Below are 57,671 nucleotides of genomic sequence, written 5' to 3'. Positions count from 1 at the left end.
TCCCCGTTGATGCCCCCAAAAGTGACGATCAGCGTGGGGGTGTAACCGGTCTTGCTGGTTTTCCATAGCTCCAGTACGTCTTTGTACACCGGGGCCACGGGAATGTTGTGCTCTATGCCGGTGTGGCCGTCCATGATCATGGACATGTTGTGGTAAAAGGTAGAGCCTCCCTCTGGCACCACATTGATGCCCAGTTCCCGGGCGGCCTGCATCACCTGCTGCCGTTGCTCCCTGCGCGGTTGGTTGTAGCTTTTAACGGATTGGGCCCCGTAGGCCTTGGTGCGCCTAATGGACGATCGTGCATCTTCCAAACTGTTGATCGGCGCCTTGAAATCGCCATCGGCACCATAAAGGATAATGCCGGTGCTGTACAGCCTGGGTCCCACCATCTTGCCGCTTTTAATGAGTTCTGCCATGGCAAAGATGGATTCTGAGTTGGCCGAGGGATCGTGGGCTGTGGTGACCCCAAAGGCCAGGTTGGCGTAAAACTGCCAGTGTTTTTGTGGGGTAAGGCCATAGCGGAATCCGCCAATATGGGCGTGGGCATCCACCAGGCCGGGCATGATCGTCTTGCCACTGGCGTCCATAATGCGTGCATTGGCGGGCACCTTCACGGTTTCGGCAGGGCCCAGGGCCGCAATTTTGTTGTTGGCCACCACCAGGGTGCCGTTTTCAATGACCTCGCCGTTTTCCATGGTAATGATCCGGGCGTTGGTAAAGGCAATGCTGCCCTGGGGGCGGTCCCGGGGCACGCTAAGGCCTACGGCAATGCCCACGGTGTCCATCGCCGCCGCCTTTTCCGGTGACTCCGGCAAGAAGGTGTAACGGTCCTTGATGTCATTGGCGTAATAGCGGTTGCCCAAGGTCCAATGCACTTGCTGGCTGTCCTTGGACCAATGAAGGTTGATGCCCGAATCCTTGGCCAACTGTGCCACGGGGACAAAGGTGCTGTTGTTGTCCAGATCAAGGGGCTTTCCCGTAAGCAGCAGTGGGGCCACATAAGCCTTGTGAAGGTGGGTAAAGGCGATCCATTTGTTGTCCGGACTGGGTACCAGACGGTTGGCGTATTTGGATTTTATATGGGTGCGCGGGTCTTTCCCGTTCAGGTTGACCGATTTCAATTCTTTGGTGAGGCTCCCAAAATAGGTGCCTCCGGTTTGGTACAGGATGCGCTGCCCATCTACACTGAACTGGGGGTATTGGCCCTCTTCAGAGACTTTTGTCATCTCTCCGCCGTTCACGGGCATGGTGTACAATCCGGCATCATTGGCAAAGCTGAGCCCTTGATCGGTGTTCCCCGATTCCTTGTGAAACACGATCTGGGTGCCCCCTGCATTGAAGGCCGGGTTTCTGTAGATTCCTTTTTTGGTGGTCAACTGGGTCGATGCGCCACCGCTCAGGGCCACTTTGTGGATGGCACCCAAGCGGGCATCGTCCCAGCTCACATAGACCACCTCTTTTCCGTTGGGCGAGAAGGAGGGCTCTGCCTCGAAATGCGTGGCGTTGGTGAGCCTTTTGGGGGTGCCATTGGGCAATTTTTTGGTCCACAGTTGTCCAAGTGCATTGAACACCAACGTTTTCCCGTCCGGCGAGGTCACGGCGTGGCGGATCACCTTGGGGTCAAAGGAATCTTCATCCACCGGGTTGCTGAAATGTACGGTCTCGGCAATGGGGATACTGGCCTCCACCGTAAAGGGAATGTTGGTCACGGCAAGGGTATTGATGTCCAGTTTGTTTATTTTTCCCTTGCTCCAGAACACCAGGGCGCTGTCCCCGGGCAACCAGCTATAGTTGGGATATACCCCAAAGATGGCCCAAGCCTCTTTTTGGTCCTTGTTCAGGTCACTGAACACGGGCCATTCCTCTCCGGTGGCCAGATCGTGCAGGTAGAGCACGCTCTTGGTGCGCACGCGCTTTACAAAGGCCAAGAGTTTGCCGTCCCTGGAGAGCTGGGGGCGTGCCGCTCCTCCGGGACCTCCGGTGATCTTGGTGGTCTCGCCCGTTTCCATATCATACCTTTTTATGACATAAATTTCCTTGTTGGGGTCCTTGTTGTACTGGAAGAAGCCTCCGGGATACACGTCCTCGCTGTAATAAAGATACCGTCCGTCTGGGGAAATGTTGGGCTCGTTCACGTCCTGTTGGTCGTTTTTCCGCTTGGTGAGCTGGGTGCCCGATCCCCCGCTAATGTGGTACTGCCATATTTCCCCGGCACCCAAGGAGCGTTGGGAGGTAAAGTGCTTTCGGGCCACAATGTACTGGCCATCTGGGGTCCAGTATGGATTGTTGAGCAGTCTAAAATTTTCTTCGGTCACCGCCCTGGCCTCCGATCCATCGGCCTTCATTACCCAGATATTGTCTCCGCCCCCGGCATCACTGGTAAAGGCAATGTGGGTACCGTCCGGACTAAATCGCGGCTGCACTTCAAAGGGAATGCCGCTTCGCAGCACTTTGGCCTTTCCCCCGGAAATGGGCATGGAATAGATATCGCCCAGCAGATCAAACACCAGGGTCTTGCCATCCGGACTCACGTCCAGGTTCATCCAGGTGCCCTCGTTGGTGGTAAACTCGTGGTTTTTGTAGTTGAAGTTGCCCTTGGGGTTGGCCACGTCCCAGTCCTTGGCATTGTTCTTCTGCCCCAGGGAAAGAGAGGTTGCCGCGAGGGCAAGCAGCCCGGTAAGGAGGTGTTTATGTAGCATTTTAGGTTGATTTTATCGGTGCCTAAAGATAACAAAAAGCTGCCTTGTACCTCCCATTTGCCCTTTTGTCTTTCCCTCGGTGTAAAAATCGAGCTGCAACAGGGGCATGCTTACTGCTACAAGCGGAGGTTACCTAAAAACAAAGGCCGTTCCAGTTTGAAAATCGGCCAAGGGAATTGAATGTGTTTTTGTCGATTGAAAACGAAAGATTGGGTTTGGCCCCGCTACGGCCCAATTTCAATGCTGACGCGGTTCAAGAAACATAGGGGTAGCCCTGTTCATGGTACGGAGAGCTTCTTTTTTAGCTGCGCAATGTCTCCCCAATAAATCTCATTCAGAAATTCGTTATAGTGGTCATCGCGTTTGTAGATCAGGTTTTCTTCGGCCAGGGCAAGGTGTTCCTCGGCCTTTTCCCTTTGGCCCAGGGAAAGATAGGTTCGGGCCAGTCCAAAATGGGCTTCGCAGGTCTGGGGGTACTGCTCAAGGGCATATTGAAATTCGCTTATGGCCTGGGTTGTGTTTCCCATTTCAAGATGGCACAGGCCCAAATACACAAAACTGTGCACATCTACCCAGTCCCTGCCCAGGTGCTCTATTCCCGCATTGAAGGCAGCAATGGCCCGGGCATGGTCCTTTTTGCCAAAATAGCACTCGCCGCGCAAAAAGTTAATGTCCTCGCCCCATGGGGCATCCACGGTATTCGGGGTCAGGGCATCCAAGCGATCAAAATCCAATAAGGCCTTATCATAGTCCCTCAGCTTCCTGAGACGGATCCAGCCCCTGTACCCTAAATGTTTTAGGGGTTCCAAGGCAACAGCCTTGTCCAAATAGCGGAACCCGTTGTGGAAATCTCCCGCTTTGTTGAAACGGGCAATGGAGTACTCCCAATAGTCATCACTGTTGGTCGAGGTAAAATCCCTGACGCCCTTTTCAATTCCGCCTAGATAATTATTAAAGGAGATAGCGGCCGCTATTACCAAGATAAGGGCAATGAGAAAGATGGCGAGGGATATTTTAAAAAATTTCGAGAATGCTTCCGTTTTCAATTTTGAATCTAATGAGGTAGTAGGTCTTGGTTTCGGTGGCATTGCTCCAACCGGTCAGTGCTGCTGAGGTGGCCATTAGTTTTGTGCCAAGGTCGCCCTCGTTAAATGATGTGGGGCGATAATCGCGGTCAATTTCAAAAATTTCCTGCTCACAGAAATTGCCGTGCTTGTCCAAATGGAGCCTTAGGGTAATAAAGCCCTGTCTGGGGCGTATGTTGCGTTCCGCGGTTCTCAGGTCACCGAAGGCTTGGCGTATGGTGACATTCTCTCCCTTAATTTTGGTATTGTGCATTTTACGGGAAAGGAGGTTGCCGCCCCAATACGGCTCCGATTCCTCCGCACAGGGAGCGTTGTTGCACGCTGTAATGGGAAAAACCAAAATAAGCATAATGCCCAGTAGCATACAGGCAAAGCCTGGTTTGGAAACGTAAAATGGTTTTGGGTGATTTTGCATGTTTAGGGAAATGGGAGCCAAAGTACTAAAAAACAACTTCCCGCGCCTATACAGAGGTGATTGGCCAACATTAAACAACAACTCCAGTGGATTTGGCGAAATTGTCCCAATGAGGGTAGCGTATGGCATTCTTGCTTGCTTTGAAACCCGTAGTAAAACAATTGGCCCTTTTTTATTTTTGCGTTGACATTTTTATGTCGCACGGATTAAAAAATAAAATCTCTTGAAATCATTGGCATGTCCTCTCATTTTCGGTCTGTGTTCCTTCCCCTTCTGGGGGAAGTAACCATAATGGGAAAAGTTTGTTGAGAAAAAAAGGAGCCCTCGACCAGAAAAATAGGTGAGTGATCTATGGCCCAAAGGTCTTTGAACACTGGTGTAACCTTTTAAACGTTACGTTTACAGACTTGGTAAATAAATTCTGTTTTTAACTAGGGCTCGGCCATTCTTTAAGGTACAATCTAAGCGGTAGGTTGAACTGGCCAGGCCAACATCGTTTACTTCCGCTCAAAAATCCCAAAAAGTTCCTTCCCTTGTCTGGGAGCTATGGAGTTGTGGGCCGTTTCAAAGCTGATGGGTTTAAAATACGGTGCCAAGTACCCCAGGTATTCTTCCTTATGGCCCCCAAAGGGCGGGTTTTCCATATCCTGGGAGAGGGCAAAATTAAACCAAAGGCCCACCAATTTCCCTTTGGGTCTGATCAATGCGGCCATTTGTTTGGCGTATGCGCTTCGGTTATCCCTTGTGGGCCTAAAGGAGCAGAAAAAGGTCTGTTCCAAAACAAGGTCGTACTGCCCCTGGTGGTCAAAGAAATTTTCGTGCAGCAATTGGGCTTGGGGAAAACTGGGATTTTCCCGTTTAAAATTTTCCAGGGGCAGTTTGGAAATATCGAGCACGTACACCTTGGTAAATCCCTTTTTCCAGAGGTAGGTTGCCTCGTGGGCGTTTCCGGCCCCGGGAATCAAGATTTTTTTGTCCTTGTCCTTCAGCTGGTCCACATAGGTCTTGATCGGCGTGGAGGGGTACCCAATGTCCCATCCCGTCTGCGCCTTCCGGTAACGCGTTGTCCAATACTGCTCTTCCTTGGTGCTTTTCATTGGTTGTTCTTTTTGGGACGTACCTCATTGAGATGCCCATAGTGCGCACAGGGGCGGCTGCGTAACCACCGCTCTTGGCACAGGATGGTTTGTTTCCGTTGGGTGGTCATCATCAAATGGGCATCAACCGCAAAAATAAAAAGAACTTGGGCCTTATTGCTGTTTCCATCCCCAAAGAGATTCCTTGCGGCACTGCAAAGCAGGATGAAAACGCTTTTTTCAAGATGTCACTTTACAAAAGAAGCCCCTAAATGTAGGGTTTACCGTGCTCTTTTTAGGGGAGTCCCTTGCCCATTCCATTGTGGGCAGCGGTTCGTGTTGATTACCAAGTATTGAGTGCCTAGTATTAAGTATCAAGTATTAAGTGTCAAGTATTGAGTACGGAGTAGGGAAAGATAGTTTTGTGATTTTTGTCGGGTCTCTTCTTTCTGTTCTCTTTTCTCTGTTCTTTGTGCTCTTGTCTCTTGTTTCTTGCCTCTTGTTTCTTATTTCAACCTTGTTTTGGATATTAGGGGCAATTGGCTATCTTTTCGCCCATTTAAAAGGCAACGAAACGCTTTTTACCAAACCATATCAAATGAACTTAAAACCCACCTTCCTGTTTTTGGTTTTTACCGCCATACTTGTGGCACAAACCGAGCCGCAATGGCTGCGTTACCCGGCCATTTCGCCAGATGGCGCCACGGTGGCCTTTACCTACAAGGGCAATCTGTACAAGGTGGCCGCCACCGGTGGGGAGGCCCAACAGCTCACCTTTCACAAGGCGCACGATCGCTCTGTGGTATGGAGCCGGGACGGCGGTACCTTGGCCTTTGCCTCCGATCGCTACGGCAATTTTGATGTCTTTGCCATGCCCGCCCAAGGCGGCGAGGCCACCCGGCTTACCTACCACAGCGCGGATGAAGTGCCCTATACTTTTTCGGCGAACGATTCCCTGGTGTTTTTCGGTGCCGCCCGCTTGGACGCCGCTTCCCATAGGCAGTACCCCAACGCCAATTTGCCCGAACTCTACGCGGTGCCCACAACGGGCGGCAGGGTGGATCAAATGCTCACCGTTCCCGCCCAGGACGTGCAGGTGAACGTAGCGGGCTCGCTTTGGGTCTATCACGATAAAAAGGGGTATGAAAACGATTTTAGAAAGCACCATACCTCATCCATTACCAGGGATGTGTGGAGCTATGACCCCAAGACCGGCACACACCAGAAATTGACCCATTTCAATGGGGAGGACAGGAACCCCGTTTTTTCCAAGGACGGCAAAACCCTTTACTATCTGAGTGAGGAAAGTGGATCCTTCAATGTGCATACATTGGATTTGGCCAACACCGGCAACACCCAACAGGTTACCCAATTTAAACAGCATCCGGTACGGTACCTGAGCATGGGCAACGGGGTCATGGCCTTTGGTCATGATGGGGTGCTCTACACGTTGGAAGAAGGTGGGGAGCCCAGAAAAATCCCCATCACCATACGCACCCAGGCGGGCAGCAACAGCGTGGAAACCATTAAAGTGAACGGTGGGGTACGTGAAATGGACATTGCGCCCAATGGCAAGGAAATTGCCTTTGTGAGCCGGGGCGAGGTCTTTGTGACCTCCGTGGACGGTTCCATGACAAAGCGCATTACCAACACCCCACAGCAAGAGCGTTTTGTACAGTTCATGCCCCAGGGAAATGCCTTGGCCTATGCCAGTGAGCGCAATGGAAAGTGGCATATTTTCAAAAGCAGTATCGTACGGCCGGACGAGCCTTTTTTCTTTGCATCGACCCTGGTAAAAGAGGACACCCTGCTCAGCACGGACACAGACGTGTACCTGCCCAAGTTCTCGCCCAACGGAAAGTTCATGGCCTATGTGGAAGGCAGGCGAAGCCTTAGGGTAATGGATCTGAAGACCAAGGAGACCACCACCTTGCTCACCCCGGAAGACCTCTATCATTTTCAGGACGGTGACCAAGACTTTAGCTGGAGCCCGGACAGCCAATGGCTGTTGGTGGATTGGGGCGCCACCCTGAGCAACAACGAGATTTTGTTGCTCAGTGCCGATGGCTCCCAACGGATGAACCTGACCCAAAGTGGGTACAACGACGGCAATCCCCAATGGGTGAACGGGGGCAAGCAGTTGCTTTGGTTCGCCAACCGCGAAGGATTAAAAAGCTATGCCACCAGCGGACGCACCGAGCGTGATGTGTACAGCATGTTCCTTACCCAGGACGCCTGGGACAAATTCAACTTGACCAAAGAGCAGTACGACTTAAAAAAACTACTGGAAGAAGAGGAAAAGGCCACCGGGGAACCAGATTCCGAATCGGCCAAAAAGAAAGAAGACAAAAAGAAAGAAAACAAGGCCGTTGATCCCGTTTCCCTTGATCTTGAGGATGTGCGGGAAAGAAAGGCACGCCTTACCATACATTCTTCCAGATTGGCAGATGCCGTGCTCTCCAAGGACGAGGAGAAACTGTACTACCTAACCCGTTTTGAAAAAGACTTGAACCTTTGGGAAACGGAACTGCGAAGCAAGAGCACCAAAATGCTGATCACGCTGAACGCCAAAAGTGGCAACTTGCAATGGGATCCGGGGAAAGAGCACCTTTACCTCTTGGCAGACGGCAAGATCGCCAAGTTGGACCTGAAGGCGGCCAAGGAAAAGCCCGTAAAGATTGCCGCGGAGATGACTTTGGATACCGAGGCGCAACGCCGGTACATGTTCGATCATATCTGGCTCAGGACCAAGGGCATTTTTTACCATTCCAATTTCCACGGGGTGGATTGGGAAGCCATGCGCTCCGAATATGAAAAGTACCTGCCCCATGTAGGCAATGGCTATGAGTTTTCTGACATGATCTCCGAACTTTTGGGCGAGCTCAATGTCTCCCACGCCGGCGGCAGATATGCCGATGCCATGGAAAACGGGGACGAGACCGCCTCCTTGGGCATTTTTATGGATTATGGGCACAGGGGAAACGGCATAAAAGTGGCCGAGGTGATCAAAGGTGGGCCGTTGGACAAGGCCAATGTGGCCATTGTTCCCGGATCGGTGATCCAGAGCATTAACGGCATCCCGCTATTGCCCAACAAGGACCTGGCCTCCCATCTGAACCGATTGGCCAAAAAATTTACCCTGTTGGATGTGGTGGCCCCGGACGGAAAGCGCCAACAGATCACCGTAGTGCCCATTTCCCAACAGGAAGAGCGGAGACTTTTATATGCGCGTTGGGTAAAACAGAACGAGCAAGAGGTGGCCAAGAAGAGCAGTGGAAGGCTGGGATACGTGCACATTCCCGGAATGGCCGATGGCCCGTACCGGAACATCTACGAAAAGATGCTGGGCAAATATGCCGCCAGTGAAGGGGTGATCGTGGACACCCGCTTCAACGGAGGGGGCGACCTTGTGGCCGATCTAGCCATGTTCTTTACAGGGGTGCCCTTCCTCTCCTACGAAACCGAGGACAGAAAAGTGGGCGGGGAGCCCACCTCACGGTACACCAAGCCCACCTTGGCCATTTTCAACGAATCCATGTACAGCGATGGTTCCTGTTTTGCCAGCGGCTGGACCGACCTTAAAATAGGCACCTCGGTGGGGATGCCCGTGCCCGGCACCTGCAGCTTTGCCGGTTGGGAACGCCTGCCCAATGGCGGCCGCTGGGGGGTGGTGCCCGTCAGTGCCAAGAACATGGCAGGGGAGTGGCTGGAGAACAATCAGACCGAACCGGACATCCTGGTAAAGAACCACCCCGATGCCATAGCCAAGGGAACGGACCAACAGCTGGAAAGGTCCATACTACAACTGCTCAAGGAACTGGACGCAGCGGCCGGAAATTGATCGGGGCCCAAGTGCCCTGCGCAGGTCGGGGGCGGGGACGGGAGAGAAGCGGTTGATCGGCACCGGTACCATAGCGAGATGCCCTGGGGCATCCCCACTGTTTTCCGGAACAAGCGGCCAATGCCAACGGGCCTTATCCTTTTGGTTCTACCATTGTATGGTGGGCAAAATACTTGGCTCACCATTTCACTTAGGACCGGAAGACGCAAGACGGAAAATTTTATAGTGGTAGTTCCACGCATTGTGGAGACTTACTTTGCGGGTGTTGGCCATTGGACCTATGTTTAGTCTAACGCACGCCGTCGTGGAGTCCCACGTCTGGGCATTACCATTTTCGTTTCCACAACATTGGTGGATCAACGCTCTTTTTTATAGGTTGATGAATTTTCGCACCAAGATAAAAACGATCACCAGGGCCGTGTAGCCAATAAAAAAAGGAGCAATGAACTGGCCCAGCCCTGCCACCAAAAGAAGGCCAATGACCAACAGTTGAAAGCCCAGGCCAAAGGTGGAGAGGCAGGTCATGAACCACCGGGGAAAGTGTTCTCCGGCAATGGCCCTGCGGTCCAACCTGTAGATCACACGGTCAAAACCGCCATAGAGCAAGGAATAGACGCGAAACAAGCGGTTCACATTTTTTTGTTTTTCCCCGGTCAGGGCTTTTGGAGGGCCCTCTTCATAGACCCTGCTGGTGGTGTCCCCGTTGAATTTGTTGCGAAGAATTACGTAATAATAATTGTACAGCGTACCCTGCAGCTGTATGCCCAAAAAGGCCAGAATGGTCCAGATGATGGTGCCTCCGCTAATGTGCCAAACGGCCAGAAGGATAAAGAAATTGAGCAGGATATCGGCAATACTGTCCAGGTACCTACCCGTATGGCTGGGCGTTTGCTTGATCCGGGCCAGCTCGCCATCTGCGGCGTCCAGAATGGATTTGAGCACCAAGAAAAAGGCCGCGGCCCAGTAAAACTGGTTCAAGATGCAGACAATGGCCAAGATACCGCAAAAGACAAACCCAAGGGTAACGTCTATGGGGGTAAACCTGGTGTTTCTTAGGGTTTTGGCTATGACTTGGGCAAAGGGCCTTCCGTAATCGGACAGGTCCAGGAATTGGTGTTCCTTGGGTAATTTGGACATTTTTACAATTGGGCTACGCTTCCTTTTTGGAACGACAACACGCTGGCCAAATAGGGGTAACGCCCGTGCAAATCTAAGGCTAAAAAATAAAAGGTGCCAATGGGTAGGTCCTGAATCCCCTGTAATATCCCCCGATGATACCGAGTGCCCAACCCGTTCCCGGCCAATTTCCTGAAAGATTAATTTTTTGTGTTTTTCATCGTAATCCTTGTTTTTTATTGGTCCCATGGCGTATTTTTAAACCTTTTTCACATCCTAAAACTGGTCTATAAATGAAATTTCTTTCCCCCATTTTCTTTCTCTTGTCCCTTTTTCTGGTGCTGTCCTGTGGCCAAAAGCGGGAAGGTGCGCCCAAGGTGCTGGTGTTTTCCAAAACGCTTGGATTTAAGCATGCTTCCATCCCCGCCGGTATCTCGGCCATTAAGGCATTGGGCCCGGAAAACGGTTTTGAAGTGGATACCACCAAGAATGCCGCCCTGTTTACGGAGAAAAATCTGGAGCAGTATGCCGCCGTTATCTTTTTGAGCACCACCGGCAACGTACTGGACCACCATCAGGAGGCCGCCTTTGAGCGATATATTCAGTCAGGAGGGGGCTTTGTGGGCATTCATGCCGCGGCAGATACCGAATATGACTGGGGGTGGTACAACAAGCTGGTGGGTGCCCAATTTTTAAGTCACCCGCCCGGCACCCCAGAGGCCAACTTCATCATAACAAATTCAAATTTTGCGGCCACTTCGTTTTTTAAGGACACCGTTTGGACCCGGTCCGATGAGCTGTACAATTACAAAAACATCAATCCCGATGTAAACGTGATCATGACGGTGGATGAGGACACCTATGAGGGAGGGGCAAATGGAGCGTTCCACCCCATTTCGTGGTACCATGAATATGACGGGGGTAGGGCCTTTTACACGGGTGGCGGGCATACGGATGCCAGTTTTTCAGAGCCCCTGTTCCTAAAGCATCTTTTGGGCGGCATACAGTATGCCATGGGCAAAAATGAACGGCTGGACTACGCCAAGGCCACTTCCCAAATTCCGCCGGAAACGGACCGCTTTTCCAAAGTGACCCTGCACGAAGGTGCTTTCTTTGAGCCCACCGAAATGACCATCTTGCCCAACCATGACGTCTTGGTGGCCCAGCGCAGGGGGGAGGTCATGCGCTACAATGCCGCTACCGGGGAGCTCACCGAGGTGGCCAAGTTGGATGTGTACCACAAAACCCTGAACACCCCCAACGTCAATGCCGAGGAGGGCCTTATGGGGCTGCAAAAAGATCCGGATTATGCCAACAACCACTGGATCTACCTCTTTTATGCCCCCACGGGCGATGCCTGGGTGAACCGTTTGTCCCGTTTTAAGTACAAGGACGGCAATTTTGATCTGGGCAGCGAGCAGGTTATCCTGGAGGTGGACAGTCAACGCGAAATATGCTGCCACACCGGGGGTTCCATTGCCTTTGGCCCCAAGGGTTACCTCTACCTCTCCACGGGAGACAACACCACGCCCTTCAATGAGCCCAATGCCAAATATGTGCACCATGGATTTGGCCCCTTGAACGATCTTCCCGGCCGGGAGCAGTACGATGCCAGAAGGTCTTCTGCCAACACCAATGACCTAAGGGGCAAGATTTTAAGGATACAGGTGAACGAGGACGGAAGCTACGATATTCCGGAGGGTAACCTCTTTCCCGTGGGGACAGAAAAAACCCGCCCGGAAATTTATACCATGGGGCACCGCAACCCTTACAGGATTTCCGTGGATGCCAAAAAAGGCTATGTGTATTGGGGCGATGTGGGCCCGGATGCCCGTGCGGACAGCCTGGGCGTACGGGGCCCCAGGGGCTATGATGAGATGAACCAGGCCCGTGAGGCCGGAAATTTTGGTTGGCCCATGTTCATTGGGGACAATTACCCCTACAACGCTTACAATTATGAAACCGGTGAGTCCGGCCCGGAGTTTGACCCCGAGCTGCCCATAAACGACTCCCGGAACAACACCGGCCTGCGGGAGCTGCCACCGGCCCAACCGGCTTATGCCTATTACCCCTATGCCGAAACGGGCGCCTTCCCCCAGTTGGATACCGGTGGAAGAAACGCCATGGCCGGCCCCACCTATTACTCGGACATGTACCCCGGTAAGGAAACCTTGCCCAGCTATTATGACGGTAAGGTTTTTATCTACGATTGGATGCGGGGCTGGATGTTTGCCGTGCACCTCTTTGAGGACGGTACCTTCAATAAGATGGAACCCTTTGCCCCGGAAATTGAGCTGAACAACCTCATTGATATGGAAGTGGGCCCCGACGGAAGGGTGTATCTCTTGGAATACGGCAGCGGCTGGTTTACCCAAAATGCCAATTCTGCCCTGGGGTATGTGGCCTACAACGGTGGGAACCGGCCACCGTTGATCTCGGGGCTGCACGTGGATGAAACCAGCGGTACCCTTCCCCTAAAGATCCGTGCAAAGGTAGCGGCAAGGGACCGTGAGGATGACACGATGAGCTACCTGTGGGACTTTGGCAATGGGGATACCCTGCGCACGGACCAACCCGAAGTGGCATATACCTATACCGAGAAAGGCGCCTACAACCTTCAAGTGTCCGTCAATGACGGCCGGGGCCAGACCGCCAGCAGTGAGCGCATGGGCATTGTGGCCGGAAACTCCAGGCCCAAGGTCACCATTGAGGTCACCAAGGGGAACAAGGCATTCTACCTGCCCGGAAAGTCCTTGGATTATGCGGTGTCCGTGAACGACCCCGATGGACAGGATACCGTGGACGAGACCTCCATTTATGTGAGCGTGGACTATTTGGAAGGGATGGACAAAGTGGCAATGAACCTGGGGCACCAGCAAGTGTCCGCCGCCGTGACCGGCAAGGCCCTTACCCAATCCATGGACTGCAAGACCTGCCATAAGGAATTGGGGCCCTCCATTGGGCCCAGTTACATGGAGATATCCGAGAAGTACAAGGAGCGCCGCGATGCCATCACCTATTTGCAGGGAAAGATCGTTCAGGGCGGGAGTGGGGTATGGGGCGAGGTGATGATGCCCGCCCACCCCAAAGTGACCTCTGACGAGAGCAGGCAGATCGCCCTTTACATTAAATCCCTGGCCAGCGAGGAGGAAGAAGTGCCCTCATTGCCCGCCAAGGGGACCATAACGGCGGCGCCCAGCGCTCCCGGAACGGTCATGGTGATCAGCGCAAGTTACACGGATGCCGGATCGGAAGGCGTTTTGCCCCTTACCGGAAGTCAGTCCTTGGTCATACCCAGCAATGTGGTCTCCTTTGCCCCGGGCATGGAAAACGATGGCCTTCGGGAACTTGTTTTCAATGGGATGGACATTTATTTGGCCGCGGGGGCCAAGGGGTGGTTGCAACTCCCCAAAATGGATTACAGCGGCGTAAGCTCCCTGACCTTGGCCGTGGGATGGCAGCAGGCCCCCGAGGCCACCTACACCTTTCAAGTGCGGCGCAATGCCCCGGATGGGGAAGTTGTGGCCCAAGGAACGCTTATGGTGCCCAAGGGCCAACCGGGCGGAGCGGCTATGATGCCCTTGCAACAACGTTTAAAGGAAGACGATGTGCTCTACCTTAGTTATGGGGTAAACAATGGGAAACCTTCGGCCATTGGTCTGGTGAACGTAACCTTACATTGACAGGAGGGGCTCTTCTTGCCTGGGCGCCTTTTTGGATGGCGCCTTGGTTATGGCCGGCCGTGCCGCGCCCAAGGGACCAAAAATGGGTTTCGCTCTGTCTGCCAAGCGCCTTTGGTCATGGTTGCCGGGGTGCCCTATGGATGCAGCACAGCGGCTTTTCAAAAGCTCAGGAGGTATAGGGAATGGTGTCCAGGATATGGGAAATGGCCTCCAATCTGGCCGATGACTTTTTGTTGGCGTCAATGATTGTCCAAGGGGCAATCTCGGTATGGGTTTCTTGGAACATCCGTTCCTTGTATTCCGTGTACTTGTCCCACAATTCCTGGGCCCTGGAATCCACCGGGGTCATTTTCCAGCGTTTCAGCGGGCTTTTTTGCATGTCCATGAACCGTTTTGCCTGCTCTTCCTTTGAGATGGAAAAATAGAACTTGATGAGGTAGGTGTTGGATTCAATGAGCATTTTTTCAAAATCGTTCACGTGCCCCATAAAGGTCTCGTACTCCTTTGGGGTACAAAAACCGTTCACGGGCTCCACTACGGCGCGGTTGTACCAACTCCGGTCAAAAAGAACCATATGGCCAGGGTTGGGCAGGTGGTTCACGTAGCGCTGAAAAAACCACTGTTTGTGCTCATCCTCGGTGGGCTTGTCCAGGGCCACGATACTGAAGTGGCGCGGATTGATGTATTCCGTAATGCGGCGTATGGCGCCCCCTTTGCCGGCGGCATCACGGCCTTCGAACAAAATGACCACCTTTTTGTCGTTTTCCATTACCCACTGCTGCAATTTGATCAGTTCTTCCTGTTTTTTCTTTAGGCGGCTCACATATTTGGCCTCTTCCAGGGCCTGGGCAACGTTTAGTTTACGGCTTCCAAAAAGGGCGTAATAGCCAATTTTGGAATTGAGCAGGTCTAGCTCTTCTTTGGTCATATCCATGGTTTAAACATCTATTTGTAGTACGCTTCGCTGGTAGCGCATGATCACGTTCGGGTCCGCCAGGAGCGTGGCTCCGGTCTTGCCTTTGCCCTCGTAATCGAATTGGGAGAGCACATGGCGCATGCTCTCCAAGCGTGCCACTTTTTTATCGTTGGTCTTGACAATGGTCCAGGGACTGAAATTGGTGTGTGTCTTGCTGAACATTTCTTCCTTGTAGTGCGTATATTCATCCCAGAGCTCCTGTCCCTTCATGTCCACCGGACTGAACTTCCATTGCTTCAGGGGATTGTTGAGCCGGGACTCGAACCGTTTTTTCTGTTCTTCCTTGGAAATGGAGAACCAAAATTTTATGATTTTCAGGTTGTCCTCGTACAAGAGGTGCTCAAAGTCCGGCACTTGCTCCATAAATTGGTTGTATTGGGCCTTGGTGCAAAAGCCCATTACGGGTTCTACCACGGCCCGGTTGTACCAACTGCGGTCAAAGAAAACAATTTCCCCGGGATTGGGCAGTACCTTTATATAGCGCCTAAAATACCATTGGCCCCGTTCCACCGTGGTGGGCTTGGTAAGGGCCACCACCCTGGAAGATCTAGGGTTCAGGTGTTCCTTGAACCTTTTAATGGAGCCGCCCTTGCCCGCGGCGTCCCGGCCCTCAAAAATAATGGCCACGCGTATTTTGTTCTGGGCCACCCATTTCTGCAAGTTCACAAACTCGGTCTGCAACTTCCTCAATTCTGCTTCATAGCGTAGTTTTTTTAGGGTTTTGTCTATGGGGATGTGGTGTTTTTTGGCAATGGCAATGAGCTCCTTTTTGGTTTTGGCTTGCTGCAGCTGTTTTGCGGTGAATGGCATAAACTCAATTTAGTGGTTCTTGAATGCGCTTTTTTTTTGTGTACCGGCGTCAAGAACTGTTCTGGCTATGGTAAAGAACCGAAATTACGTTGGGAATTACAATGATGCCTTGGAAAAAATCCGAGGAAAAGGTCCCTTTGCCTTCCTTCTGAGGGCCCGTGGCAAAGCGGTATGGCGGAAACCAAATTCTTATGGAAACATTGATAATTACTATGCCCCGGTATTGACGCCTGCCAAAAACAATCTTATCTTTGTGCAAAAGTTAAAGATATGAACAAAGCAATAGAGGCGTTGCTCAACGACCAGATCAAGTTCGAGGCCAATGCATCCATGCACTATTTGGCCATGGCTTCGTGGGCAGATAACGCCGGTTACAACGGCATCGCAGAATTTTTTTACAATCAATCTGAAGAAGAGCGGGCGCACATGCTCAAATTGGTAAAGTTTGTGAACGAACGGGGCGGCACCGTGATTGTGCCCGAACTGGACAAGCCAAAGGCCAGTTATACCTCCCTGCACGAACTGTTCGCCGATTTTCTCAAGAGCGAAATGTTCGTCACAGAACAGATCAACCATGTCATCTTTGAGTGCTTGAACAAAAAGGACTACAACGTGCACAACTTCATGCAGTGGTACGTTACCGAGCAGTTGGAAGAGGAGGCCGTGGCGCGTACCTTGTTGGATAAATTGAACATCATTGGGGACGATAAGTCTGGCCACTATATGTTTGATCGGGACATCAATACCATTGCCACAGCAGTGGATGTGGAGGAATAAAATAAAACGCAGAAGGACATAAAGGCTTTGGAAGAATTCCAAAGCTTTTTTTTTGTCTTTTTGTGGGCAATGGCAATGGGAGTTAAACCCTGCGGCCAGCCCCGAGACCAATGGTTATTTTCCTAAAATGCCTCTCGTGCGGGCCTGGAGGTAGTTTGCTTGACAGAGCTGGGCCAAGCGTGCTGGTCAAGAACCGGACGTATGTGCCAGAAGGGCGCACTTTTTTAGGAGTGCGTGTTAAACCCAGATAATCAATTGAAATTCCCCGCCGCAATCGTAAAAGTCTTGGTTTTATTGGTCCGGAGTACTCGGGATACACCCTCGTGACGAAAGTCCACTGCATAATCTGGGTCAAAAACTAAAGGGAAAAGGAATTTTGGGCTATATTTGTCATTATTTAGATTTAATTAAAATAATGATATCCACCTTCCTGAACAACCCCTGTATCATCGCCGTGCCAGACTGTGGGGCCTGCAGTACCGTGGGCAAAAAGAAGAAGTGCTGTAAAAAATATAAGAAAAAGGGGAAGAGCAATTGCAAGCGCTGTCCAAGAATATAATGGGGTGCGTAGCGCTGCCTCTGCCTAGGATTCACCTGTGTCAACCAAACGGATGGGATGCGCATGCGCATGCGGACCAATGATACCTTGCTCGGTATTGAGCAGCTTGGCCGGGGCACCATTCTAAAGCCGGGACCATATACCCAGTGGGTGTTTCATTAAAAAAATGTACATTGTACCCTAAGAGCGAAAATCCAGGTTTGGTAAATACCGGGTTACGCGCAACCAGTACGAACCAAAAAGCTTGAGATGATGAAAAAACCAATGGCTGTGCTCTTTTTTGTGATGTGCGCACTAACGGCTTACGCACAGGACGACCCCAGGATGGACGACAAGCACGAGATCAAGACCAATGCCTTTAACCTCATTCTCTTTAAGGCGCCCCAATTTTCGTATGAGTACCTCATCAATGAGGAGTCTTCCTTCGGGGCCTCCATCATGTTCAATTTGGTGGAAACGGAAGACGGGAGCTGGTCAGACGAACCTTATTATTACGAACGATTTGCCTTTACCCCGTACTACCGGCGTTTTATAAGCAGCAAATATGCCAGGGGGTTTTTCTTTGAGGCCTTTGGCATGTACAACGTGCAGGGCGATTATGATGGCGACTGGGACAGTAATGGCGGGATCACCTACAGCGATGAAACCAGCGGCAACTTGGCCTTTGGCATCGCCTTGGGGGGCAAGTTGGTGAGCAAGGGGGGCTTCTTGTTGGAGTTTTACGGCGGTGTGGGCCGCAACATCATCACGGGAAATCAGAATTTTGCAAATGATTTTGTTCCCCGTGCGGGGCTGTCCCTGGGATACCGCTTTTAACCCAGATTAAGCAATAGAAATTCCCCGCCTGAAAGGAACGGGCAGGTATTACGGCTGTAAATCCCTGCAAAATCAATCGTTGCACTGACTTTTGCTCATTCACCGTAGCGATGGCTACCCGCCCGTACCGAATGGCACATTCGGGCGGGTGCCTCAATCGCAAAAGGCTTGATTTTATTGGGCTTTACACCCTCATCACGAAAGTCTACTGCATAATCTGGGTTTAAGGTGCGTGGGGGAGAGACCTTTGCGAAACACATCTTCCTTCCATCTAGGGGGTTCAATCCAGACGTATCGGACTATCAGAAAGAGGGTGCCACCTCCAATACCACCAAGACCTTTGCCATTGAAGATGACCACGGCCAAAGTGGTGGCGCTAAAGTGGGCGCGGCGTTTGGTTTTGCAGTCGTATTGGTTTAGTGCATGGTCTGGGTCTAAGGGAAGACACGGGACGTGAGGATGGCCATAAAGCACTATTGGCATCGCCAAAGGGTATAATGACCGGACCGGAGGCTTGCCTGGACCTTAAAAATGGGTTCCTTCCAATGCCTCGCGGGATTGCCCGGACCTAATGTGCTCCTTGTTCACGGCTGCGTAATTCCCGGCAATCCCCTTTTATACAGCTACCGTAGGGCAAGGGCACAGGCCCTTCTTTTTGTGGGTCCATGAGGCCCTCTTTGGTTTTGAGGCCTTCTGGGGCAGGAAGGCATCGTCCCACTTTTGTATAGCCTTTTTTTCCTTTCAAAGCCAATTTTTTTGTCCAAAAACATCAACTTTTTTTGGAGCCTACCATTTTATTGGGCCTCCCTGCGTTGTTGATAACAATGTGGAAAAACTTCATTCTCGGGCCATCAAAAAGCCGCCATAAAAGGGGATCTTTATGTGCTGTATCACGAACATTTCAAAAAAAACACTATGGAAATTACGCACCTCATCAAACGGGATTTTACCAAAAAACCCTTTCAACTGCACAAGATCACCAATGCTATTTTAAAGGCAATGACCGCTGTGGAGCACGGCGGGTTGGGCGATGCGGAGAAAATCACCCAAAACGTGCTGGCCTCCCTTTTGGCGCGAAGGGCAGAAGATGCCAACTATGTGCCCACCGTGGAAGAAGTCCAGGACTTTGTGGAGACCAAGCTCATGGAAGGTGGTTTTTTCGATGTGGCAAAGGCCTACATATTATATAGGAACGAGCAGACCTTAAAGCGGAAATCGAACATTTTTGAAAAGCGTGTGAACCTAAAGCCCTACGAGTACCCACAGCTCTATGAGTATGTGCCCGCCATAAGGCACTCTTACTGGATTCATACGGAATTCAATTTTACCAGTGATATACAAGACTTCAAGACCGGGCTCACCGAGTTGGAACGCAGCGCCCTCAAGAACACCATGCTGGCCATATCCCAGATAGAAGTGGCGGTAAAGAGCTTCTGGGGCGACATCTACCACAAAATGCCCAAACCGGAGATCGGTTCCGTGGGCTCCACTTTTGCGGAGAGCGAAGTGCGCCATGCCGATGCCTACAGCCATCTGTTGGAAATCTTGGGACTCAACGATGAGTTTAAAAACCTCAAGAAGAAGCCCGTGATCATGAAACGGGTGCAGTACTTGGAATCTGCCCTTAGAAATGCAAAAAGTGAGGACAACAAGGAGTATGCAGAATCCATTTTGCTCTTCAGTCTCTTCATTGAGCACGTCTCCCTCTTTTCCCAGTTTCTGATCATCATGGCCTTTAACAAGTACAAGAACATGTTCAAGGGCATCAGCAATGTGGTGGAGGCCACCTCCAAGGAGGAGCAGATCCACGGCGACTTTGGCATTGATGTGATCAAAATCATCAAGGACGAAAACCCGGATTGGTTCGATGCCGATTATGAAAGAATGATCCAGCAAATGTGCCAGGAGGCCTTCACGGCAGAGAGCAAGATCGTGGATTGGATCTTTGAGAAGGGGGAACTGGATTTTCTGCCCAAGGACGTGGTGAACGAGTTCATAAAGAACAGGTTCAACAATTCCCTCTCCAGTATAGGCATTGAAAAGATATTTGAAGTGAACGAGGCCCTATTGGAGCAGACAGAGTGGTTCGATGACGAGATCATTGGCACCAAGCACGGCGACTTCTTTGTAAAGCGCTCCATCAACTATAGCAAAAGAACACAAAGTATAACAAGTGATGACCTTTTTTAAATGAACGATTTGAACACTACCCAGCAGACAACAGAGAAGACAATTTCCGAGAGCGATCAACTTGTGCAGGCAAGAAGGGAAGCCCTCAAGGAAAAGAACCAGAACACGGCAGGCGGTTTTGAATGGCTTACCGATCACAGCCGAAACTTTTTGGCCTCCGGCTACCTTACCGGAAACCAAACGGCCGAAGAGCGCATCAGGGAAATTGCCGATCGGGCAGAACAACTTTTGAAGAAACCCGGATTCTCGGACAAGTTCTACAACTACATGTCCCAGGGCTTTTTCTCCCTGGCATCTCCGGTGTGGTCCAATTTTGGCAAAGAGCGCGGCTTGCCCATTAGCTGTTTTGGATCGCACATTGATGACGATATGGGCAACATTCTCTATACCCAGTCCGAAGTGGGAATGATGTCCAAGTTGGGTGGTGGCACCTCTGGATATTTTGGTAAGATACGCCATCGTGGGGCCGAAGTGAAAAACAACGGACAGGCCTCCGGGGCCGTGCACATCATGCAGCTCTTTGAGTCCATGGTGGATGTGGTGAGCCAAGGTTCCGTGCGCCGTGGCAGGTTTTCCCCCTATTTGCCCGTGGAACACCCGGACATTTCAGAGTTTTTGGAGATCGGTACCGAGGGCAATCCCATTCAAGAGCTTACCCACGGGGTAACCGTTACCAATGACTGGATGGAAGAAATGGTGGCCGGCGATACCGAAAAGAGGGCCATTTGGGCCAAGGTGCTGCAGCGCAGGGGCGAAATGGGCTACCCCTATATCTTCTTCAAGGACAACGCCAACAACGGGGCGGCAGATGTTTATAAGGACAAGCAGCTGCCCATTTATGCCAGCAACCTATGTACGGAGATCATGCTGCCCAGCAATGACAATTGGTCTTTTGTGTGCGTACTCTCTTCCGTGAACCTCTTACACTATGACAAGTGGAAGAACACCGATGCCGTGGAGACCATGGTGTGCTTCTTGGATGCTGTGATCACTGAGTTTTTGGAGAAATTGGAAGCCTACCGCGACGCGGACAACAGGGAAGATCGGCAGACCTTCCTCTTCATGGAGCGTGCCTACAACTTTGCCAAGGACAACCGTGCCCTGGGCTTGGGCGTTCTCGGGTGGCACTCTTTGCTACAGTCCAAGATGCTGCCCTTTAACAGCCAGGAGGCCTATGACCTTAACAACGAGATCTTCAGGACCATAAAGGAAAAATCCTATAAGGCATCCGAGGAATTGGCGGCCACCTTTGGCGAGCCAGAGATCTTGAAAGGTTACGGCAGAAGAAATGCCACACTGAACGCCGTGGCGCCCACCACCTCATCGGCCTTTATCCTTGGGCAGGTGTCCCAGGGCATAGAGCCCATCTGGAGCAATACCTACGTAAAGGACATTGCCAAGGTAAAGACCACCATCAGGAACCCCTTCTTGGTGGCCCTTCTGGAGGAAAAAGGCAAAAATACCACAGAGGTGTGGAGAAGCATACGCGACTATGACGGTTCCGTACAACATTTGGATTTCTTGACGGACCAGGAAAAGGATGTCTTCAAGACCTACTCCGAAATAGACCAGCTGGACATAGTGTACCAAGCGGCCAACCGCCAGAACCACATTGACCAGGGCCAGTCCGTGAACATCATTGTGCATCCGGACATGCCGGTAAAGGAAATAAACAAAATACACGTTACCGCCTGGAAGTTGGGCCTTAAATCGCTCTACTACCAACACAGCATGAACGCGGCACAGAAATTCAAGCAGAAGAAAGATTGTGCCAGTTGTGAAGCCTAAGACGCCGACATACACAGTGGGATAATGTGTACCTATTCAAGGGAAGCCCGGACAATGACTGTCCGGGCTTTCTTTTTTGCGGGGCCACCAAGACAGGGTACTGGCCATCCCAAAAGAAGGTGGTAACTTTGGAGAAAAGGAAGAGAACAGATGACCCTACTTAAGCTCCATATAAATGATGTCTTTACAAAAAAATTACCGGCAGACCCCGCTCTGGAAAACACGAGGCGGCAGGTTGCCCAGGCCTGTTTTTCTTACGTGACCCCAAAGAAGACCAGCGCGCCGGAGCTGCTGCACCACTCGCCCGAGATGTTAAAAGAATTGGGCCTTACCGAGGCCGATGCCCAGAGCGACCTGTTTTTAAAGGTGTTTACCGGAAACGAACTCTTGCCCAATAGCAGGCCGTATGCCATGTGTTATGGGGGCCACCAGTTTGGCAGCTGGGCCGGCCAATTGGGAGATGGCCGTGCCATAAACCTCGCGGAGGTGCAGCAGGACCAAAAGATATGGGCCCTGCAACTCAAGGGAGCGGGAGAAACGCCCTATTCCAGAACGGCCGACGGGCTGGCCGTGTTGCGGTCTTCCTTACGGGAATATCTGTGCAGTGAGGCCATGCACCATCTGGGCGTGCCCACCACCAGGGCGCTTTCACTGGCCCTGAGTGGGGACCAAGTGCTCAGGGACGTTCTGTACAATGGAAATCCCGCCTACGAAAAAGGGGCCATTGTTTGCCGGGCGGCCCCATCGTTTCTGCGTTTTGGCAGTTACGAAATTTTTGCCTCGCGCAATGATACCGCCACCTTAAAGACCCTGGTGGACTATACCGTGGAACGCCATTTTCCCCATTTGGGCGCCCCGTCCAAGACCACATACCTCCATTTTTTCAGGGAGGTGGGGCAGCGCAGCATGGAGATGGTGATGCACTGGCAACGGGTAGGTTTTGTGCACGGGGTCATGAACACGGACAACATGTCCATCTTGGGCCTCACCATAGACTATGGCCCCTATGGCTGGCTGGAGGGCTATGACCCAGGCTGGACCCCCAATACCACCGACCGTGTCCACAAGCGTTACCGCTACGGTACCCAGCCACAATTGGTGCTGTGGAACCTGTATAAATTGGCCAACGCCCTTTACCCCCTTATTGGGGAAGCAGCCCCCTTGGAAGCCATTTTGGCCCAGTTGCAGCAAGATTTGGAGACATCCCATCTAAATATGATGCGTTCCAAATTGGGGCTGCAAAAACCTGAGCGATCGGACGCTAAGCTCATTACAGACCTAGAATCCGTGCTACAGGCCACCGAAACCGATATGACCTTGTTCTATAGGCAGTTGTCCCATTTCACTGCACAGGGTGGGGATAGCGGTCTGGCCGCCATACAGATGGCCTTTTATGCCCCAGAGGAGGTGGTGGGCGATGTGAGGGCACAATGGGAGGCCTGGTTTTTGGCCTACCGAGAGCGACTGCAAAAAGAAGACAGGAAAGACAGGGAACGTGCTGCGGCCATGAATGCCGTAAATCCAAAATACGTGCTCCGGAACTATATGGCCCAAATGGCCATAGACGCCGCTGAACAAGGTGATGTCACGGTTTTGGACGAACTCTTTCAGCTACTGAAAAAGCCCTATGACGAGCAACTGCCCCATGAAAAGTGGTACGCCAAACGCCCCGAGTGGGCCAGGAACAAAGTGGGCTGTTCCATGCTGAGCTGTAGTTCTTGAGCAGGGTTTTGCCAATGGTATGGAACCTTGGCAAGATAGCCTTGAGCTTATGGAAAACGGCTTTCTCGATATGTACAGAACCAAATAAGCCAACACAGTTACCTACTCCGGGTTTACTTGGCCCGTAAACAATGCCCATCTCCCATCGGATACTTTGGTATGGACACCGGAAACCGATGATAGGGAAAGGATTGATTTTATCCATTACCTTCCAAATGAGGAATTGAACCTGAAAAATGTTGTTCTTGTTGGCCCTGTTGGGAGTATTCTAAGGGGAGGGCGGGTAATGGACATCCCCGGGAATAATCGATTTTTGGTGCCCGAAGGGGTCTGGCCCTCGGACCACAAAGCAGTTCTTGCCACGTTTCAACTTTTTAAAAAGTAACTGAAGTCATACGCCAAAGCCTAGCTTTTTTTGGCCATTTTGGTGTATGTTCAACGAATTTTCAAGCTGTTTTAAGGACACCTCTTTGCGCTCTTTCAAGATGACTTTGGCTCAATCTTAACCCAAGTTATGTATTGGAAGATCATTGAGAAGTTTTTAACTTGCATCTGATTGCCTGACTAAAATGCAAGTGTCAGTCTGAGCGCCCCCTAAGAATAGCATCGAAGCCCGATTTAGGGCATTAAACGTTCTCTACTCACAAATGATAGCGACCGAAAATTTAATGGATTGATGATCAAATTAATAATCAGTTCAAAATGATGAGCACTTATCTACTGACCTCTATAAAATAGATAGCCATCAATGAAGACTAGGAGCCATAAAATTTAAAAATGTCAAGTTTTTTGCGCAAAAAACTTGACATCCAATTTGTTTAGATTTGTTTGCGCCATAACTTGGTTTAAGGGCTAATCTCTCAAATACCAGCATAAATAGCTCAGATACTCACTTTTAGATTTTGTTTAGAAACTGATCTTTAAATTTAGCGCTGATAGAAAATTTTTTTCCATTTTTTAACTCTAACTCAGTAGTGGAAAAAGACTTTAGGTGTTTTTTGTTAATAATGGTTGAACGGTGAATTCTTAGAAATCCATAACCCATCATATCAGTTTCCGCCTTTTTCATTCGCTGAAAGCAAAGAAAGTTCCCATTTTCCGTAATGTAGTTTACATACTCTCCACTAGCTTCCAAATAAAGGATGTCAGAAGGTAGCAGATGAACATTTTTGCCGCCACTTCGGATGACTATGGGTTGGGTGATGATCTTGGATGCCAGGTTCTTATTTTCCCTTAAGTATTTTTCCTTCGCTGCTAGTCCCCACTCATATATTGTATAGCTATATCCCCAAAAAACAAAGGCCGCTGACGACATAACGATAAAATAAATCGCGCGTTCAGGATAATGGAAAACAGAGTCTATCCCCACTTTATGTTGTAATACAAAATATACAAGGCAAAAACGGAAAGTACTGAATACAACCACGGAACCCCAGAAGAACAATCGCGGAAATTTCTTTCTTTTACCTATCAAGAAGTATCCTGTAAAAAGCATGCCTCCAATAAATATTGTCAATGTTATGGCGAGTACTATTGATACATCCATAGCAAAAAATTGCCTGTACCAAAAGAAGAATGGCAAAAACCAAAATAACGACCATGCCAAGCATTTTAACCAAAATCTTCTGGACGGAACCCTATTCATTGAAAATTTCATTGAACTCATTGAAAATACCCTCATTATAATACTAAGGGCATAGTAAGTGCTGTTGTTATCATTGTTAACGTGGAAACTCAAAGTACATATAATGCTGTAGTATTCAAAAAGAACAGTGCAATTAAATAACTTAAAATGTTTAAAAGTGAAATTATAAGGAAAGCACAAAGCCTTAATTTTTTGTACAATTATATTAGAGTGTCTAGTAGTTAACGCAAATAAGCGACAGCTAGGGCAAAATAGACCTCCAACCCGCAAGATGGTTGATCGCGCTAACTGCCATTGGCTAGTTAACACAAAGCAGCGCGGTAGGGGGAGTTGTCAACGCCGGACATAGGTCAATGGCCGGGGAGATTACGATAGAATAATGAAGTGTAATTTGGCAGAATGGAATATGTGAATAGATTTTCTGCAATCAGAGACAATGCAACCCGCTTGATTTTATAAATACTCATTTAATCTTAAAGATGAAAACCAAATTCTTGCTCGCCCTATTTTTTATTACTATTTCGTACAATGATTTCGTTTTTGGGCAGACTTCAGTATGCCCAGACGATCCCCCGGCCAACCCTTTTCTTGCGGATTCACCCTATCCGATTTTTCACAGAAACAATTATTGCCAGGCATCTACATGCTTGCCCGGTCCGATGCCTGGAGATTCCCTACGAGTTATATATCGAAAAAAGATAAAGGGCAGCACCTCACCGTATACGTATCTATCCGAAAAATATCCAAATGGTAAACGGGTCATGCTACAGTCCAACGCCACTCATGTTTTTAAGTTTATAGATGAAGGAGGAAAAATTAAAACAATAGACAGTTTGCGAATCGATTTTGATGCCTTCAGATCTTTTGGCTGGTCTTTTTTTCAAGGAAAAGACAAAATATGGTATACTTTTGACCCAAAACCCTTACGAAAGTTTCCATATCGGAGTTCAAAGTTGTTCAAACTTTCCGATGCCGATGTGAACGATCCGTATTCGGATATCGTTGTGCTAGATACTTTTGATTTTGGTAAACTGGGAATCCATAGAGTTCCTAATTTCACTCTGTTGTATGACGGTAATATTGCTTTTTTAAGTAGGCGGGAACCTAAGGCCGATTACGCCACTATAGGTATTATTTCCCCTGATTTTGAGTTATTGGATAGTTACCGTATACCAACTATGGGAGATGAAATCTTGACCCACAACCTGCTGGCCGCAGATGAAGAAAATAACTTCTATATCGTAACCACCAAAAGAATGTTACAGATCAAATGGGACGGGTCAAAAGTATCAACAGGATACAGTGCTATCTATGATTTTGTGGCGGATGGCCCAACCGGAACTTTCGCGGAAGGAAGCGGAACCACGCCTACTTTAATGGGTTGGGGAGAAGGCAATGATAAGATTGTCGTGGTCGCCGATGGGCATGCAAACAATAACCTTGTTGCATTTTGGAGAGAGTTGCCCGAGAATTGGGAAGGTATACCAGGACGTGATATACACTTTGCTGGATCTATAAAGCTCCCGGCCGCTTTTACCTTTAATAATCAATTTCAGTCCATTGAAAATTCGCCCTGTGCCAACGGTTATGAAATAGCCGTAGCTCAATTTAATGGTTTTTTGGGACAAAAATGCCCAACGGTAAAAGGCGTGCAGAAACTTCATTGGGATACGGATGCAGATAAATTCGTTATCGACTGGGTAAATACAGAGGTTAATTTTAACAATATCCTTACCTATAGCCGTGGTTCCAATTTGGTTTATGGGAGCGGTCGAAAGGATTCTGATTGCAATTACTATTATTATGGCATTGATTGGACTACCGGTGAGGTGGTACTTGAAGTATATCTGGGACCCAGGGGCCCTTTTACAGATAATCGCTATGACGATGGGGGCAACGCCCAGGTTATAGATGAGAAAGGTAATATCTTTTTTTCAGGAGGGGCCTCATTGGTTAAAATTGAAATAGTGGCAAGAGCTGGCGATAAAGAGGAGGTGCCTTTGGAAGAAAACCCAACCCCGAATGAAAAAGACAAATTCAGGATGTTTCCCGTCCCAGTAGACAGCACACTTTATATTGAAGGTCTTGGGTTGGAAGATCGAGGATTGTATCGCATTTTTGGTATCCACGGCACATTGATCAAGGAAGGCGAACTAGAAGGCGATAGCATTGATCTTAAACAGCTTGCCAGCGGGTTATATTTCTTTGAATATCACGGTCAAGAAAAAAAATGGACAAAAAAGTTTATTAAGAAATAACGCTAATTTGCTTACGTTTTCAGTACTTGTCAACAGATTGGCAATACATGTTTTAATGACTAACCGATTATTTGTAGGCTGGATTTTTTGGAAGGTCTCAACTGATACGTAGAATTTAAAATTTGGTTGCTATGGTTAGTTTGATTAACTGGTCGTTTATTGTATTTGTCGCAGATCAAACATATAGATTCAATTCTGGACTCAGATTAGGCATTTATTTACTTCCCTATACAAAAATTGGAAAAGATATTCCCCAACAGATCGTCCGTGGAGACCGCGCCCGTTATTTCCCCCAAGTGCATCAGCGCTTCGCGGATGTCAATGGCCATAAGGTCGCTGGGCAGTTCCGTGTCCATGCCCTCCTTTACTTTTTGTATGGCCTCCAAGGCTTTCAAGAGGGCATCATAGTGCCTGTTGTTGCTTACAATGGTATCGTTTTGGCCCATGGCCCCCGCCTGGGAGCGTGCCAATAAAGTGGTCCTCAAGGTTTCCAGGCCTTCCCCGTTCTTGGCCGCCATTAAAACAAGGTCGTTGTACCGCTGTTTCAAAGTGGTGCGTCGGCTTTGGGGCACGGCATCCACTTTGTTGGCAACGAGCAGTATGGACTTGTCCGGATATTTCTGCTGTAGGGCCTTGATTTCCCTGTCCTTGTCTTGGCCGGCCTCAAAGAGGTACATGACCAGTTGGGCCTGGGTGATCTTTTCAAGGGCCCTGGCAATGCCTATTTGCTCCACCTTGTCCGTGGTCTCGCGGAGCCCGGCCGTATCAATGAACCTAAAATTGATGCCGTCAATGGCGATCTGATCCTCTACCGTGTCCCTTGTGGTTCCGGGAATATCGCTCACAATGGCACGTTCCTCGTTCAAGAGGGCATTGAGCAGGGTGCTCTTGCCCACGTTGGGCTCGCCCACAATGGCCACGGGAATACCGTTCTTGATCACATTTCCCAGGGCAAAGGAGTCAATGAGGTTCTTGAGCACCTGGGTAATGCGCTGCAACAGTTGGTTAAATTGGGTGCGATCGGCGAACTCCACGTCTTCCCCCGAGAAATCGAGTTCCAGCTCGATCAAGGAGGCAAAATTGAGCAGTTCTTGGCGCAGCTCTTGGATCTGGTTGCTAAACCCGCCCCGCATCTGGCGCATGGCAATATCGTGCGCCGCCCGGCTGTCGCTCGCTATGAGGTCTGCCACCGCCTCCGCTTGGCTAAGATCCATTTTCCCGTTGAGAAAGGCCCGCATGGTAAACTCCCCGGCGGTGGCGGCACGGCAGCCTTTCCTCAAAAAAAGCTGTACGACCTGTTGTTGTATGTAGGTGCTGCCATGGCAGGAAATCTCCACAACGTCCTCTCCGGTGTAGGATCGGGGGTTTTTAAAGACGGATACCAGTACCTCGTCCAAGATGTTGTTTCCATCCACGATATGGCCCAGGTGGATGGTGTGACTTTTTTGCGTTTCCAGTTTCTTATGGTTAGCGGCGGTAAAGTGATCGCTGGCCAGGGCAATGGCCTTTGGCCCGGAAATGCGGATCACCGCAATGGCACCCATTCCGGATGGGGTGGCAAGGGCAATGATGGTGTCGTTGGGTAACATAGGGCAAAAATAGACAATTAGGGGTTTCTGGGGCTTGCAAAGTCCAAGATTGTGGTTCGCGGCGATTTTGCCAAAGTAATGGATTTTTAAGGTCAACCATACGGCCATGGCCGCAATGATCGTATCTTTGAATCGGAAAAAGTAAACCACTTCGGGGCAAGCCCACGAGCCATTATTGAGAAACTGAATTTTAATTTCTAGGCAAGCCTCGGAGTAACAAATCTTTTGGCGGTGCCAATGAATAGGGAATTAAATCGACTAAGCATGAAAAAGAGCATCATTTGGGCTGTTTTGGCCTTGGGCTGTGTTTCCGGCGTATGGGCCCAAGAGGTGCCCGCGCCGCAGGAAACCCCGGCAGAGGTGAAAAATGAGGTGGAAGTGGCCAAGGAAAAGGAGACCGGCACTCAGGTAGGGGCGGCCGAGGAAGCCAGAAAGAAGGCCAAAAAAGAGGCCAAGCGCAACAAAAAAGCATCCAAGGCCGAGAAGGAGAGGGCCAAATTGGAAAAACTGAAAAAGGAGATTTCCAAGAAGGAGGGGGCCTTAAAAAAGAACCAGCGCAAGGTGGACAAGCTCCGCACCAAGCTCACCAAGGGTCAGGCCAAGGGGGCACTTTCCCCGGTGGACATTGACAAGATAAACCAGAAGATAAACGCACTCAAGGCTAAAAACCTCAAGATCGAAGAGCGGCTGGCCAAGCTGAACAAAAAACGCTAGTCACGGCACTAGGGCAAGCGGAAGCAAGAGGCCAAGACTTTGTTGTGCTTCTGCCACCGGATGTTCTCCAGCTTGCGCTTTTTTAGGTTTTGGATACTGGATAACGGTGGCGCACCGTTCTGTGCGTATGGACCACGGGCTGCAGATGCACCGCCTTTGCCTTGGCTTAAAAGTTGGGCTTTCCTGCAGGGCCCTTATAAAAACAACCCCTTTGACACTCAAAGGGGTTATTTTTGTTTTGTTTCCGTCTTGTGGAAGCGCCCAAGCAGCTCTTCCCGTGAGGGCCTTTTATGTGTTGAGCATCACCGGCATCACCAGCATGGTTACCTGCTCTCCTTCATCAAGGCCATCCGTGGGGGTGAGGATACCGGCCCGGTTGGGCAGGCTCATCTCCAGGGAAATCTCGTTGGAAGATAGGTTGTTGAGCATCTCTGTCAAAAAACGGGAGTTAAAGCCAATTTGCATATCATCCCCTTGGTAATCACAGGTTAGCCGCTCTTCCGCCCTGTTGGAATAATCGATGTCCTCTGCCGAAATGTTCAGTTCTGCCCCCGCTATCTTAAGGCGGATCTGGTAGGTGGTCTTGTTGGAAAAGATGGAAACCCGTTTCACGGAGCTTAAAAATTGGTTTCGGGCAATGGTGAGCACATTGGGATTCTCCTTGGGGATCACCGCCTCATAATTGGGGTACTTGCCATCCACGAGTCGGCAAATGAGCTCAGTATCATCAAAAGTGAAGCGGGCGTTGCTCTCGTTGTATTCAATGGTCACCTCAGACTCACTTCCAGCTAGGATGCCCTTGAGGAGCGTCAAGGGTTTTTTGGGCATGATGAATTCCGCCACCTGGGCCGCCGTGACGTCCGTTCGCTGGTATTTTACCAATTTATGGGCATCCGTGGCCACAAAGGTGAGGTGCTCTGGGGAAAACTGGAAAAACACGCCGCTCATGACCGGTCTAAGGTCATCGTTGCCCGCGGCAAAGATGGTCTTGTCAATGGCCGTGGCCAGTATATCTCCCATAAGGCTTGTGGTGCTTGGATCGGAGAGTTCCACGGCTTTTGGAAATTCGGCCCCATCGGCGTAGGCCAGGGCATACTTGCCGTGGTTGCTGCTGATCTCCATGGTATTGTTGTCTTCCACGGTAAAGGTAAGGGGCTGTTGCGGAAAGGTTTTCAGGGTCTCCAAGAGCAATCTGGCCGGCACGGCTATGGCACCCTCACTGTCTGTCTCCACCTTGAGCACGGAACTGATGGTGGTCTCCATATCGGAGGCGGAAACAACCAATTTGTCCTTGCTCAGGGCAAACAGGAAATTGTCCAGGATGGGAAGGGTATTGTTGTTGTTGATCACCCCGCCCAGGGTTTGAAGCTGCTTTAACAAATAGGTGCTGGATACTATAAATTTCATAATCTGCTTTGGTTTATGGCAAGTCTTTTATGGCGGAATGGCCCAAAGTGGCTTGGTGCCACTCCAAAAACCTGCCAAAACAAAGATATTTTAATTGCTCCTTTGTGGGAAACAAACTTATTAACAGGTGCGGCCCCTTCTTTTTTCGCGGCAGCTTCCCAATACATTGGCGCGATCTAGCCATTTGCCCCTAAATGGCCCAAGTTATCAACGTTGTGAAAGGGCGCGGGCGTGCAGACGTAAGGGGCGGGGCCCTATAAAAAGTCCACGATCACGGTGTCCCTGTATTCCAGCCCCAACAAGGTGGAAGCCCCACCAACGGTTTGTAAATTGCTCCGGTAAATGGCCAGCTCCAAATATTGGTTGGAGTTGAACAGGGCCAGGAGGGTACCGTCATATTGTCTGGTGCCCTTCCCGTTGTCATTGTTTTCCACATCGCTGTAGGTGTGGTAAATGGTCTTCAGTTTATGGTTCCTGACCTGGACCTGATAAGCCCTTCCCTTGGCATAGGCATCAAAGAATGGTTTTTTGATGTTGGTCACCACATTGCCATAATTGTCCACATAGATCACGTTCCCCACCAGCTGTTTTCCGCCATCTGCCACGCGCGGCGTAAATTCCCGCAAGGTGTTCAGTTCGGAATAGGGCTTGCCCACTACCTCCAGGGTGCCGCCCCTGGCCAGGTGGCAGGCCACCGGAACAAAAATGCTGGCCGTGGGAAAAGCATCCTTCACGGAGTTGGGCATGGCGATCTCCACAATTTTTTCTGGAGTGGTCCCTGCCGTGATCAGCCCCACAACCCCCGTATTGGCCGCGATGAAATAATGCCCGTTCACCAAAACGGCAATGTGCTTTTTTCCAGCTGTGGGCGCTGCATCCACCCCGACCACATGGATGCTTCCCTTGGGAAAGGCGCCATAGGAATTCTCCAACACATAGGCGCACTCCTGTATGTTGAAAGGGGCAATGTGGTGGGAGATGTCCACAATTTTGGCGTCTGGGAGTTCACTGTAGATCGCGCCCTTGACAACGGCCACAGAATGATCCTTCAATCCAAAATCCGTCGTAAGCGTTATAATGGCCATACAGCACTGTTGATATGTTTTTAAACCGGCAAACTTAAAATATGTGTAAATTTGATGGCAAAATTAAACAAAAAAAGCCTTGGCACACGGAGAACCCACCAAGGTAATATCCCTAAAATAGCGCTGTTTGAACGAACGTACCCTAGAACTCACAGACATTGGCCCCCGGGATTTTTTTGGCCAGGGCAATGTAAACATCGATGTCATAAAAAAGCATTTCCCAAAATTGAAAATCGTGGCCCGCGGCAATAAGGTAAAGGCCTTTGGGGACGAAGCGCTCTTGGAGCAGTTTGAAAACGGTTTTGACCGACTTACCCGTCATTTTTCCAAGTACAACAAGTTGGACGAGAACACCATTGAGCAACTGTTGGCCGATGGGTACGGGCAACCAGAGGACACCGGGGAGAAGGTGACGCAAACCTTGGTGCACGGGGTTGGTGGGCGGCTCATCCGGGCGCAGACGGCCAATCAGAAACTATTGGTGGAAGCGGCAAGCACCTCGGACATGGTCTTTGCCATAGGGCCCGCCGGTACGGGAAAGACCTACACGGGCGTTGCCCTGGCCGTTAGGGCGCTCAAGGCCAAGGAGGTAAAGCGCATTATTCTTACCCGGCCCGCGGTGGAGGCCGGCGAAAACTTGGGATTCCTGCCCGGGGACCTCAAGGAGAAGCTGGATCCCTACATGCAGCCCTTGTACGATGCCCTCAGGGACATGATCCCCCCGGAGCGGTTAACCCATTACATTGAGAACGGCACCATCCAAATTGCGCCCATGGCGTTCATGCGCGGCCGCACCTTGGACAACGCCTTCGTGATCCTGGACGAGGCGCAGAACACCACCCACGCCCAGATGAAAATGTTCTTGACGCGCATGGGCAGAAATGCCAAGTTCCTGGTCACGGGAGACCCCGGCCAGATAGACCTGCCCCGGAGGGTCATATCCGGCCTCAAGGAGGCCTTGCTGGTACTGCAGAACGTGGAGGGCATAGAAATCATCTACTTGGACGATCGTGATGTGATCAGGCACAAGTTGGTAAAAAAGGTCATTGCCGCCTATAAAACCATAGAACACCAAAATTGAGCATTATGGCCCAAGCTTTGTACAAGACCCATTTTTCGTTCCCAGGCCAAACAGCGGTCTATAAGGGCAAGGTGCGCGAAGTGTACACCCTGCAAGACGATCGTTTGGTCATGGTGGCCACGGACAGATTGTCTGCCTTTGACGTGGTCATGCCAAAGGGCATTCCCTATAAGGGTCAGATCTTGAACCAGATCGCCACCAAAATGATGGAGAAGACCGCGGACATTGTTCCCAATTGGCTCATGGCCACACCCGACCCCAATGTTGCGGTGGGCCATGCCTGTACGCCCTTTAAGGTAGAGATGGTGATCCGGGGCTACTTGGCGGGCCATGCGGCGCGGGAATATGCCTTGGGCAAGCGCACGCTCTGCGGGGTGCCCCTTCCCGAGGGGCTCAGGGAAAACGATGCCCTGCCCGGGCCCATCATCACTCCGGCCACCAAGGCGGAAATGGGCGATCATGACGAGGACATCTCCAAGGAAGAACTGTTGGCAAGGGGCATTGTCTCCGAGGAAGACTATGCCATTTTGGAGCATTATACCTATTTGCTCTTTCAACGGGGCACCGAGCTGGCAGCGGAACGCGGGCTCATTTTGGTGGACACCAAATATGAATTTGGGAAGACAAATACGGGCAAGATCGTGCTCATAGACGAGATACACACCCCGGACTCTTCCCGCTATTTCTACGCCGAGGGCTATACGGAGCGTCAGCGCAACCACGAGCCCCAGCGCCAACTGTCCAAGGAATTTGTGAGGCAGTGGCTCATGGCCAACGGTTTTCAAGGTCTGGAGGGGCAAACATTGCCAGAAATGTCGGACGAGCTCATCCGTTCCGTTTCCGATCGCTACATAGAACTGTACGAAAAGATCACCGGCGAACCCTTTGAGCGGGCCGATACCAATCACATAGAAGAACGGATAGAGCGGAACGTGCTTCAATACCTCCACAAGAGCACCTCCTCTTAACCTTTGCGGTGGGGTGCTCCTGTGCCCCCTGCCCCAAAGGGGGCTTGTTCCTTTCCAATACCCGGGGTTTCCCTACAATGGCACCGACCCCTGCCCGTGGCGCTGCGGGTCCGGGCGGTACTCCCAAGGTTATGTTTGTCCTGTCCGCTTTTGCCCAAGGCAAATCGAATTTTAACCCAGATTATGCACTGGACTTTCGAAATGAGGGTGCAAAGCCCAATAAAATCAAGACTTTTGCGATTGAGGCGTAGCCATCGCTACGGTGAGTGAGCAAAAGTCAGTGCAACGATTGATTTTGCAGGGATCTGCAGCCGTAATGGAATTTCTATTGCTTAATCTGGGTTTAACAGCAAGCGGGCGCAACCTCTTCACAGAACGGCATCTTATGCGTGTAGGGCCATCTTAGTGGAGCAATGGGTGAACCAAAAAACTATGGAACACCCTTTGGAACCTGATTATCGGCGCTCTAACCAGGGCCAATAAGCCGGGAAGGTCTTCATCTAAACCATAAATAGCAACAGATGAGAACAATAGTCAATTTTTTGGGATTTTTTTGGTTGATGGGCCTGCTCGTGGCTTGTGATGACGCAAGCGGTGAGGCAGATGCGCTTGGCAATGGTCTGGAGGGCATGTCCGTTTCCGATGGAGCCTACTCCGAAACCGGTGGCGGAAGTCCCGGTAACGGAAGTGGCAATGGACAGGGCGGAACGGCCGGTCTGGTAACGGCCGCAGAGTGGAATGACCTGGAGCATTGGTCTTTTTGGGAAGAACTCCTACAGACCGATGCCTTTGCCAACAAGCCCGATTATTGGAAGTTCTATCCCAACAATAGATTGGCCGTGCGCGTTTTTGATGCCGCTGGCAACCCGATATCGGACCAAAGCGTAACCCTTCAGAATGGCGACCGGGTGATCTGGGAGGCCAAGACCGACAACTTTGGCTCGGCAGAGCTGTTTGTGGGCCTTCGCCAGCAGACAAACAAGGTGGACCTTTCCACCTATGGGCTGTATGTGGCCGGGATGCCCCATACCGCCCACCTAAAATGGTTTCAGGAGGGCATCAATGAATATCGAATGAACGGCGGCGGTGCCGCGAGCGACAAAGTGGAACTGGCCTTTGTGGTCGATGCCACGGGCTCTATGGGAGACGAGTTGGAATTTTTGAAAGAAGACCTGTTGAGCGTCATTGAACGGGTCAAGGGAGATGCGCCCGAACTGGACATTGCCACGGCAAGTGTCTTTTACCGCGACACGGAAGACGACTATTTGGTGCGCCATTCCGGTTTTGCCCGGAGCGTAACCACTACCCTGAATTTCATTTCCGAGCAAAGTGCAGATGGTGGCGGCGATTTTCCGGAAGCCGTGCACAGCGCCCTGAATACGGCCTTGAATGAGCTGCAATGGTCCGGTACAGCGCGTACCCGCATTGCCTTTCTCCTCTTGGACGCGCCTCCGCACAACAATGCAAATGTTATCTCCAACCTTCAGGATGCCATAGTCCTAGCCGCCAAGAAGGGGATAAAAATAATCCCCATTACGGCCAGTGGCATCGATCAAGAGACCGAATACCTGATGCGGACCTTTGCCATTGCCACCAATGGCACCTATGTCTTCATTACGGACGACAGCGGCATAGGCAACGACCATTTGGAGGCCAGTGTGGGCGAATACCAAGTGGAGAAGCTAAATGACCTGATGGTACGGCTCATAGGCAAGTATGCGCAATGATTTTTTCCCCTTCCTGCGATCAGCAATCGCTCAGGAACACCCCAACGGCCAAACCGCCCTCCGAGGTCTCTTTGTATTTGGAGCTCATATCCTTGGCCGTTTCCCACATGGTCTGTACCACTTTGTCAAGGGGCACCTTGGCATCCTTGGGGTCGGAGCCAAGGGCCAGTTCCGAAGCGTTGATCGCCTTTATGGCGCCCATGGAATTTCGCTCAATGCAGGGCACTTGAACCAGCCCCCCGATGGGGTCGCAGGTTAGGCCCAGATGGTGCTCCATCGCAATTTCCGCGGCCATCAAGACCTGCTCCGGCGTGCCCCCCAAAAGGGAGGTGAGGGCTCCGGCGGCCATGGCCGAGGAAACCCCGATCTCTGCCTGGCACCCGCCCATGGCCGCCGATATGGTGGCCCCTTTCTTAAAGATGCTGCCAATTTCCCCGGCCACCAGTAAAAACTCTTTGATATGCTCAAAATTGCCGGCGTGGTTCTCAATGACCAGGTAGTACATCAATACGGCCGGGATAACACCGGCACTGCCGTTGGTGGGAGCGGTGACCACCCGCCCCAGGGAGGCGTTTACCTCGTTAACGCTCAAGGCAAAGCAGCTTACCCATTGTAGGATCTGCCTGAATTTCACCTCGGTCTGCCGTATGCTCTGCAACCACTCCTGGGGGGTGTCATAAGGCACATCGCCCTTTAATTTTTCGTGCAGGTCAAAGGCCCTTCGTTTAACGCGCAGCCCGCCGGGCAAGGTGCCCTGGGTATGGCATCCTATGTACATGCACTCCAGCATGGTGTTCCAAATGCGCTGCAGTTCGCCGTCTATTTGGGAATCGGTCCGTAGGGAGCGTTCATTGTCCAGTACGATCTCCCAAATGCCCTTCTTCTCCCGGGCGCAATAATCCAGCAGTTCCGCCCCCGTTTGGATGGGATGCGGAAAGGTGTTGAATGCCGCCTCTTTTTTCTTGGCGTTCTTGCGTTCCTGGACCACCACAAAGCCCCCGCCGATGGAATAATAGGTATTGGTCTTCTTTTTGCCGTTTTTTAGGACGGCCTCAAATTTGAGTCCATTGGCATGATAGGGCAGGAATTTCCTATGGTACACCAAATCATTCTCCACAGAAAACGGAATGCGCCGCTCCCCGTTCAATAAGAGCGTTCCGGTTTTCTTTATTTCCTGTATGGTCTCTTCAATGGCCGTGATGGGAATGCGTTCCGGATCGGTGCCAGAGAGTCCCATAAAGATGGCATAGTCCGTGGCATGGCCCTTGCCCGTGAGGGAGAGCGACCCGTAGAGATGCCCTTTTACAGTCACCACCTGGTCCAGTGCCCCTTGCCTTTCCAAAGACTGGAGCCAACGTTGTGCCGCCCGCCAGGGCCCCAAGGTATGGGAGCTGGAGGGGCCTATGCCTATTTTTAGCATATCAAAGACACTGATGCATTCCATTTGTAACATGACCCTAAATTTTATTGGGGCCAAGATACGAACAAAGCGGGTGTTTTACCGTTGTTTTTTTGTCTTGCGGTGCCTGGATGGCGCCTTTGGGAGACATTGTTTTGTCATAAGCGGTGGCCAAAAGATGGTGTTGGTGACATCCTGTCAGTTTTCTGCCCTTGGCATATTAATTGTTTTTTACAGCACGCACCTAAAATGAAGCACTAATATTCTAAAACAAACATAATGAGCAAGATCATAGGTATAGATTTGGGCACCACCAATTCCTGTGTCTCCGTAATGGAGGGCAACGAACCGGTGGTAATCCCGAATGCAGAAGGTAAAAGAACAACACCATCCGTCATCGCTTTCGTGGAGGGCGGAGAAATAAAGGTGGGCGATCCCGCCAAAAGACAGGCGGTGACCAATCCCGCCAAGACCATTTACTCCATAAAGAGGTTTATGGGGAACAAATTTTCGGAATCCAGCAAGGAAGTGGACCGTGTTCCCTATAAAGTGGTCAAGGGAGACAACGATACCCCCAGGGTGGACATAGATGGAAGAATGTACACCCCGCAGGAACTGTCTGCCATGATCCTCCAAAAGATGAAGAAGACGGCAGAGGATTACCTAGGGCAAGATGTCTCAAGGGCCGTTATTACCGTACCGGCATATTTTAATGATGCGCAGCGCCAGGCCACCAAGGAGGCAGGGGAGATTGCCGGACTTACAGTGGAGCGCATCATCAATGAGCCCACGGCGGCCTCACTGGCCTACGGGATGGACAAAAAGGACACCGACCAGAAAATTGTGGTTTTCGACTTTGGGGGAGGTACGCATGACGTTTCCATCCTGGAACTGGGAGATGGCGTTTTTGAAGTACTTTCCACGGACGGAGACACCCACTTGGGCGGAGATGACGTGGACCAAAAAATCATAGATTGGTTGGCAGAGGAGTTTAAAAAGGAAGAGTCCATGGACCTGCGTGATGATGCCATGGCATTGCAGCGCCTTCGCGAAGCTGCGGAAAAGGCCAAGATAGAACTTTCTTCTTCCGCCCAGACAGAAATAAACCTGCCCTACGTAACGGCAACCGCCACCGGGCCCAAGCACCTTGTGCGCACCCTGTCCCGATCCAAGTTTGAGCAGTTGATCGATGATTTGGTAAAGCGCACCATTGAGCCCTGCGAGACCGCGATGAAGGCAGCGGGACTCTCCAAGAGCGATATCGATGAAATTATCTTGGTGGGCGGTTCCACCAGAATACCCGCCGTACAGGAGGCCGTGGAGAAGTTCTTTGGTAAAAAACCATCCAAGGGGGTAAACCCCGATGAGGTGGTGGCCATTGGGGCCGCCATACAGGGTGGTGTCTTGACCGGTGATGTCAAGGATGTACTGCTGTTGGACGTTACGCCCCTTTCCCTGGGCATTGAGACCATGGGCAGCGTCATGACCAAACTGATCGAGGCCAACACCACCATACCCACCAAGAAATCGCAAGTGTTTTCCACGGCCGCGGACAACCAGCCCTCCGTGGAGATCCACGTGCTGCAAGGAGAGCGCCCCATGGCCTCGGACAACAAGACCATTGGAAGGTTCCACTTGGATGGCATACCCCCCGCGCCACGAGGAACGCCACAGATTGAGGTGACCTTTGACATTGATGCCAACGGTATCATCAAGGTCTCGGCAACGGATAAGGCCACCAACAAATCGCAGGACATCCGCATTGAGGCCTCTTCAGGCCTCACCGAAGAGGAGATCGCCAAAATGAAGGCCGAGGCGGAGGCCAATGCCGAAGCGGACAAGAAAGCGAAAGAGACGGCGGACAAGCTCAATGAGGCAGATGGGATGATTTTCCAGACCGAGAAGCAGCTGAAGGAGTTTGGCGATAAACTGTCGGACGATAAGAAGAAGCCCATAGAGGCCGCTTTGGAAGAATTGAAAAAGGCCTATAAGGCCAAAGACCTGGCCTTGATCACACCCGCCTTGGACAAGATCAATGAAGCCTGGAAGACCGCATCCGAAGAAATGTACAAGGCACAGGCCGAAGCCCAACAGCCCGGTGGCGATGCCGCGGGTTCCGCTGGAGGCGATACCGCGTCCAACGGTGCTCCGGAAGGTGATAATGTGGAAGATGTGGACTTTGAGGAAGTAAAGTAACATCCCGTAACCGCCAGGGCACAGAAGCTCCTTGGGCAGCCCACAACAACAAGAAGGCACCACAGTTCGCTGTGGTGCTTTTTTTTTGGCACACCGGCTTTAAAGCACCTCCTTGCTTTCCGGCCCTTGAGCGGATCATGTTCGCTGGGAACGGTCTGGCCGCGGCCTGGGAGGCGTCTGGGAAACCTGCCCCCTTAAAAGGCTGCGCGCGCACTAGATAGGGCGCGGAGGTTCTGGATGTGCAAAGGGATGGCCAAGGGCGGGCAAGGGTGCCAAAGTGGTATTGCTCCGGTAAAATGGCGCGATGATGATGGAATGGCATGAAAAAGACCGCCACTCAACGAATTGACACCACTTTTGGGCCTTAATAATCTAATTTGGGGTAGTTTTGTGTTATGGACAAAAGAGCGCTTATCCTTTTTTTGCTGGTTGGTCTCACTTTTTCTGGGAGCGCTCCATCCCAGTTCATCCAAGTGTTGGGCAAAGAAGACTTTGACCTTAGGGGCCCGGTAAAGTCCGCAGAGGTCCTTACCTCTTATGGAAAGGAGACCTATGAGTTCAACGAGCAGGGCCTGCTCACCAAGAGCGTCACCGAATTCAACGAAACGGATTATGAGGTGGTTTACTATAAGTACGGCGTAAAGGGCAATCTCCAGGAGAAACGCTCTGAGTCCTACAGGAACGGCACCTTTGATCCGGCCACTTCCATTGCCCACTTCTATGAGGTCCAGGAGGGATCTGGCCAAGACAGTGCCGCCACCAAAAAAATCACCGAACGTGTCATTTCCTATGATCGTTCTTTCCAGGAACAGTATGTGTACGCTTATGGCGCAGATGGCAATCTAAACGGATTTGTGCGCTTAAACGATGAGGGCAAGGACGAGATGTCATTGGAACACAAGAGGGAAAACGGGGAGACCACGGTGACCCACTTATGGAACGACGTGCCCACAAAATTGGTACGTACCTCCAAAAAAAAGACCAAGACCGGAGCGGTACGTCACGTAAAGCTCACCAAAAAATATATTGAGGGAGTGCCGGAGGAAGCGGTGGAAGAGGTGACAGGTGAAGACGGTTTGATACTGGAAAGACAGCTGTTCCATTGGGACCCTGAAAAAAAGAGCTTTGTGCCCACCGTGAAAACCACCTTTGAATATGATGAAGGGGATCGGTTGGTTTTGGAAGTGTCCAAAAAAGGAAAGGTAACCACCGAAAAGAAGTTTATGTACCAATTTGACGGTTCGGTACCGCAAAACTGGATCAAAAAAATTGAGACACCGGAAAACTCCTACGTGACCAGGAAGATAAGCTATTATGCTCCCGCCCCCACGGAGGATCAAAAATAGGCGGTAGGGCGGTGATCCCATCGGCAAAGTGGTGGCCAAGGCTCCGTATCAACTTTCCGCCAAGGAAGGCAGCATCTCTTTTTTGATCTCGTGCCCACCCGCAAACACCAGGTGTTTTACGGTGTTCCCAAAAAGGGATTTCAGGTGCTCCTGTTCCAACGCCATCAAGGCCGGGGAAATAAAGGGGTCCTGATCGCCCACAAGGCTGTATATTTCCGTACCACCGGTCTCAAGGTGTTGCATGTCCTGGGCGCGGAGCTCCTGGGGCACCCTGCCCGCAAAGAGCAGGAGTCTGTGGCACGGGCGTTTGCTGTGCGCCAGCCACCTGGTGGCCATGGAGACCCCTTGTGAAAACCCCAAGACAACGAGCTTGCAATTTTTGGGAACGGCTTCGGCCTGCATCACCTGATCAAGATAGTTCAGGTTGTTCCGGATTTCTTGGGAGGTGTTCTCCTTGGTGAGCCAACTGGCGCCCACATACTTATAATCGTCCTTTAAATAATATTTGGCCGGGGCCTGCGGGGCTATGATATAGTGTTCCTTCTGGCACAGGACATCAAAATATCTTAAAAAGTAGCGACTCAGGTATCCTATGCCATGAAACACCAGCCAAACGTATTGGGTGTGCTCCGTGAGTTCTCCACGGGTTTCATAGGAATTGGTGCTGGTGTAGGAGACCGTCTTGGTGTGGGTTGCTGTTTTCAAATTAAGAATACCTTAAGAAGTTTGTGCTAGGGGTTTGTTAATTTTACCAAAAAAGAATGACCGAGCACAAAGATAGGATTCTAAAGGTTTGCAACGATGCTTCAGAAAACACGCTCATGCAGACCTTGGATATTGTTTACACGGACGTTGGCGAAGACTTTCTTGTTGCCAGGATGCCGGTGGGCCCTAAGGTGTACCAGCCAGATGGGATTTTGCACGGTGGCGCCACGGTGGCCCTGGCCGAAAGTGTGGGCAGTATGGCCTGCTATATCTTTTTGGATGCCGAACATTTTTTTGTTCGGGGCATTGAGATATCCGCCAACCATCTAAAAGGCGCAAAAGAAGGCTTTGTGTATGCCCGTGCCACCTTTGTGCACAAGGGCAGAACCACCCAGCTGTGGGACATCAAGGTCACCGATGAAGCCCAAAACCTCATTTCCGTGGTAAGGCTCAGCACCATTTCCCTACCCAAAAAATAAGGCATTGGAAGCGCTCTTCAACAAAGCGGCAGAACAGCTGCAGGGTCAACTTCCCTTTGTCCTTTACAGAAAGCCCAAGGGCCGGCGGTTAAAGGGGGTCTTTCAGCAAGATGACACGCTCAACACCGTGGGCAATTACCAAGAATCCGGATTTGTCTTTGCCCCTTTCCACAGCGCGGCAAGGGCGGTGTTGCTGCCTTGGGAACAAACCCTGGAGGTTTCCGTGGACTACGAACAAATGGACTTTGGCACGGCAGCGATGGCAGCGCCCTCCCCTGGAGCTGCCGCCAAGCACATGCGCCTGGTAAGGAAAGGGATGATGGCCATTGCCTCCGGACAGATGGACAAGGTGGTGCTTTCCAGAAAAATGGAACAGCCCTTACGGGCAGGGCCCCTTACCATTTTCAAAAGATTGTTGGCGGCCCATAGGGGGGCGTTCTGTTATTTGTGGTACCATCCCAAAATAGGGATGTGGTTGGGCGCCACCCCGGAAATATTGCTGAGCACAAGGGGAAGTTCCCTAACCACGATGTCGCTCGCGGGCACCCTGCCGTATGTAGAGGGAAAGCGGCCCCAGTGGTCCAAAAAAGAGCTGGAAGAGCAACAAATGGTCACCGATTACATAACGCAGACCTTGACCCCACACGTCGCTGGATTGAAAATTTCGGACACCCAGACCGTCAGGGCCGGAAAGCTATGGCACCTGCGCACACAAATAAGCGCCAAGTACAAAAAGGACGATTTGGGGACAATAGTGCGCCAACTGCACCCCACCCCAGCCGTTTGCGGGCTGCCCGCCCGGGCGGCCAAGGAATTCATTTTGGCCCATGAGGGCTATGACCGTAACTATTATACCGGATTTTTGGGGGAGCTGAACCTAAAGGAAGAAGTGTACCGGGACCGGGGCCGCCATAATGTGGAAAATTTGGCCTACCGGGCCATTAAGACCACCTCAGACCTCTATGTGAACCTCCGCTGTATGGAAGTGCGCCAAGATCGGGCACACCTCTACGTGGGTGGCGGGATAACGGCGTTTAGCGACCCTAAAAAAGAATGGGAGGAAACCGTGAGTAAGACCAGCACCATCTTGCGCGTGCTGGGGTAAATTTAAAGGGCCTTGGCTTGGGTTAAGAGGCGCTGAGGTCGTATTTTTGTACTTTATGAGATACTCTTCCATACCCTTGGCGCAGACGGTGGTGCAGCACTTAGAGGCCAACCATATTGATCGTATTGTAATTTCACCGGGATCCCGGAGTGCCCCGTTGACCATTTCCTTTACCGAAAACCCCTTTTTTAAATGCTACAGCATTGTGGATGAGCGCAGTGCCGCTTTTTTTGCCCTGGGGATGGCCCAGCAATTGCAGGCACCCGTGGCGCTCGTTTGCACCTCGGGCAGTGCTGTGCTCAATTATTATCCGGCCGTGGCCGAAGCCTTCTATAGCCATATCCCCTTGGTGGTCATCTCTGCCGATAGGCCCCCCTATAAAATTGATGTGGGCGACGGACAAACCATAAGGCAGGACAATGTGTTTCACCGCCACATAGGATACAGTGCCAATTTATTGATGGACCTTACCCACGCAATGCAGCGCGTGCGGCGATACCGGCCCAATTGGTTTGTTGACGGCAGCGTGGAAGCCCTGCAAAAAAAAAGGCAGCAAACCAATGACCAGCTGCTGCAACAGGCTCTGGAAACCGCCATTGAACAGGGATTGCCGGTGCACATCAATGCCCCGTTCGAGGAGCCCCTCTATGACTTTTTAACGGCGCCCTCCATTAAGGCCAACACCAACAGGCAACACCGGAAGGAGAAAACGGTTGTACTGGGCCAGGATTGGGCGGCCCAATGGCAAAAGGCAAAAAAGAAAATGGTATTGGTGGGGGTTAACCCTCCCGGCAGTGTGCAGCAAGAACAATTGGAAATGCTGGCCAATGATCCCAGCGTGGTGGTGTTCACGGAAACCACCTCCAACCTGCACCACCCCCATTTTTTCAACGCCATAGATACCATGATCGCCCCCATGGAGCTTTCCTCCAGGAAACAAGAATCCTTCAAGGCCTTGCAACCAGAGATTTTGCTCACCTTTGGCGGCTTGATCGTATCAAAAAAAATTAAGGCTTTTTTACGGGAACACCAGCCCAAGGCCCATTGGCACGTGGGCGGGCCAACGGCCAACGACACTTTTTTCTGCCTAAAGGCCCATGTCCACGGCACCCCCAATGAATTCTTGAAAAAGCTGTATGGCGGGCACACGAACACAACCGGTAACTACCAGCACGACCTGGCCCTTTTAAAAAAGAAGTATCGGGAAAGAAGGGCGGCGTACCTAAAACAAATCCCCTTTTCGGACTTTCTGGCCTTTCACCACATACTTTCTGCCATTCCAAGGGATTTTATGCTGCAACTGGCCAACAGTTCTACCGTGCGTTACGCGCAGCTGTACGATCTGCACCCATCGATCAAGGTGTTTTGCAACAGGGGCACCAGTGGTATAGACGGGAGCACCTCCACGGCGGTGGGCGCCTCCCAAATTGCAGGGCACCCCACCGTTCTCATTACTGGCGACCTCAGCTTCTTTTATGACAACAACGGACTCTGGAACAACTATCTGAGAAATGATTTTAAGATCATTGTGGTAAACAATGGGGGAGGGGGCATTTTTAGGATATTGCCCGGAATGGAGGAAACCGATAATTTTGCCACCTTTTTCGAGACCAAGCATGAACTTGGGGCGAGCCAACTGTGCAAAATGTTTGGCTTGGACTATTCAAAGGCAGAAAATGAGAAGGAGCTGCAACAAAAACTACCTGTTTTTTTTAAGAAACGGCGGGGCCCCAGACTCTTGGAGGTCGTTACCCCGAGAATAAGCAACAATAAAATTTTGACAGATTACTTTCATTTTATATCTTAGGCGCCAATTAACTATCAAAATCACAAACACTAGAACATTATGAGTAAAAGAGACGATTTAATTGAAAAGTACGCGGAAGACATCAAGAACAAATTTGGTGAGGCTCCCGATATGGATCTGTTGACCAAGGTGACCATTGGCCTGGGGCCATCCATCTACAATCTGGACGCTTCCAAAGTGTCCGGCGGCGATGAGAAGGAATTGGAAACGGTCAAGAACAACTACCTCATTAAGAAATTGGGCATGGCCGACAGTCCCAAATTAATGGAGGCGATTAAGACCGTTATGGACAAATATGGCTCTGCAAACAGAAACAAGCACAGGGCAGTGGTTTACTATATGCTTTGCAAGCACTTCAAAAAAGCTTCCGTCTATTAATATTCGCGATACTTTTTATCATATAAGGCCGTCTCCATCAGGGACGGCTTTTTTTGTGCTTGCCCAACTGGCTTTAGGGGAGAATATGGGATGGGGCCTAGGGTCAGGAACAGGGCCCCGGGCCAAAAATAAAATGGCAAATGGTTTGGGGCCGCTGTGGGAAAGCCAACCCCAGAAGTCCACGAGGCGCCCTGGCTGTGTTGGATTGGGCCTAACTTGCCACTGGGCACAATGGGACGGATGCCATGGCATCTTGGTGTGGTTATCTTTTTGGGTAACCGGAGGAGCCCCACTGCCTCAAAACCGTGATTTGGCCCACGGCAAGGCCATTACTGCCGGTATCACGGCACCTTTGGGGCCTCCAAAATCTTTAAAGCTGCACTTCATTGGCCAGAGGGCGCTATTTTCTCCCTCTTTTAACGGTTTTGCCCCATATTATGGTAATTTTGCGGTATGATAGAACTTGGGAAATTAAATACCTTGGAAATATTGAGGGACACCAGTGTGGGTCTTTTTCTTGGAGACGGTCTGGGCAATGATGTGCTCCTGCCCAACAAATATGTGCCCGAAGACTACCAAATAGGGGCACAAATGGAGGTGTTCTGTTATTTGGACTATGATGAAAGGCCGGTGGCCACTACGTTGGAACCGGACATTATGCTGGGCGAATTTAGATTGTTGCAGGTAGTGGAGGTAAATGAGTTTGGGGCGTTTATGGAATGGGGCCTGGAGAAGCACCTGTTGGTGCCTTTCAGGGAGCAGCGTGTTAAGATGAAGCAAGGACAGTGGTATGTGGTGCACTGCTATTTGGATGCAAAATCGGGCAGGTTGGTGGCCTCCAACAAGTTGGATAAGTTTTTGAGCAATGACCATTTGGAGGTCAAGGAATGGGACGAGGTGACCCTGGTCATTACCCGGCAGACCGATCTGGGTTGGGAGGTGATCGTGAACGACCGCCACAAAGGCCTGGTCTATTTCAACGAAGTCTTTAAGACCCTTAATATTGGCGACGTCATCCCCGGATGTATAAAAAAGATCAGGGAGGACAACAAATTGGATATTTCGCTACAACCCTTGGGTGCCAGGGTACTGGAACCTGCGGCCGCAAAAATATACGACACCTTGTTGGCCAATGATGGGTTCTTGGCCCTGCATGACAAATCTGACCCCAATGACATCCGAGATGCGCTGCAAATGAGCAAAAAAACGTTTAAAAAGGGGTTGGGCACCTTGTACAGGGAGCGCAAGGTAACCCTGAGCCCGGAAGGGATCACACTGGCAAGGGACTAAATGCGCTGTAAGCAGTGTTACAGCCATAATGTGTTGATTTACATTCGGTTTCCCATTTATTGATCTTTAATTGCTTAATTTTGGGAATAGTATTAATTTTAGCCCTATAATCAAGGCACTCAATAGGCCATAATAACCGCAAAAGAAGTATAGTATGCCGTTCATAGAAGAAAGCGACCTGTTGGAATTGCACAAGGACATAGACAAGGCACAGATCATCAACGAGCGTTTATTGGACCAGATCAAATACAAGAACCGGGAAATAAAAAAGAGCCGGACGCAACGAAATGTTTTTGCCAGTTTCACCATTTTGTTTTTGTTGGCCGGTTTGGGCGTGGCCACCTATTTTGCCGGGGTAACGCGTTCCAGTTCTTTCAATAAGAGCAACAACATGGTGGTTACTTCCATAGACAGTTTGGAAGCCGTGCGCACCAGGCTCAACAACTTACAGAAGCAGAACGAGGAATTGAGTTTGGTCAAGGAGTTTTACTTGGCCAAGAATTTCTTGGAGAAGGAGAAAATCTATTCCGTACAGGTAAAATCGTTTGTGGACAATAACGTGACCTTGGCGTCGGAGGCGCTCACCAATACCCTTTTCGTTAAAACCAATCCGTTCTACAGTTATTCTTTGGGCAACTTTGAGACATTGGAAGAGGCCCGTTTGTTCAGGGAGCAACTGCTAAAAATAGGCTTTGACGATGCTTTCGTGGCTTCCTACCAAAACGGAAAGCGCATCCAGATCGAAGACCCCAATTAGTGGGCGGCATTAGAACTTGGCTGGATGCGGCCAGGCCCAGAACCCTGCCCCTTTCCATTTCCGGTGTTGTGGTGGGCGCCGGTCTGGCCAGTTATTTTGGCCAGTACAACGGTTGGATCTTCCTTTTGTCCCTACTGACCACCATTGGCTTCCAAGTAACCTCCAACTTTGCCAATGATTACGGAGACGGCGTCAAGGGAACGGACAATGAAGACCGCATTGGTCCCGCCAGGGCCCTGCAAAGCGGACAACTTACCCAAAGCACCTTAAAAAGGGGCATTGTGCTTTCCGTGGCGATCAATGTTTTGCTGGTGGTTGGTCTGCTCTACGTTTCCTTTGATGGTGATGATTTGCCGTTGGCGCTCTTTTTCCTCATCCTGGGAGGGTGCAGCATTTGGGCCGCCATTCGTTATACGGTTGGGGATTCTGCCTATGGGTACCGTGGGCTTGGAGATGTTTTTGTCTTCGTTTTTTTTGGTCTGGTGGGGGTTTTGGGGTCCATGTTCCTTCATACCAAGCAAGTCCCAATTATCAGTGTTCCCTGGGCCATTGCCATTGGGCTGTTGAGCGTGGGCGTTCTCAACCTAAACAACCTTAGGGATCACGTGTCTGACAAGAAAGCGGGAAAAAACACCCTGGTGGTAAAAATGGGGTTCGGCTGGGGAAAAAAATATCATTTTGCCCTGCTGGCCATTTCCTTTTTTTGTGTTTTGGCATTCATAGGCAGCACCTACGGCAGCGGATGGGAGTTCTTGATAATGACCGCCTTTTTGCCCATTGCCGTTCACCTGAGGCGACTTATGGGCCTAACAGAGGAAAAGCTGATCGACAAAGAGCTTAAAATATTGGCGCTGAGCACTTTTGCCTTGGCCTTGGTTTTTTATATTTTTTATCATAATAAAATGCCAATTTAAACGTTAACTAACAAAATCAACTAAACACCGGAAGTACCTTGGAACAGCCCATTAAAATTTTGATTGTTGAAGACAACGTGATAATTGCAGATGACATGCAGTCCATGCTGGAGGAAATCGGTTACGAAATCGTGGATAATGTCATTGTTTACGAACAGGCCGTTGAGGTTCTCAAGACCCAGCAAGTGGATCTGGTGCTGATCGATATCATCCTGGCATCGGACAAGACGGGAATCGATCTTGGAAAGCACATTCGCGAGAACTATGACATCCCTTTCATCTTCGTAACGTCCAATTCGGACCGGGCCACGGTGGAAAATGCAAAAACCGTAAAGCCCAACGGTTATCTGGTAAAGCCGTTTGAGCAACAAGATCTCTATACCTCCATAGAGATAGCCCTTTCCAACTTCATCTATGGAAAGCAGGGAGCCGCCGAGGCCAATGATGGCGGCCCTGGCGATGGCGCCCCCTTGTCCAATTCGGTTTTGAAGGATTCCATATTCGTAAAAAAGCAACATTTGTACTACCGCATCCAGTTTGAGGACATTCAGTTCATAAAAGCGGACAACGTGTATTTGGAGGTAAACACGGTGGACAAGAAATTCTTGGTACGATCGCCCCTCAAGGATTACCTGGAGAAATTGCCCCAAAATAAATTTTACAGGGCACACAAGTCTTACATTGTCAATGTGGACCACATAGATGCCATAAACTCCAAGGATATCATGGTGAACAATACGTTGATACCCATTTCCAAAGATTTCAAGGATTTCATCATCTCCTCAATGAACTCGTAAAAAGGGATCAGGAAGACTCATTCCGTGGGATTAGGGGAACATTACGATACAAAAGGGCGTGTTTGCTCTAGCGTTGAGATTTTTTTGGTGGAAGACCCCATTGTTCCCTCCCCAAGGTTCACCACAAAAAAGGAAGACTACACAACATTGTTCTTTCCCACCCAAATTGGAATGTTATTTTTGCATTACCACCGCAAGGCTTCTGCAAGGTGTTAAAAGCCCTCACAGCGGATCGAATTATTGGGCTGGTTGGCAGTCCCATATGCTGGGTGGTGGGCGGCAATCTTGAGAAAAGCATCCGGGTTCCCTAAACTGGGGGTCCTTTAGGCATAGTATGAAAAAGACGTTTTTTCCATTGGTGTTTCTATTCTTGGTTGCCGGTCTGGTGCCAGGCCATTCCGTGGCCCAGGACACCTTGGAGATTTCAGGGAAAGACAATTTTGAAAAATTCCAGGAATTTAACTCCTCATCGGAACGCAGTCGCTTCTTTTTTGAAACACCCAATAGATACGAAAAGTACTCTGCCTATGACTGGTTGGAAGCCGTGGAGGTGTACCTAGAGGTGGCTGAGAGCTCCAAAGATACCCTGGCGGTCACGGATTACGAGATCATGAAGGCCCATGTTTACTTTGATTTGGGCGACTATGAAAAGAGTCTGGCCCTGGGCAAGGTGATGTTTGAGGACATGGCCCATATGAGAATGGAAGACAAGGCTCTTTTGTTGGACCTGCTGGACAAGAACTACGCCCGTCTGGAACTGTACGACAAGCAAATAGAGGTGCGGATGCGCAAACGCGAGATGGGCCTCACCAAGAATGTTTCCTTCTATGACATCTATTCCAACCTGGGCCAGCACAGAAAGGCCATGCGGGACTATATGACCGAGGAAAAAAAGGACATTGCCGAAGATGATTTTCTAGCCCTCGCCATTTATAACAACAACATAGGCAATTACCTTCGCTTGGATGAGTCTGCCCCAACGGCCATGACCTATTTTAAAAAAGCCGTGGCGTTTTTGGATGTGCACCTCAAAGATGTGATGGAGGTTAAGAGCGAAAAGGACATCAACGAGGCCCAGATATTGAAAGGGGTCATTTTGGGGAACATAGGAAAGACGCACGTTCAGCTCAAAGAATACGAAAAAGCCATTCCGTTCTTGGAGGAAAGCGTGGATATCTTGGGTGAACAGGAAAAAGGCAAATTTTCGCCCGATTTGGTGGAGAACACCTTGGAAATTGCCCAGTGCTACCTGCAAATGGATGATTTTGCCAAGGCCACGGACTACCTAAGCCGTGACATTGTGCCACAAAAAACAGCCAACATTCTAAAACAAAACAGACTCTATGCCGCCTACTACGACAAGACGGGCAATTTTGAGAGCGCTACGGATTATTTAAAGCAAAACCTCCGCATTCGTGATTCCCTGGATGATAATGCGGCCAGGATCAAGAAACAACAGCTTGCCACCGTGGTGGCGCAAGAAGAGGCCTATTCCAGAAAGGTCATTGAAGAACAGAAGAGGGCCCTGGAAAAATCCAGAATGGACATTGCGGACAAGGACAAGAGCATAAACCTGGTGTTCATTACCTTGGTCTTTCTGCTCATGGGCCTGGCCGCCCTGGTCTATGCCTACCTGCGCAGTGTAAAGACCCAGCGCCTCATTGCCGATCAAAAACAGATCATAGAAAATGCCCTGGTGGAGAAGGATTCCCTGCTCAAGGAAATTCACCATAGGGTGAAGAACAACCTGCAGATGGTGTCCAGTCTGTTGAGCCTGCAAACCAAGAACACCCGCAGCAAAGCGGCCATAGAGGCCCTGGAGGAAGGAAAAAGCCGTGTCAAGGCCATGGCGCTCATCCATCAAAAACTGTATCAAAACGAAGACCTGTCCTTTATTGAGATGCAGGGATATATTGAAAGTTTGATCAACAGCATCCAGTCGGTCTATAAAAAGGGCGGGCACAACATCAACATCACCATTGATGCGGAAGGGGTGGAGCTGGACATTGACCGGGCCATTCCCTTTGGGCTCATCTTGAACGAGCTGGTCTCCAATTCCTTCAAATATGCTTTTCCGCACGATGAGGACAACGGCAAGATTTACATACACCTTAGAAAACCAAAGGGCCAGGAAGGTTTTTTTGAATATACGGACAACGGGGTGGGACTGCCCGAGGACACGGAAGAACGCGCCGGGTCTTCCATGGGCATTCGTTTGATGAACCGCTTGGCCAACCAATTGCAGACCACCCTGAACACGGATAAGACCGCCGAAGGGGTCAGGTTTTGGTTCAACTTCAAGTAGTGGTTTTTAGAATCAGTTGTATATAATTGATTTAAAGTGTTTTTCGATGTTGTAAAACATCAATGTCACAGGGCATAAAATGCCGTTTTGCACTTGGAAATAGACCTTGCGCCGGTTAGCATTTTTAAAACTTCGGTTGGGCCGGGAATGTTGCTTTTTTTTCCCCAGATGGTGTAATGGACTCTTGCTATGGGGGTGTATTCCTAGTACTCGGGAACAATAAAATCGGGGTTTTGCGATAGCCGCACCCGCCCGGACGTGCCGTTCGGTACGGCCAAGTGGCCATCGCTACGGTAATTGGGCAAAAATCGGCGAAGCGATTGATTTTAGATGGGATTTTCAGCCGGAATGGAATTTCTGTTACATCACCGGTGTTCAGTGGTCTCAGCTTCCCATCGGTCCATCGCCATGGCCCCTTTGCCTTCGCATTAAAAGAAAGTTTCCCTAGTGGTAGTACATCCATCCTGCGCCAAGGATCGTCCCAAATGCTTAAATTCAACAAGCCGTTTTCCCATACAGTGATGGAAAGCCTGGGGCAGTTTCCAGTGCAACCCTTCGTCTAAAGTTGTCTTTTTTTTGACTGTCAGGGACATTTTAAGGAAGATGTTTTTAGTGGCCATTCGGCCGTTTGGATGGCGTTTCCGGTCACGGTCCCAAAAAGCTGTGGCCATCCGTCCAAAAGGGCATCACCAGGGGGAGCGACAAAATGGCAGTCCTACTTTAAATACAGATAAAATATATTTTAAATTACTATAATTCAGTGTTTAATATAATTTTAAGTGTATAAAAGATTTAAGTTTGTTGTATTCCATTTGGCCGGGTCATGGTCAAGCTTCCATAAGGCAGAAACCTTCATGTTGCCCCCCGTTGATGCTCACCCTCCATCACTTTGCCGGGTGGATGTTTGGGCAGGGTCATAAGGTATCCTTCGGCCTAGGGACCTACTTTTTCTTTATCATCAAAAAGGATTTTTTAAGCCGTGAAAAAGGCCTACTTTTATGGCAGTTATGACAGCCAGCTTCAGAAAGTACACCTTAAATTTTAAACGGCCCGGAGGAACGTCCCGGGGAGTGCTCACGACCAAGGACACCTATTTTCTTCATCTATCGGACGGGAAAAAGATCGGTCTCGGTGAGTGCGGACTGTTCAGGGGGCTCAGTTGTGACGACCACGACAATTACGAGGAAATGGGTGCCTGGGTGGCCAATAACATTGATCTGGGGGAAGAGAAGCTTCTGGAGCAGTTGTTGCAATGGCCCAGTCTTTTTTTTGGAGTGGAACAAGCTTTCCGCTCTTTAAGGGCACCCCATCCCTTTCAACTTTTTGATTCCCCCTTTATCGCCCAAGCGGCCCCAATAGCCATTAATGGCCTCATCTGGATGGGCGACCTTGGTTTTATGCAAGAGCAGCTTCAGGAGAAGGTGGCGCAAGGTTTTGCGTGCATAAAATTGAAAATTGGCGCCCTCGATTTTGAAAAGGAAGTGAAATTGTTGCAGGGCATTCGGGCCAAGTTCACCCCGTCGCAACTGGAGCTTAGGGTAGATGCCAATGGGGCCTTTGCACCCCATGCCGCCATGGATAAGCTCACCCGCTTGTCTGAACTCTCCCTGCACTCCATAGAACAGCCCATAAAGCCCGGCCAGTGGGCCCAAATGCAGCAGCTCTGCGCCCAAACGCCCTTGCCCATTGCGTTGGACGAGGAACTTATTGGGGTAACGAAGAAACAGGATAAAAAAAGACTTTTGGAGCGTATTGGCCCGCAATACATTATCTTGAAACCCAGTTTGGTGGGAGGGTACCGGGGTGGCCAAGAATGGATCGATCTGGCCCGGGACAAGGAGGTGGGCTGGTGGGTTACCAGTGCCTTGGAGAGCAATGTGGGGCTCAATGCCATTGCCCAATGGACCGCCACCTTGGATAATGCCATGCCGCAAGGGCTGGGTACCGGGGCGCTCTTTACCAATAATCTGGAAAGTCCCTTGACCGTGCGTGATGGTGGACTCTTTTACCACAAGGAAAAGGACTGGAATTTCCGGCAAATACAAGAAATATGTACATAGAACAAGGATATAAAGGGCTCAGTGAAGCGTGGCGCTACATCATTGGCATATTGGTGGTGTTCATCGCCTGGCAGCTGGTAGGGGGCATCCCTCTGACGGCAGCAGCTCTGATGGAGCCGGGCGGTATGGAGGCAGTGATCAGTGGCGATTTGGACGAAATTAGGCGCTTGTTGGGCCCCAATCCATTTCTGTTTTTTGTGTTTTTGACCTTCGCCATAGGTCTTGGTGCGCTTTTATTATGGGTGAAATTTGTGCACAAACAATCCCTAACCAGTCTTACCACTGTTAGAAAACGTGTGGATTGGAAACGGGTGTTCTTTGCCTTCGGGGTCTGGGCTTTGGTCTCTACTTTTTTTATTGCTGTGGACATCTATTTTTATCCAGAGGACTACGAGTTCAACTTTAAACTTGGGCCGTTCATGATTTTGCTGGCCATTGTGCTTGTTATGATACCGTTGCAGACCAGTATGGAGGAGTATTTTATTCGGGGGTATATGTTGCAGGGGTTGGGCATTATGACCAAAAAACGATGGTTTCCCATGGTGTTCACCACCTTGTTGTTCGGGCTATTGCACATTTTTAATCCGGAAGTAGGGAAATTGGGTTACGGCGTCATGGTCTTTTACGTGGGCACGGGGCTATTTCTGGGTATTGTGATCCTTATGGACGATGGTCTGGAACTCGCCCTCGGTTTCCACGCCGCCAATAACATGACGGCTGCTCTGTTTGTCACCAGCGATTGGGTCGCAATCCAAGGCCCGGCCCTGTTTAGGGATGTCTCCGATCCCCAATTGGGCTGGGAGGTCTTCATTCCGGTCTTTGTCGTTTTCCCCCTGTTATTGCTTCTTTTTGCCAAAAAATACGGTTGGTCCAATTGGCAGGAGCGCATCTTTGGCACCGTTTTGAGCGAAAAGGAATTTTTAGGCCCTGAGATGGATCAATTACCGGCAGATGATCGTTCACCCACAATTTAGGTTCAACGGTCGGGCGTACGATGGGCCCGCCCTACTGAACAAGGCCCACAAGCTTGTGGCAACCAAGGTTCCTTATGAAAAGGCCATTGGCAACTTTCTAGTGCAATGGCTAAACGATGATGCCACGCTCACCACCACAACATCAGGCTCCACGGGAACGCCAAAGGCCATTGTCATTCCCAAGGAAAAGATGGTGAACTCGGCCTTGGCCACTGCGGCCCATTTTAAGCTCAAGGCCGGCCAAAGAGCGTTGCTCTGCCTTCCCGCAGACTATATTGCCGGCAAAATGATGCTGGTCCGGGCCATGGTCCTTGGTCTGGAACTGGATGCCGTGGCGCCCAATTCCCAACCCTTGGAACAAACAGTGGGGCATTACCATTTTGCGGCCATGGTGCCCTTGCAGCTAATGCACTCCCTGAACCGGCTGGAGAAGGTGGGGACCCTCATCGTGGGAGGTGCCCCGCTGCCCCAAGATGTAAAGTGGCCATTGGCGGAAACGCCCACCAAGATCTATGAAACCTATGGCATGACCGAAACTGTGACCCACGTGGCGGTAAGGCAGGTTTTCCCCGTTACTTCTCCCGGCCACCCCTTGGAGGAACGGCCCTTTTTGGCCTTGCCCGGGGTGCGCTTTGAACAAGATGGGCGGGCTTGCCTCGTGGTGCAGGCCCCAGGGCTGTCCGCAGAAAAGGTGGTGACCAATGATGTGGTGAACCTCCTTTCCGATCGCAGTTTTTTTTGGCTGGGCAGGTATGATAACGTGGTTAACTCCGGAGGGGTAAAACTGTTTCCAGAGCAGATTGAAAAGGTGCTCCAAGGCCACGTTGCACAACCTTTTTTTTTGGTCGGGGTGCCAGATGGGACCTTGGGCGAAAAATTGGTGCTGTTTGTGAAAGGGGAGGGAGACGCACCCCGTTTGCGGAGCGCCCTGGAAACAAAAACCACCTTGGAAAAGTACCAAATACCCCGGGAAGTGGTTTTTTTGAATACATTTGAAGAAACACCCAACGGCAAGGTTGATCGGAAAAAAACCTTGGCCTCCTACCTGGCCGGGCGTTAAGCACGGTCCCTTGGGGCAGGCGAGGTTGATCTGAAGGCACGGGAGACCCCATTGTGCCGTTGGGACTATGTAAAACAACGACTTAAATACCATGACCATGAAAACCGGAATTACGGCACTTTTGTTTTGTATCTGGGCCCCTGGCCTACTTGGCGCGCAGCACATTCTGCCAGAGGCACAGCGCGCCCAGGTGGTAAATGAGATCCTTGCCGAGCGCTTTAACCACCTGTTGCCAAAGCTTATGGACGAAACCGATCTGGACATGTGGGTCTTGATTTCCCGTGAGTACAATGAAGATCCCGTGCTCAGGACCATGCTGCCCGCCACTTGGCTAAACGCGCGCCGAAGGACAATTTTACTCTTTTACAGGGACAAAGAGCGGGACACCATTGATAAATTGGCCGTGGCCCGTTACAATGTGGGCCAGAACATTGTATCTGCCTGGGACAAGGAAAAAGAACCCGATCAATGGAAAAGGCTCATGCAGCTCATAGAAGAGCGCGACCCAAAAAAGATAGGGCTCAACTTCTCCAGGGACCACAATATTGCCGACGGCCTGGACAAGACCGATTATGAAGCCTTTATGGCCAATCTCCCCAAAAAATACGCTAATCGGGTGGTTTCCGCGGAGCCCTTGGCCGTGCGCTGGATCGAAACCCGGACAGCACGCGAAATGGTCATTTATGAGCAATTGGTGAGCATTACCCACAACATCATCGCCGAGGCCTTCTCCGAAAAAGTGATCACCCCGGGCGTGACCACCACAACGGAGGTGGAATGGTGGATGCGCCAAAAAGCAACGGACATGGGCCTGGAGTGCTGGTTTCACCCCACGGTGGACGTGCAGCGCAGCAGCGAGGAATTGGTGGGCCACCTGTATTCCTTTTCGGGCAGGCCGGATGACATGGTGATCATGCCCGGCGATCTGCTGCATTGCGATTTTGGCATTACCTATCTAAGGCTAAACACCGATTGCCAAGAGTTGGCCTATGTGCTGAAGCCGGGGGAGACCAAGGCACCTGATTTTTTGGTGGAAGGGCTCAAGGACGGCAACCGGGTGCAGGATTTTCTCACCAAGAACATGGTGCGCGGAAGGACCGGTAACGAGATCTTGGCCCAATCCCTGTCCCAGGCCAGGGCGGCGGGATTGCGCCCGGCCATTTATACACATCCCTTGGGTTCTTATGGCCATTCTGCCGGCACCACCATTGGCATGTGGGATGCGCAGGGCGGTGTCATGAAAGATGATGGCGAAAATTGGCCCTTGAACCCCAATACGGTGTACGCCATTGAGCTGAACACCACCATTACCGTGCCCGAGTGGAAAAGGGACATCCGCATCATGCTGGAAGAGGCAGGTTTTTTTGGTGAGGACGGATTTAGGTACGTCAACGGCAGGCAAACGGAGCTGCTCTTGGTGCCCCGGGTGCAAAGCCATCAAGGACATTAGTTCCATCATTGCGCAAAAACCCTATTCCACAACAATCCAAGAGGTTTCCTCGAAAAAGGGCTGCGGGCCATTGGGTGTCCTTCAGGTCCAGGTTGGGGCAGCAGGGCCATACGTGCGACGCGCCATAGCCAGCGCTCCCGAAGGGCCAGACTATTCGTCTCGCCTCTGCGTGCAAACATGGAAACCAGGTCTTTATCGTGATATTGTCCACGGAATACCTGAGGAAAAAACATGGGATGGTCCAATTCCATTAAAAATGTTAAAATGCATATTTTCTTGTGTTATTTATCGTATTTTCAGAAAAGTGATAGACACTAATCATTAAAAAATAGGTAACTATTCAGGTAGTAAGTTAGCGATAGTTTTAAATGCACCCAAAACGTTCTGTCCGTTCTTGACACAGGTATCCGTGACCGATCTTATGACCGCATAGGACTGTGGACCTTCGGGGGTCTTGAACTGACCGGAAACTTTCTGTTTTACCTTTACGTTCCTGATCGCCCGCTCCGAGGAGTTGTTGTCCGGCGGGACCTCATAGTGGTGGAGGAAGGCGAAGATGTAGTCCGCGTATTTTATCATCCGTTTATGGAACGCCCTGAGATCCTTATGTCCTTCGGGCAAC

43 protein-coding genes (1 of these 43 running past the window's edge) are annotated in these 57,671 nt (G+C 50.6%); 29 read left to right on the top strand and 14 right to left on the bottom strand.

Translation table 11 applies throughout. The annotated features are described in order from the left end of the window. From ACKWCC_RS15530 to ACKWCC_RS15515, 4 genes are all read right to left on the bottom strand, one after another. A protein-coding gene (locus ACKWCC_RS15530; protein ID WP_413996875.1) for an amidohydrolase family protein crosses the window boundary here: on the bottom strand, window positions 1-2,699 show its 5' portion. Its footprint begins 589 nt before the window's first position; 2,699 of the gene's 3,288 nt are visible here — the first part of the coding sequence; the start codon lies at window positions 2,697-2,699; its stop codon lies beyond the left edge, outside the window. Between the two features lie 278 nt (window positions 2,700-2,977). Next, window positions 2,978-3,745: a tetratricopeptide repeat protein gene (locus tag ACKWCC_RS15525; protein WP_413996874.1), complete on the bottom strand. Its 768-nt coding sequence runs from the start codon at window positions 3,743-3,745 to the stop codon at window positions 2,978-2,980. Further along, window positions 3,714-4,148 (bottom strand): hypothetical protein, encoded by a 435-nt coding sequence (locus tag ACKWCC_RS15520; protein WP_413996873.1) that lies wholly within the window; start codon window positions 4,146-4,148, stop codon window positions 3,714-3,716. Before ACKWCC_RS15520 ends, ACKWCC_RS15525 begins: the two co-directional genes overlap by 32 nt. Before the next feature lie 548 nt (window positions 4,149-4,696). Next, entirely contained in the window at window positions 4,697-5,296 is a 600-nt protein-coding gene (locus ACKWCC_RS15515; RefSeq protein ID WP_413996872.1) for a methyltransferase domain-containing protein, read from the bottom strand. 74 nt (window positions 5,297-5,370) lie between these two features. Between ACKWCC_RS15515 and ACKWCC_RS15510 the strand changes: the two genes are divergently transcribed. Continuing rightward, window positions 5,371-5,547, top strand: coding sequence for a hypothetical protein (locus ACKWCC_RS15510; protein ID WP_413996871.1), 177 nt, complete (start codon window positions 5,371-5,373; stop codon window positions 5,545-5,547). 326 nt (window positions 5,548-5,873) lie between these two features. Next, a complete protein-coding gene (locus tag ACKWCC_RS15505) occupies window positions 5,874-9,116 on the top strand; it encodes a S41 family peptidase (RefSeq protein WP_413996870.1) in 3,243 nt (1,080 codons plus the stop codon). A 369-nt stretch (window positions 9,117-9,485) separates the two neighbouring features. Here the strand turns inward: ACKWCC_RS15505 and ACKWCC_RS15500 are convergent, their stop codons facing one another. Beyond that, window positions 9,486-10,253: a CDP-alcohol phosphatidyltransferase family protein gene (locus tag ACKWCC_RS15500; protein WP_413996869.1), complete on the bottom strand. Its 768-nt coding sequence runs from the start codon at window positions 10,251-10,253 to the stop codon at window positions 9,486-9,488. A gap of 272 nt (window positions 10,254-10,525) precedes the next feature. On the opposite strand from ACKWCC_RS15500, the gene ACKWCC_RS15495 reads away from it, so the two are divergent. Continuing rightward, window positions 10,526-13,915 carry a ThuA domain-containing protein gene (locus ACKWCC_RS15495; protein WP_413996868.1) on the top strand — a complete coding sequence of 1,130 codons (3,390 nt, stop codon included), beginning with the start codon at window positions 10,526-10,528 and terminating at the stop codon, window positions 13,913-13,915. A 166-nt stretch (window positions 13,916-14,081) separates the two neighbouring features. On the opposite strand, the gene ppk2 (ACKWCC_RS15490) is transcribed toward ACKWCC_RS15495, so the two are convergent. Next, window positions 14,082-14,849, bottom strand: a complete 768-nt coding sequence (gene ppk2, locus ACKWCC_RS15490) for a polyphosphate kinase 2 (RefSeq protein WP_413996867.1) — start codon at window positions 14,847-14,849, stop codon at window positions 14,082-14,084. A 3-nt stretch (window positions 14,850-14,852) separates the two neighbouring features. Then, window positions 14,853-15,701, bottom strand: a complete 849-nt coding sequence (gene ppk2, locus ACKWCC_RS15485) for a polyphosphate kinase 2 (RefSeq protein ID WP_413996866.1) — start codon at window positions 15,699-15,701, stop codon at window positions 14,853-14,855. 270 nt (window positions 15,702-15,971) lie between these two features. Here ppk2 (ACKWCC_RS15485) and ACKWCC_RS15480 point away from each other — a divergent pair, with 270 nt between their 5' ends. From ACKWCC_RS15480 to ACKWCC_RS15455, 6 genes are all read left to right on the top strand, one after another. Continuing rightward, window positions 15,972-16,478 (top strand): ferritin, encoded by a 507-nt coding sequence (locus ACKWCC_RS15480; protein WP_413996865.1) that lies wholly within the window; start codon window positions 15,972-15,974, stop codon window positions 16,476-16,478. Between the two features lie 808 nt (window positions 16,479-17,286). Further along, window positions 17,287-17,853: a DUF3575 domain-containing protein gene (locus ACKWCC_RS15475; RefSeq protein WP_413996864.1), complete on the top strand. Its 567-nt coding sequence runs from the start codon at window positions 17,287-17,289 to the stop codon at window positions 17,851-17,853. A 228-nt stretch (window positions 17,854-18,081) separates the two neighbouring features. Next, entirely contained in the window at window positions 18,082-18,273 is a 192-nt protein-coding gene (locus ACKWCC_RS15470; RefSeq protein WP_413996863.1) for a hypothetical protein, read from the top strand. A 495-nt stretch (window positions 18,274-18,768) separates the two neighbouring features. Further along, window positions 18,769-20,043, top strand: coding sequence for a ribonucleotide-diphosphate reductase subunit beta (locus ACKWCC_RS15465; RefSeq protein ID WP_413996862.1), 1,275 nt, complete (start codon window positions 18,769-18,771; stop codon window positions 20,041-20,043). Further along, entirely contained in the window at window positions 20,044-21,831 is a 1,788-nt protein-coding gene (locus ACKWCC_RS15460; protein WP_413996861.1) for a ribonucleoside-diphosphate reductase subunit alpha, read from the top strand. 150 nt (window positions 21,832-21,981) lie between these two features. Continuing rightward, window positions 21,982-23,553: a protein adenylyltransferase SelO gene (locus ACKWCC_RS15455; protein WP_413996860.1), complete on the top strand. Its 1,572-nt coding sequence runs from the start codon at window positions 21,982-21,984 to the stop codon at window positions 23,551-23,553. Window positions 23,554-24,448: 895 nt separating this feature from the next. Here the strand turns inward: ACKWCC_RS15455 and ACKWCC_RS15450 are convergent. Continuing rightward, window positions 24,449-25,219: a LytR/AlgR family response regulator transcription factor gene (locus tag ACKWCC_RS15450; RefSeq protein ID WP_413996859.1), complete on the bottom strand. Its 771-nt coding sequence runs from the start codon at window positions 25,217-25,219 to the stop codon at window positions 24,449-24,451. A gap of 458 nt (window positions 25,220-25,677) precedes the next feature. Between ACKWCC_RS15450 and ACKWCC_RS15445 the strand changes: the two genes are divergently transcribed. Continuing rightward, a complete protein-coding gene (locus tag ACKWCC_RS15445) occupies window positions 25,678-27,456 on the top strand; it encodes a T9SS type A sorting domain-containing protein (protein WP_413996858.1) in 1,779 nt (592 codons plus the stop codon). A gap of 218 nt (window positions 27,457-27,674) precedes the next feature. Here the strand turns inward: ACKWCC_RS15445 and mnmE are convergent, their stop codons facing one another. Then, a complete protein-coding gene (mnmE, locus tag ACKWCC_RS15440) occupies window positions 27,675-29,045 on the bottom strand; it encodes a tRNA uridine-5-carboxymethylaminomethyl(34) synthesis GTPase MnmE (RefSeq protein ID WP_413996857.1) in 1,371 nt (456 codons plus the stop codon). A 264-nt stretch (window positions 29,046-29,309) separates the two neighbouring features. On the opposite strand from mnmE, the gene ACKWCC_RS15435 reads away from it, so the two are divergent. Continuing rightward, the gene (locus tag ACKWCC_RS15435) at window positions 29,310-29,759 is read left to right on the top strand and encodes a hypothetical protein (RefSeq protein ID WP_413996856.1); all 450 of its coding nucleotides are present in this window, start codon (window positions 29,310-29,312) and stop codon (window positions 29,757-29,759) included. Between the two features lie 288 nt (window positions 29,760-30,047). On the opposite strand, the gene dnaN is transcribed toward ACKWCC_RS15435, so the two are convergent. Then, a complete protein-coding gene (dnaN, locus tag ACKWCC_RS15430) occupies window positions 30,048-31,166 on the bottom strand; it encodes a DNA polymerase III subunit beta (protein ID WP_413996855.1) in 1,119 nt (372 codons plus the stop codon). Window positions 31,167-31,420: 254 nt separating this feature from the next. After that, window positions 31,421-32,251 carry an SAM hydrolase/SAM-dependent halogenase family protein gene (locus ACKWCC_RS15425; protein WP_413996854.1) on the bottom strand — a complete coding sequence of 277 codons (831 nt, stop codon included), beginning with the start codon at window positions 32,249-32,251 and terminating at the stop codon, window positions 31,421-31,423. A gap of 127 nt (window positions 32,252-32,378) precedes the next feature. Here ACKWCC_RS15425 and ACKWCC_RS15420 point away from each other — a divergent pair, with 127 nt between their 5' ends. The 3 genes from ACKWCC_RS15420 to ACKWCC_RS15410 all read left to right on the top strand — a co-directional run bounded on the left by ACKWCC_RS15420 (window position 32,379) and on the right by ACKWCC_RS15410 (window position 36,027). Further along, window positions 32,379-33,332, top strand: a complete 954-nt coding sequence (locus ACKWCC_RS15420; RefSeq protein ID WP_413996853.1) for a PhoH family protein — start codon at window positions 32,379-32,381, stop codon at window positions 33,330-33,332. 5 nt (window positions 33,333-33,337) lie between these two features. Next, window positions 33,338-34,300: a phosphoribosylaminoimidazolesuccinocarboxamide synthase gene (locus ACKWCC_RS15415; protein WP_413996852.1), complete on the top strand. Its 963-nt coding sequence runs from the start codon at window positions 33,338-33,340 to the stop codon at window positions 34,298-34,300. Window positions 34,301-34,821: 521 nt separating this feature from the next. Then, window positions 34,822-36,027, top strand: coding sequence for a vWA domain-containing protein (locus tag ACKWCC_RS15410; protein ID WP_413996851.1), 1,206 nt, complete (start codon window positions 34,822-34,824; stop codon window positions 36,025-36,027). A gap of 19 nt (window positions 36,028-36,046) precedes the next feature. Here ACKWCC_RS15410 and ACKWCC_RS15405 read toward each other — a convergent pair whose 3' ends face one another. Beyond that, window positions 36,047-37,471, bottom strand: a complete 1,425-nt coding sequence (locus ACKWCC_RS15405; protein WP_413996882.1) for an L-serine ammonia-lyase — start codon at window positions 37,469-37,471, stop codon at window positions 36,047-36,049. A 234-nt stretch (window positions 37,472-37,705) separates the two neighbouring features. On the opposite strand from ACKWCC_RS15405, the gene dnaK reads away from it, so the two are divergent. Continuing rightward, window positions 37,706-39,622, top strand: a complete 1,917-nt coding sequence (gene dnaK / locus ACKWCC_RS15400; RefSeq protein ID WP_413996850.1) for a molecular chaperone DnaK — start codon at window positions 37,706-37,708, stop codon at window positions 39,620-39,622. A 395-nt stretch (window positions 39,623-40,017) separates the two neighbouring features. Next, a complete protein-coding gene (locus ACKWCC_RS15395; protein ID WP_413996849.1) occupies window positions 40,018-40,968 on the top strand; it encodes a hypothetical protein in 951 nt (316 codons plus the stop codon). Window positions 40,969-41,016: 48 nt separating this feature from the next. Here ACKWCC_RS15395 and ACKWCC_RS15390 read toward each other — a convergent pair whose 3' ends face one another. Further along, window positions 41,017-41,673, bottom strand: a complete 657-nt coding sequence (locus ACKWCC_RS15390; protein WP_413996848.1) for an alpha/beta hydrolase — start codon at window positions 41,671-41,673, stop codon at window positions 41,017-41,019. Between the two features lie 56 nt (window positions 41,674-41,729). Here ACKWCC_RS15390 and ACKWCC_RS15385 point away from each other — a divergent pair, with 56 nt between their 5' ends. The 13 genes from ACKWCC_RS15385 to ACKWCC_RS15325 all read left to right on the top strand — a co-directional run bounded on the left by ACKWCC_RS15385 (window position 41,730) and on the right by ACKWCC_RS15325 (window position 57,049). Next, the gene (locus ACKWCC_RS15385; protein WP_413996847.1) at window positions 41,730-42,152 is read left to right on the top strand and encodes a PaaI family thioesterase; all 423 of its coding nucleotides are present in this window, start codon (window positions 41,730-41,732) and stop codon (window positions 42,150-42,152) included. A 4-nt stretch (window positions 42,153-42,156) separates the two neighbouring features. Then, window positions 42,157-43,257 carry a chorismate-binding protein gene (locus tag ACKWCC_RS15380; RefSeq protein WP_413996846.1) on the top strand — a complete coding sequence of 367 codons (1,101 nt, stop codon included), beginning with the start codon at window positions 42,157-42,159 and terminating at the stop codon, window positions 43,255-43,257. Between the two features lie 55 nt (window positions 43,258-43,312). After that, window positions 43,313-45,064: a 2-succinyl-5-enolpyruvyl-6-hydroxy-3-cyclohexene-1-carboxylate synthase gene (gene menD / locus ACKWCC_RS15375; RefSeq protein ID WP_413996845.1), complete on the top strand. Its 1,752-nt coding sequence runs from the start codon at window positions 43,313-43,315 to the stop codon at window positions 45,062-45,064. Window positions 45,065-45,103: 39 nt separating this feature from the next. Beyond that, window positions 45,104-45,442: a DUF2853 family protein gene (locus ACKWCC_RS15370; protein WP_413996844.1), complete on the top strand. Its 339-nt coding sequence runs from the start codon at window positions 45,104-45,106 to the stop codon at window positions 45,440-45,442. Window positions 45,443-45,895: 453 nt separating this feature from the next. Further along, on the top strand, window positions 45,896-46,732 hold the full coding sequence (locus tag ACKWCC_RS15365; protein ID WP_413996843.1) for a CvfB family protein: 837 nt from the start codon (window positions 45,896-45,898) through the stop codon (window positions 46,730-46,732). 154 nt (window positions 46,733-46,886) lie between these two features. Beyond that, on the top strand, window positions 46,887-47,489 hold the full coding sequence (locus ACKWCC_RS15360; protein WP_413996842.1) for an SPOR domain-containing protein: 603 nt from the start codon (window positions 46,887-46,889) through the stop codon (window positions 47,487-47,489). Beyond that, entirely contained in the window at window positions 47,489-48,403 is a 915-nt protein-coding gene (gene menA, locus ACKWCC_RS15355) for a 1,4-dihydroxy-2-naphthoate octaprenyltransferase (protein WP_413996841.1), read from the top strand. Before ACKWCC_RS15360 ends, menA begins: the two co-directional genes overlap by 1 nt. Window positions 48,404-48,441: 38 nt before the next feature. Then, on the top strand, window positions 48,442-49,200 hold the full coding sequence (locus tag ACKWCC_RS15350; protein WP_413996840.1) for a LytR/AlgR family response regulator transcription factor: 759 nt from the start codon (window positions 48,442-48,444) through the stop codon (window positions 49,198-49,200). A 334-nt stretch (window positions 49,201-49,534) separates the two neighbouring features. Further along, entirely contained in the window at window positions 49,535-51,505 is a 1,971-nt protein-coding gene (locus ACKWCC_RS15345) for a sensor histidine kinase (protein WP_413996839.1), read from the top strand. Between the two features lie 998 nt (window positions 51,506-52,503). Further along, a complete protein-coding gene (locus tag ACKWCC_RS15340; RefSeq protein ID WP_413996838.1) occupies window positions 52,504-53,565 on the top strand; it encodes an o-succinylbenzoate synthase in 1,062 nt (353 codons plus the stop codon). Further along, window positions 53,556-54,539 carry a CPBP family intramembrane glutamic endopeptidase gene (locus ACKWCC_RS15335; protein ID WP_413996837.1) on the top strand — a complete coding sequence of 328 codons (984 nt, stop codon included), beginning with the start codon at window positions 53,556-53,558 and terminating at the stop codon, window positions 54,537-54,539. Before ACKWCC_RS15340 ends, ACKWCC_RS15335 begins: the two co-directional genes overlap by 10 nt. Then, window positions 54,517-55,599: an AMP-binding protein gene (locus tag ACKWCC_RS15330; protein ID WP_413996836.1), complete on the top strand. Its 1,083-nt coding sequence runs from the start codon at window positions 54,517-54,519 to the stop codon at window positions 55,597-55,599. Before ACKWCC_RS15335 ends, ACKWCC_RS15330 begins: the two co-directional genes overlap by 23 nt. Window positions 55,600-55,696: 97 nt before the next feature. After that, entirely contained in the window at window positions 55,697-57,049 is a 1,353-nt protein-coding gene (locus ACKWCC_RS15325; RefSeq protein WP_413996835.1) for a M24 family metallopeptidase, read from the top strand. Between the two features lie 336 nt (window positions 57,050-57,385). Here ACKWCC_RS15325 and ACKWCC_RS15320 read toward each other — a convergent pair. Continuing rightward, window positions 57,386-57,671, bottom strand: a 286-nt coding sequence (locus tag ACKWCC_RS15320; protein WP_413996834.1) for an IS66 family transposase, incomplete at its 5' end; no start/stop codon positions are given.

It is taken from the genome of Maribacter aquimarinus (assembly GCF_047345505.1).
In the GTDB taxonomy this organism is placed as follows: Bacteria; Bacteroidota; Bacteroidia; order Flavobacteriales; family Flavobacteriaceae; genus Maribacter.
The sequence above is the reverse complement of the archived record's forward strand: the minus strand, read 5'-3'. Positions and strand labels throughout refer to the sequence as shown.

Excerpts from the sequence above, each read along its gene's own strand:
- ACKWCC_RS15435 (WP_413996856.1), top strand. The coding sequence starts at position 29,310 with ATGAAAAAGAGCATCATTTGGGCTGTTTTGGCCTTGGGCTGTGTTTCC.
- ACKWCC_RS15325 (WP_413996835.1), top strand. The coding sequence starts at position 55,697 with ATGAAAACCGGAATTACGGCACTTTTGTTTTGTATCTGGGCCCCTGGC.
- ACKWCC_RS15455 (WP_413996860.1), top strand. The coding sequence starts at position 21,982 with ATGACCCTACTTAAGCTCCATATAAATGATGTCTTTACAAAAAAATTA.
- ACKWCC_RS15335 (WP_413996837.1), top strand. The coding sequence starts at position 53,556 with ATGTACATAGAACAAGGATATAAAGGGCTCAGTGAAGCGTGGCGCTAC.
- ACKWCC_RS15500 (WP_413996869.1), bottom strand. The coding sequence starts at position 10,253 with ATGTCCAAATTACCCAAGGAACACCAATTCCTGGACCTGTCCGATTAC.
- ACKWCC_RS15345 (WP_413996839.1), top strand. The coding sequence starts at position 49,535 with ATGAAAAAGACGTTTTTTCCATTGGTGTTTCTATTCTTGGTTGCCGGT.
- ACKWCC_RS15515 (WP_413996872.1), bottom strand. The coding sequence starts at position 5,296 with ATGAAAAGCACCAAGGAAGAGCAGTATTGGACAACGCGTTACCGGAAG.
- ACKWCC_RS15410 (WP_413996851.1), top strand. The coding sequence starts at position 34,822 with ATGAGAACAATAGTCAATTTTTTGGGATTTTTTTGGTTGATGGGCCTG.
- ppk2 (WP_413996866.1), bottom strand. The coding sequence starts at position 15,701 with ATGCCATTCACCGCAAAACAGCTGCAGCAAGCCAAAACCAAAAAGGAG.
- ACKWCC_RS15395 (WP_413996849.1), top strand. The coding sequence starts at position 40,018 with ATGGACAAAAGAGCGCTTATCCTTTTTTTGCTGGTTGGTCTCACTTTT.
- ACKWCC_RS15480 (WP_413996865.1), top strand. The coding sequence starts at position 15,972 with ATGAACAAAGCAATAGAGGCGTTGCTCAACGACCAGATCAAGTTCGAG.
- ACKWCC_RS15370 (WP_413996844.1), top strand. The coding sequence starts at position 45,104 with ATGAGTAAAAGAGACGATTTAATTGAAAAGTACGCGGAAGACATCAAG.
- dnaN (WP_413996855.1), bottom strand. The coding sequence starts at position 31,166 with ATGAAATTTATAGTATCCAGCACCTATTTGTTAAAGCAGCTTCAAACC.
- ACKWCC_RS15520 (WP_413996873.1), bottom strand. The coding sequence starts at position 4,148 with ATGCTACTGGGCATTATGCTTATTTTGGTTTTTCCCATTACAGCGTGC.
- ACKWCC_RS15460 (WP_413996861.1), top strand. The coding sequence starts at position 20,044 with ATGAACGATTTGAACACTACCCAGCAGACAACAGAGAAGACAATTTCC.
- mnmE (WP_413996857.1), bottom strand. The coding sequence starts at position 29,045 with ATGTTACCCAACGACACCATCATTGCCCTTGCCACCCCATCCGGAATG.
- ACKWCC_RS15445 (WP_413996858.1), top strand. The coding sequence starts at position 25,678 with ATGAAAACCAAATTCTTGCTCGCCCTATTTTTTATTACTATTTCGTAC.
- ACKWCC_RS15465 (WP_413996862.1), top strand. The coding sequence starts at position 18,769 with ATGGAAATTACGCACCTCATCAAACGGGATTTTACCAAAAAACCCTTT.
- ACKWCC_RS15405 (WP_413996882.1), bottom strand. The coding sequence starts at position 37,471 with ATGGAATGCATCAGTGTCTTTGATATGCTAAAAATAGGCATAGGCCCC.
- ACKWCC_RS15360 (WP_413996842.1), top strand. The coding sequence starts at position 46,887 with ATGCCGTTCATAGAAGAAAGCGACCTGTTGGAATTGCACAAGGACATA.
- ppk2 (WP_413996867.1), bottom strand. The coding sequence starts at position 14,849 with ATGGATATGACCAAAGAAGAGCTAGACCTGCTCAATTCCAAAATTGGC.
- menD (WP_413996845.1), top strand. The coding sequence starts at position 43,313 with ATGAGATACTCTTCCATACCCTTGGCGCAGACGGTGGTGCAGCACTTA.
- ACKWCC_RS15425 (WP_413996854.1), bottom strand. The coding sequence starts at position 32,251 with ATGGCCATTATAACGCTTACGACGGATTTTGGATTGAAGGATCATTCT.
- ACKWCC_RS15475 (WP_413996864.1), top strand. The coding sequence starts at position 17,287 with ATGATGAAAAAACCAATGGCTGTGCTCTTTTTTGTGATGTGCGCACTA.
- ACKWCC_RS15505 (WP_413996870.1), top strand. The coding sequence starts at position 5,874 with ATGAACTTAAAACCCACCTTCCTGTTTTTGGTTTTTACCGCCATACTT.
- ACKWCC_RS15330 (WP_413996836.1), top strand. The coding sequence starts at position 54,517 with ATGATCGTTCACCCACAATTTAGGTTCAACGGTCGGGCGTACGATGGG.
- ACKWCC_RS15450 (WP_413996859.1), bottom strand. The coding sequence starts at position 25,219 with ATGAGTTCAATGAAATTTTCAATGAATAGGGTTCCGTCCAGAAGATTT.
- ACKWCC_RS15340 (WP_413996838.1), top strand. The coding sequence starts at position 52,504 with ATGGCAGTTATGACAGCCAGCTTCAGAAAGTACACCTTAAATTTTAAA.
- dnaK (WP_413996850.1), top strand. The coding sequence starts at position 37,706 with ATGAGCAAGATCATAGGTATAGATTTGGGCACCACCAATTCCTGTGTC.
- ACKWCC_RS15385 (WP_413996847.1), top strand. The coding sequence starts at position 41,730 with ATGACCGAGCACAAAGATAGGATTCTAAAGGTTTGCAACGATGCTTCA.
- ACKWCC_RS15495 (WP_413996868.1), top strand. The coding sequence starts at position 10,526 with ATGAAATTTCTTTCCCCCATTTTCTTTCTCTTGTCCCTTTTTCTGGTG.
- ACKWCC_RS15415 (WP_413996852.1), top strand. The coding sequence starts at position 33,338 with ATGGCCCAAGCTTTGTACAAGACCCATTTTTCGTTCCCAGGCCAAACA.
- ACKWCC_RS15365 (WP_413996843.1), top strand. The coding sequence starts at position 45,896 with ATGATAGAACTTGGGAAATTAAATACCTTGGAAATATTGAGGGACACC.